Genomic DNA, 57671 nt, shown 5'->3' on the forward strand with positions numbered 1-57671 from the left:
CCAGCAACTGATTTCCAGAATGGGCGTCGATCCAGAAAATAATTGGAAAGCGCATTATGAAATTCTACCAGGCAAAGAAAAGGTCGTTGATGAGCTTAAACGCCTAGCTAAAAACGCCGACACCATTTACCTCGCAACGGATTTGGATAGAGAGGGTGAGGCCATTGCGTGGCACCTTCGCGAAGCCATTGGCGGTGATGATAGCCGCTACAAACGCGTCGTTTTTAACGAAATCACTAAAAAAGCCATTAAAGCGGCGTTCGAAACCCCGTCAGAACTGGATATGGATCGAGTTAATGCTCAGCAAGCGCGTCGTTTTTTAGATCGTATTGTTGGTTTTATGGTATCGCCTTTATTGTGGGCAAAAGTCGCTCGTGGTTTATCAGCGGGTCGCGTTCAATCTGTTGCGGTGCGCTTAATCGTAGAGCGTGAAAAAGAAATTCGTGCGTTTGTTCCCGACGAGTTCTGGGAATTAGATGCTCTTTTAGCAACGCCTTCAAAAGATGTTATTAAATTTGAAGTAGCCAAATATCAAGAAAAAGAGTATCGACCGGTCAATCAAGCACAGTCAGATAAGCATGTTGCTCGCTTGGAAAATGCCAGCTATTTGGTGAGCAGTCGTGAAGATAAGCCGACAAGCAGCAAGCCGTCGGCGCCCTTTATTACGTCCACATTGCAGCAGGCCGCTAGCACACGGCTGGGTTATGGCGTTAAGAAAACCATGATGCTGGCCCAGCGCTTGTACGAGGGTGGTTACATAACTTACATGCGTACGGATTCCACCAATCTAAGTGTGGATGCTGTGGAGGCATTAAGAAGCTACATCCTGTCTCAATTTGGTGATAAGTATCTGCCAGAAGAGCCTATTCGATACAGCAGCAAGGAAGGTGCCCAAGAAGCACATGAAGCGATTCGCCCTTCTGATGTAACCGTTCGAGTAGACGACTTATTAGGGATGGAAAAAGACGCTCATCGCTTATATGACCTCATTCGTAGCCAATTCATGGCATGTCAAATGACGCCTGCGCAATACACCTCAACAACCATCACTGTAACCAGTGGCGATTATGAGTGTAAGGCGAGAGGTCGCATTTTACGCTTTGATGGTTATACGCGTGCCATGCAGACGGTGGTAAAAAAAGGAGAAGATAATATTTTGCCTGATGTAGAAAAGGGCGAATATTTATCTCTTCAAGAGCTGCTACCTGAGCAGCATTTTACTAAGCCTATTGCGCGTTTTGGTGAAGCAAGCCTTGTGAAAGAACTGGAAAAAAGAGGCATAGGTCGTCCTTCTACTTACGCCTCTATTATTTCAACCATTCAAGATCGGGGTTACGTGCGTGTTGAAAATCGGCGTTTTTATGCTGAAAAGATGGGTGATATTGTCACCGAGCGCTTGGTTGATAGTTTTAATGCGCTGATGAATTTTAGTTTTACAGCACAGATGGAAGAGCAGCTAGATCATATTGCTGAAGGTGATAAGGACTGGATTAAAACCCTAAACGCTTTTTATAAAGATTTTAGTTCGGTTCTAGCCAAAGCAGAGTCCGTCGAGGACGGTATGATGCTTAATGAACCGACGCCAACGGACATAGAATGTCCAACCTGCTCGCGTCCTATGCAAATTCGCACCGCCAGTACCGGTGTGTTTATGTCTTGTTCTGGTTATGCGTTGCCACCAAAAGAACGTTGTAAGGCAACAATTAACTTAATTCGCGGAGACGAAGCAATAGCGGTTGACGATGAAGAGGGTGAGTCTAAAGCTCTGATCAATAAGCATCGCTGCAAAATCTGCGGCTCAGCGATGGACAGTTACTTGATGGATGAGCATCGCAAACTGCATGTCTGTGGTAACAATCCAGCTTGTTCTGGTTATGAAGTGGAAAATGGCGTCTTTAAAATCAAGGGCTACGACGGTCCTGTGCTTGAGTGTGACAAGTGTACTTCTGAGATGCAGCTTAAAACCGGGCGATTCGGTAAGTATTTTGGCTGCACCAATGAAGCGTGCAAAAACACGCGTAAACTGCTGAAAAGCGGTGAAGCTGCGCCACCAAAAATGGACCCTGTTCCAATGCCGGATCTTGCTTGTCAAAAAGTAGAAGACCATTATGTTCTCAGAGATGGTGCGACGGGCTTATTTTTAGCGGCCAGTCAGTTTCCACGTAAGCGTGAAACGCGCGCGCCTTTGGTTGAAGAGCTGCTGCCTTATATGGATCAAATCGATCCAAAGTACCATTTCTTTAAAAAAGCGCCAAAGAAAGACGCAGAAGGTCGCCCTGCTATTATTCGTTACAGCCGAAAAACCAAAGAGCAATATGTAATGAGTGAAGAAGAAGGCAAGCCAACGGGTTGGAAGGCTTTTTATGTTGGATCAAAGTGGGTGATTGAGGAAGGTAAGAAAAAATGAGCAGTGCGAGTTTGGCGAGTGTAACAAATCAAAAGCTCGATACCGCTAGGCGCTTAATCCAGCAAGGTAAAACAAGCGATGAAGCGTGGTTAAATGCGGGTTTAGAAAGCTCGGCGGTATTTCAATTAAGAAGTGCACTTAACGGCTTATTAAAAGAAGTGTCGTCGTCTTATTCCTTATCAAGCTCGTTGGATGTGAATACATTGCTTGCTGAGACCACCAATAAGCAGATTGTAGTGCCGGTTTTGGCTGAGCTAGCGGATTTGTTATTGCGTTCTGAATCATGGTTTTATCAGCTCAATCAAGCGTATCTGGTACAGTTTGAATGTCGTTCGGCGCCGTCTTCTGTAGTGCAGTCTGATGCTATCATTGGTCGTGGGAGTGACGCAGGGGCGTCGGTAAGTTTTTACTTGGCTAAATTGGTTGAGTTGGTTTTACGTTTTAGAGAAGAGTCATCAGAGTATTAAGTATGAAAGAGTCCTATCTGGAAATTGTTGAGTTGGATAATGGTGATATTGTGTTACGTCCAGCCAGTGAAGAGGGTCAAGAAACAGAGCCTTTGGCAACGTTAACCATTTCCGATGATACCCGTTCTTATTTGAAGGATCGTTATTTTGATCTGGCTAAACACATGTTTCATGCTGGTATTGACTTTGTGTATTCAGAAGATGGTGATTTTGATGAAGCATATGACGCGGTAGAAGAAGAGTTAAGGCCTAAAATTCTGCATTGATTGCAACGTTCTCAAGTCTCTGTGCACGAAACCGACATTAAAAAGCGAAGTTATTACTTCGCTTTTTAATGGGTAGGGTGTGTATAAATGACATTATGTTATGGATGTGTTGCGAAAGGTTAATGGCCTTGGCGAATAACTCCTACTGACAGCCCTTCAATGGCAAAGTCCTCGGTTTCAAGGTCAACAATAATATCATTAAACGCTTCGTTCTCTGGCATGAGTCTGACGATATGACCGTTCTGTTCGAATCGTTTCACCGTGACTTCGTCACCAATACGAGCCACAACAATTTGACCATTGCGCACGCTGGTGGTTTTATGGACTGCCAACAGGTCACCTTCCATGATGCCAATGTCTTTCATGCTGGTTCCTGAGACCGATAAAAAATAATCCGCCTGTGGGGAAAACATCGTAGCCGGTATATTAACGTGGGAAGCAATGTTTTCTTGAGCTAAAATAGGAAAACCCGCAGCGACCTTGCCGATAACAGGCAGACCGAGATCTTCTTTTGCTTCTTCATTAATGGCACGATCCACCAAGCGAATGCCACGGGATGCACCAGACAGCATTTCTATTGCGCCCTTTTTGCATAAGGCTTTCAAATGCTCTTCGGCCGCATTGGGAGATTTAAACCCAAGCCGACGTGCGATTTCAGCTCTTGTGGGAGGAAAACCTGTTTCACCAATAAATTCGCGAATGGTTTCTAATACGTCAGATTGTCTTTGCGTTAATTTAATCATAGGGCATCTGGTTGTTTATACAGTAACTGTTATTATATACAGCATTCTTAACGATACTCAATAATATAAATGCTTTCAGACGAACTAAAAAAACAAATTCAACTTGCATACCGAGCGTCATTGGATGCCAAGTCACACAAACCAAGGGCTGGGCAGCGCCAAATGATTGGTGCGATTGCGCGCACCTTGGGAAACATCAAACAAGGTTCGGAAGGTGAGCGACTGGATGAAAAGCACGTTGCTGTAATCGAAGCGGGGACAGGGACGGGGAAAACGTTGTCTTATTGTTTAGCCGCGATCCCTATCGCCAAAGCGCGTGGACTGACACTGATTATCTCGACCGCTACGGTCGCGTTGCAGGAGCAGATTTTACATAAGGAATTGCCTGATCTTCTTGAGCACACGGAGTTGACCTTTAAGTATACACTCGCTAAAGGGCGAGGACGGTATTTGTGTTTGAACAACCTAGAAGGTTTTTTAAACTCAGAAGAGCAAGCAATGGACGACATGTTTGCTGGGTTGTTTGAGCAGCATTTAAGTTCTGAGGATATAAACACTGTCTTGTATCAAGAAATGGACGCAGCCTTGTCAAAAGGGGAGTGGGATGGCGATAAAGACAATTGGGCGGGTGTTGTACGAGACCAAGACTGGCGACGCTTAACGACCGACCATCAGCAGTGTACTAATCGCAATTGTGCAAATTATTCCGCGTGCCCATTTTTTAAAGCACGAGCAGAAATTGAGGTAGCCGATGTCATTGTTGCCAACCATGACTTAGTATTGGCTGACTTATCTCTGGGGGGGGGTGCCATTCTTACGCCGCCTAAAGAAACCATTTATGTCTTTGATGAAGGTCATCACCTACCAGATAAAGCCATAGGTCATTTTCGACATGACGTCCGCTTGCAGCAAAGCATCACTTGGTTGCGTCAGTTAGAAAAAAACTTGGTTAATTTAAAACAAGAACTCACTGACGATGTCAGCTTGACAGGGCAGTTGTTACTTAAAATTCCTCAGCAAATCCAAAGTATTGTGAATTTTATTCAATACGCCCAACAAGGTCTCGCGCCTTACATTCAGGGTTTAGGTCTGGATAGGGAAAATAATCAACACCGATTTGAATTTGGTTTAATCCCAGACGAACTTCGTCAGCTGTCCTACAGCTTGCAGACTTCGTATCAAAAACTCTTCAACAATATCGAAAGCATTCAAGACGAATGTAAAAAAACCAAGCAAAACGAAGGAATGGGGGTAACGCCAGAAACGGCTGAAACTTGGCAGCCCATTTTAGGTGTGATTCTTGGTCGGCTTGAGCAATGCGTAGGTTTGTGGCAATTGTACTCTACTGTAGATGACCAAAACTATCCGCCTAATGCGCGCTGGCTTGTTTTGTCAGGGCAGGGCATGGAGCAAGATATTGAATTGGGCGGATCTCCGATCTTGGCGGCAAATACGCTTAGGCAGCAACTCTGGGATAAATGTTTTGGTGCGGTGGTCACTTCTGCAACTTTAACGGCATTAAATCAATTTCATCGCTTTAACATGCGTTCTGGTGTGCCGCGCGAAAGTGAATATTTACGAGTCATTAGTCCTTTTGATTTTAAAGCCAACGGCTTGCTGGTCGTCCCTAATATGGAGCACGAGCCCAATCGTGTTGAGCAACACACGGCTGAAATTATTGCCTACCTTGATAAAAATGTGAACGCTGAAAAAGGCAGTTTAGTATTGTTTTCATCTCGTCGACAGATGGAAGAAGTGGCGCAATCTTTGGCAGTCGGATTACAAGATATTTTATTAATGCAGGGGGAGCAGTCTAAGCGGGTTATTTTAGATTCCCACAAAGCGCGCATTGACGCTGGCAAAGGCAGTCTATTGCTTGGGTTGGCAAGCTTTGCTGAAGGGGTGGACTTGCCGGGCGAGTATTTAACATGCGTATTCATAGCTAAAATTCCGTTTGCTGTGCCTGATGACCCTGTAGAGGCCACGTTAGCGGAATGGATTCAAAAACGTGGTGGTAATCCTTTCATGGAAATTACCATTCCTGATGCGTCATTGAGGCTTATTCAAGCCACGGGAAGGCTCCTAAGAAGTGAAACGGACGAGGGTGAAATACACATACTAGACAAGCGTTTGCGTACCAAGCGGTATGGATCCCAGTTAATTAACAGTCTGCCGCCTTATCGTTTTCAATAGTGACGCCGAACAAACCACAAGCAAGGGGTGATAAAGCCTGATCAATTAGGTACACTCCGTGCAAAGATACTTACCCTTACAACATAATAGAAGCGTATAGATTCCAATATGGAAAACCAAAATCAACAGATACCTCAAGACACTACTGCAAAACCAAAACGTTCTCGCCGACCTAGCAAACGCACTAAAAGTAACGACGACGCGTCCAGCTCACCTCAAGAGCATCCTCAGATTAGTCACGAGACGCCTTTAAACGAGCGTGCTAAAAACAGCATTTGGTCTATTGACGATTTCCCTGTTGAAGAGGTGGAAGGCAAGTTACGCTTTCACGATCTAAACATTCCAGACAGGGTAATAAAGTCCATTGCCGAAATGGGGTTTGAATACTGTAGTGAGATTCAGGCTGAAACGTTACCGATGACTTTATTGGGCTATGACATCATTGGTCAAGCACAAACGGGAACGGGCAAAACCGCTGCGTTTTTAATCGCTATGATCAGTGACTTTTTAGACTATCCGTTGGAAGAAAAGCGCCCTAACAATTTTGCGCGCGGCTTGATTATTGCCCCAACTCGAGAGTTAGCGATTCAAATTGCTGACGAGGCCATTAAATTAACCACAAACTGCCATTTAAACGTGGTGACTCTGGTGGGCGGGTTAAGTTACGAAAAGCAAAAAATAGCCCTAGAAACTGAAAATGTTGACATCTTGGTCGCCACGCCTGGACGTTTGCTGGATTTTGCACGCAGCCGTAAAGTGCAATTGGGTAAGGTTGAGTGTTTGGTACTGGATGAAGCTGATCGTATGTTGTCTATGGGTTTTATCCCTGACGTGAAAAGTATTATTCGCATGACGCCGCACAAGGAAAGCCGTCAAACCATGTTATTCAGTGCAACTTTCCCAAAAGACATTCAGGCACTGGCTCAACAATGGACGTATTTTCCTAAAGAAGTTTCGGTTGTCCCGAAAGAGGCAACTAACCAGAATATTGAGCAAGTGATTTATACGGTTGAAGCAGATCAAAAGTGGCCGGTGCTTAAACAGTTAATCCAAGAAAATGGCGGTCAACGCACGATTATATTTGCCAATCGTCGAGACGAAACCCGTGATTTGTACGAGCGCTTACGTAAAGCCAATATTAATTGCGCTATTTTATCAGGCGAAGTCGCGCAAGATAAACGCGTGAAAACACTGAAAAACTTCAAAGAAGGCATTATTCAAGTGTTGGTTGCTACCGATGTGGCAGGTCGTGGTATCCATGTTGATAACGTTGAGCTAGTGGTTAATTACTCATTGCCAGAAGACCCAGAAGATTACGTACACCGTATTGGTCGAACCGGTCGAGGTGGTGAAACGGGTAAGTCAGTCAGTTTCGCCAGCGAAGACGATGCTTTTATGATTCCTGAAATTGAAAAAGTCGTCGGCGAAAGTATTCGCTGTGAATACATGGTTGATACGTCTCGATAAAAATCACTTACTTTATTAAGTGAGCTAAGATGAATTTAGAACATCACTTTGCACAGTTGGGTGAGGCGTTTTCTTCGAAAACCCTTATCCAACCTCTTTTGGAACAGCGTTTGGTTGAGTTCAATCAATCTCTCGCTGTTTTTCTGTCTATTGATATTAAGTCACCAAGTATTAAGCGAGTTCTAAGCGGACAAGATGTTGTCCCTCATAGTGTTAGCATGGTCTATGCTGGTCATCAGTTTGGTGGTTTTTCCCCTCAGCTCGGTGATGGACGCGGTGTGTTATTGGGCGAAATAAAAGGTCAAGACGGACTTTTATACGATTTACATATGAAGGGCGCAGGGCCAACGCCATATTCTCGTCGTGGCGATGGGCGCGCCGTGTTGCGGTCTTGCATCCGTGAATATCTTGCCAGTGAGGCCATGGCGGCGCTGTCAGTTCCTTCTTCCCGAGCTTTGGCGCTTTATGATAGCCGTGAAGCGGTTTACCGAGAAACGCCCGAAGCGGGCGCCATGTTGTTACGTACTGCCCATGGGCATATCCGCTTTGGTCATTTTGAGTACTTTTTTTATCAAGGTAAACAGGCTGAATTAGATCAGCTGATCGCTTACTGTCTACAGCATTACTACCCGGCCTGTTTGGCGAGTGACGCACCGTTGCAAAATATGCTGCTTGACGTGGTAAAGCGTACAGCGAGAATGATCGCAAAATGGCAGTCAATCGGGTTTCAGCACGGTGTAATGAATACCGATAACTTTTCTTTCACAGGCGAAACCATCGATTACGGCCCTTATGGTTTTATGGAAGATTATGCGCCAGATTGGGTGTGCAACCATTCTGACCATGAAGGGCGATATGCGTTTTCTCGTCAGCCTGGCGTTGGGCTTTGGAATCTTAATTGTCTAATGCGTTGCTTTTCAAAGCACTTAGATAGGGACATGTTGGTTTCCATTCTGCAAACTTATGAAGCCGAATTACAATCCCATTACGATGATTTAATGAGTCAAAAAATGGGATTGGATTCGCGTCATATCCTTCATGAACTTTTACCTTCTTTGTTTGTTGTTCTCGCGTCCGAAAAGATGGATTATACAGTATTTTTTCGATTACTAAGCCAGATGCAAGAAAGCCAATTTGCCTTGTTATTAGACGAGGTGATTGATCGAGAACGCATGTTAAATTGGTTGACACTTTATCAGTCCGCTCGCCTGGATGAGGGTAAAGATTGGTCTCTAGTCGGTTCGGACATGCTAAAGGTAAACCCAAAGTTCATTCTGAGAAACTACTTGGCTCACGACGCAATTCTGGCCGCAGAGGGCGGAGATTATTTGCCTTTTAGGCGATTACTTAACGTTCTCAGTCATCCATTTTCTGAGCACTCTGAGTCTGAAAAACTGGCTCAAAGAGCGCCTGAATGGGGTAAATCTTTAGAGGTTAGTTGCTCATCTTAGTGTCATTGACCTAAGCATTGTTGAACTTGGTGTTGTTCGTTTTTATACCGTTAGGCGATATTTTTAAAAAAGAGAAGACATGATGATGAAGCACTCAGTGTGTGTGTTAGGTGGTGGTAGTTTTGGCACAGCGTTAGCCAACATTATGGCCAAAAATGGCCATCAAGTTAGCCAGTGGATGCGCAACGAAGAGCAAGTCGAGGAAATTAACTTAACAGGCCTAAACAGCCGCTATCTACCCAATGCCCCCTTGCATCGTGAATTACTGGCAACCAGCAATTTAGAGCAAGCCATTCGTGACAGTGATACCGTTTTTGTGTCAATTCCGTCTAAGTCGTTTGAGCAAGTAGCAAAACGTATCGAGCCTTTACTGACCGCAGACAAAATATTAATTAGTACTACTAAAGGCTTTAATCCAAATCGTTTTGAACTTATGAGCGATGTTTTGCGTCGAAACCCCATTACGCAAAAAATTGGTGTGCTAAGCGGTCCTAATTTAGCGAAAGAGATCGCGGCGGGTCAAATGACAGGGTCAGTGATCGCCAGTGCAGACGAACATGTGAGGCAGCGCGTCATTGAGTTGCTCAAATCGTCCACTTTTCGTATTTATGAAAGTAAAGACAGCACTGGTGTGGAGCTCGCTGGAGCCCTAAAGAATATTTACGCCATAGTGTGTGGTTTGGCCAAGGCGCTCAATGTGGGTGAGAATACTATGTCGATGATTATGACACGCAGTTTGGCTGAAATGAGTCGATTTGCTGTGCATTTCGGCGCCAATCCGATGACATTTTTAGGGTTGGCAGGAATGGGGGATTTAATTGCCACCTGCACTTCGCCTTTGAGTCGTAATTATCGCGTGGGTTTTGCCATTGGCTCAGGTCAAAAATTAGAAGACGCTATTGGTGGTATTGGTGAAGTAGCCGAAGGTGTCAATACCTTAAAAATGGTGGTAGATGAAGCGCATCGGCATGGTTTGTATATGCCACTTGCTGACGGCTTATCTAAATTATTGTTTGAGAGTGCTGCGCTGGAATCGTTGATTGGTTCGATGATGACCGGCGAGCAAAAATGGGATGTCGAATTTGCGACAAATGAGGAGAGTGTCAATGTCTAAGCCAGGCTATGCCGATCAAGGGTTTTGGTTTCGTATGATTTTTATGTTGCTGTATTGGGTGATCCTAAATATCGCGGTGACGGTATTTGGCTTTCTATTGGTGTTGGTCAGTTTGATAAAATTGGGCTCAAAACATGAACCGCACACACTGTCCGTTTGGTTGAAAAAAATGTCAGGATTTATTAAGCAAATCTTCTCTTTTTTATCGTATGAAACACAGGAGAAGCCGTTTCCATTCCAGCCTTGGCCTCAGGTAGATGTGGATGAGCAAGCCTAAGCGTCTTTTTGTACTGCGCCATGGTCATGCGCAGCCGTTTGGCTATGAGTGTGATGAAAATCGAGCATTAACCGAGTTGGGCATCGCTGAGGTGAAAGCGGCCGCGAAAGCATTTATAGCTCAAGTGGAAACCTTTGACGCTATTATTGTGAGCCCTTATCTGAGGGCACAGCAAACAGCTAAAGTTTTTTTGGAGGAGCTTAACTCCTCCTTGAACATCATTGATTGTCCTTTAATTGTTCCAGAGGGCAGAAAAATTGAAGCTGCGATCTGGTTAGACAGTCAACGTTATCGATCTATCTTAGTGGTGACTCATCAGCCTTTTGCACATCAGTTTTTAGACTATTTGGTGGATGAGCCGTTGCCAGTCGGTTTTTCTATGACGACAGCCACCTTAGTGTCTGTGGAAGGGGTGTTTTTTGCGGGTGCATGTTGTCAGTTTAGATGGCGATTCTCGCCCTGAGTTATGCTTTCTATTGTACAATTAAATGAGTAAAAACAGTGCGTTATGGGTAATGATATTGTTTATAAATTGGCGTATACCGAATTGACTGGTATGCAGTGGTTGCCAAAAAAAATGTCTGACGTAAATGTGTTGTCTTTGCACGGTTGGTTAGATAATGCGGCCAGTTTTTCTAACCTATCACCTTACTTATCGGATTTTTCTCATATTGCCGTTGACTTAGCAGGTCACGGGAAGTCTTTGCATCGTCCAGAAGGTAATTTTTATCATTTATGGGACTATGTGCTAGATGTGGTGTCTATTTTAAATCAGTCCAAACAGAGTGTGTGGTTAATGGGTCACAGTATGGGGGGAGCGGTCGCTATACTGGTGGCGGCTGTTGCGCCCGATAAAGTACGCGGTCTAATTTTGTTAGATAATATGGGGCCTTTAACGGCGTGTCCGTCGGATAGGGTGACAACTTTGCAGCGTGCGGTGAATAAAATGGCCAAATATCGGCCTAATAGGGCAACAGCCTATGACACCAAAGGCGCTATGGTAACGGCACGAATGTCAGGTTTTACCTCGCTCTCTCATGAAGCATCCAAGCTCTTGGTTGAAAGGGGCGCTAAATGCAATGCCGATGGTGTGTGGTCGTGGCGTCATGATGGAAAATTAACGTTTCCTTCTCCGTTTCGAATGGACGAAGCGAGTGTTGAGGCGTTTATAAAAGAAATAAAATGCCCGACCTTGGCGCTGATAGCAAAAGAAGGAGTTTACGCGAATGACTCACAGTTTGTTGAAAAGCGGGCCGCTCAATTTCCATGGATAAAGCTAAAGTGGTTGGACGGAAATCATCACTTTCACCTTGAACCGGATACCTGTTTTTCTGTTGCAACAGAAGTGAAGCGTTTTATTGATCAAAACTAATTCATCAAATTTCTCAGTAAGTGGGTAAGATGACAGGTGGTTATATGTATAAATTTCGTAATATATTTTTTTTATTAGCATTTAGTAGTGGGATGACATCGGCAGGTGTATTGAGCGTTGAGCCGTATCGCGATGCGCAGTTGGTGAAGAGTTATTCGCAAGCGAATGAGTTTATCGAAGTGCCATTAAGCAAAATCCGTAGAGCAGGAAGTGGCTGGGAGCCGGAGTCAGTGATTCGATTGCAAGGCGATTACTTCTCCTCGCTGTATAAGGTAAATCGCAACGCTTTATTGACAGAGGTGTATGCGCATTATCGTTCGCAGATGTTGTTAGGTGGTCGCAGTATTGCGTTTGAATGCGAAAGTCGCAGCTGCGGAAGCAGCAATGCTTGGGCCAATGACTTTTTTGGTGATTATCTTTTATACGGTGCCGATCAGAGTCAGTACTTACTTGTGGTCAAAAGCCCACTTGGGGCATATCAAGTGCTGTATTTAAATCGCCGCGGCGCTGGTGATGTGATGGTGCGTTTAGATGAGGTGCTATCAACGGAGGCAAAAGACACTGAGTTTGATATTGTCGCGCAAATGAAAGCTTCCGACACACCAAGAATACGTCGATTTGTGAACGATTTGCCTGCTGGTCAAGGTGTGGTTGCTTTTGTGACGAGTGAAAAAACGGGGACATTTAGCGCTATTGAGTCCGGTGATATGCTTATTTCGACACTAATCGCTGGGTTGGGTGATCAATTAAAAGGCAGGGTACGCTTTATTAATTTGGCCAATCTTGGGCGTGAATCACTTGGTGTAAATCGTGTTTCATTTGTGTATGTTCGTGATTAGGTGATTAGGTGATTAGGTGATTAGGTGATTAGGTGATTAGGTGATTAGGTGATTAGCGTGGAAACTAAGAAAACAGTCGCCTTAGTGCTGGGTAGTGGCGCAGCTCGAGGTCATACTCATATTGGTGTTATACAGGCCCTTGAAGAGCGTGGTTATGACATTGTTAGTATTTCAGGGTGCTCTATTGGGGCAATTGTTGGTGGTGTTTACGCGGCGGGTAAGTTGCCTGAGTATCGCGAATGGGTTGAATCTTTAGACCGTATGAGTATGTTGCGATTGCTCGATATGTCCATTTTAAATGGGGTATACGTAAAAGGGGATCGTTTCTTTGAGAAAATACAAAGCCTTATAGGTACGCCAGAAATTGAGTCCTTGTCGGTAGCTTACACCTCTGTTGCGGTAGATTTATTAAAACAAAAGGAGTTTTGGTTTCAACGTGGTAGCTTGATTGATGCTATGCGCGCCTCTTCTGCAATCCCTTCACTTATTGCTCCAGTGTCAACCAATGGCCGTGTGTATGTGGACGGTGGCGTCTTAAATCCTTTGCCTATTATTCCTACTGTACCTGCCGACGCAGATTATATCGTTGCGGTTGATCTCAATGGCCCAGCTCACGCTTTTACGGAGCCTGTGGTGAATAAAGCGGACGATGGGCCTGATTGGTGGCAAAGTACAAAAGAGTTTTTTACTAAAGCAGAATCAGACGAGCTTGACTTAAAGTCTGACTATTCTCCAGAAAGCTGGGGGCGCTTACAAACCGTTAATATGATGTTTGAGACAATGCAAGCTTCTCTCACTCAGTACAAGTTAGCAGGCTATCCCCCCGATTTACTTATTTCGATTCCGAAAGATATTTGTGGTTTTTATGAGTTTTGGCGAGCCAAAGAGTTAATTGATTTTGGTTACCATAATACCCTGCAAGCGCTTAACAACTTAGAGTCTCCGACGCCTTCATAGGGTATTTACTCAAAAGACTATTAACTGTTAACGTCGTTTTGCAGAGGATTGATTCCAAAGTGTTTTAATAATTTGCACAGTGAAATAAGCGGTAAACCCATTAGACTATTCGGGTCATCGCCTTCCATTTTTTCAAATAAACACACACCTAAGCCTTCGCATTTAAAGCTTCCGGCGCAATCGAGTGGCTGCTCCATTGCAACATAATGTGTAATGTCAATGTTGGTGAGTGCTCTAAAATAGACGTGATATTCATTTAGGCTGTACTGAAATGACTCGGTTTGTTGCTCGAATACACATAAACCGGTTAAGAAACTTACCTTTCGACCGCTAAATTGAGTCAATTGTTTTATTGCATTGCTTTGTGTATGTGGTTTGCCAAGAATGTGCTGGTCGAGAACTGCGACCTGATCAGAGCTAATGATAAGGGCATCAGAAGGCAGGCCTAAGTCCTGTCGTTCGTGGTGAACTGCACGTGCTTTTGCAATCGTGAGGCGCTCTACTAAATCCATGGCAGATTCTTGCTCCAAAGGGCTTTCATCTAGGTTGGGAGAGTGGCATGTGAAGGCTAAGTTTAAACGTTTAAGCAACGCTTTTCGATAACTTGATGAAGAGCCGAGGATCAGCTGTTTGTGCATTTTTGTCTCTCGATAAGGAACTTAAAAGGTGATTTTACGGTTTTTTTAATAAAATACCCTAAAAGAGTGAAAAAAAGTGCTTTATCGTCACTTAAACTTTGACAAAAAGGGGCCTTGGCAATAGTATTCCCCGCCATGTTGAATGATACGTTACCTAAATATTTTGACCCTCGTAAATACGCTAGCCATGAGCAAGCGCTTGAAGGGTACGTGCCCCTTAATCAGTTTAAGGAGCTTTGTGCTATCTTAGCCTCTGATGAAGGTAATGCTTTCATTCATCTAGACTTTAGAGTTGATGAGGATAGGCGTTATATTGCTACCGGATCATTAACGGCTCAAGTGCAGGTTGTTTGTCAGCGCTGCATGGGAGCGGTTAATCACGATTTGGCGTTAGATTTGGCGTTGGGGTTCGTTTATGACGAAGATCACGCGAAAAATCTACCGGATGATTACGATCCTGTTGTCATGACCGATGGTGAAGTAATTTTAGCAGATATGGTCGAGCAAGAAATTATACTTGCTCTACCAATTGTCGCTTATCACGAAGAAAGTGGTTGCAACCCAACAGCTGTAAAGTATGCCTCGTCTACCGATGACGCACCGGATGACGAAAAACCGAATCCATTTAGTATATTGGCCCAATTAAAGGCCAAGTAAAGTTAGGAGCTCCAAAAAATGGCAGTACAAAAAAGTAAAGTTACTCGTTCACGTCGCGGCCAGCGTCGTTCACACGATGCTTTGACTGGTCCAACACTTTCTGTAGAAAAGACAACCGGTGAGCTTCACCGCCGTCATCACATTTCTGCAGACGGTTTTTACCGTGGTCGTCAAGTTATCACCCCTAAAGGTGAGTAACTAAGATACCCATGATCAGGGTAGCTTTAGATGCTATGGGCGGGGACTTAGGTCCCCGCATTGCATTTGACGGTGCAATAGAGATCCTATCTCGCCATCACGATGTCTTTATCACTGTTTATTTCTCTTCTTGCTCTGGTCTGGATCTTCCTGTACCCCATGAACGCCTATCTTTGATTGCTTGCTCCGATACGATTGAGCCTGATGAAGAGATTGTTTTGTCTTTGTTTCGTCGTTCTGACAGCACGCTTTATCAGTCTTTATACTCTTTATCCAAAAAAACGTCGGATGTGGTGGTAACACTAGGCAATACTGGCGCTATGGTGGCTTTGTCACGTCATTTATTGGGTGTTCTTAGGCCTAAGTTGTATCCAGCACTGATTAGAGAGTTGTACTCTAAGCCACTGCGTTGTTTGGTGGATTTAGGTGCAAACGTACATTGTCCTTCTTCGATGCTGGTGGGCTTTGCTGAATTGGGTGCTGCTTATATTGAAGCATTGAGTAACGAAGTGCCGCGAGTTGGATTGTTAAATGTGGGTGTCGAAAGCTCAAAAGGCAGTGCCGTTATTCGGGAGGCAGATCGGCTTTTAGCAGGAAAAAAGTGGCCAGCGTATTTTGGTTATGCTGAAGGAACTGAGTTATTTGATGGCGACAAAAATGTCATTGTTTGTGATGGGATGGTGGGAAATGCGGTATTGAAAGCATCAGAAGGCTTGTTGTCATTTATGATGAGTAAGTTTAAAGGGGTAGATGGGGTGTCATCTTTATTTGAGACTTTTTACCAAACTGAACGTCGGCATGGGGCTTGTTTAGTCGGCGTGCGTGGCAATTTGGTAAAAGGTCATGGTCGTTCCGATTTGCCTGCAATGGTAGGTGCGATTGAGTATGGAATTGATATTGCGCGTGCGGATTTGTATTCTGCGATAGAGGCGCGTCTTTGTAATGAGGCTGTATAGTCAGGAGATTAAATGAGCACTAAATTAGCTTTTGTTTTTCCAGGTCAGGGTTCTCAACAATTGGGAATGCTAGCAGATTTAGCAGAGAAGCATGAAATCATTGAGCAAACATTTTCAGAAGCATCCAGTGTGCTTGGTTATGATTTGTGGGATCTTGTGCAGAATGACGCCGAGAAACTGAGTCAAACTGATAAAACGCAACCCGCTTTATTGACTGCCAGTGTGGCTCTATGGCGTCTTTGGGGGCAGCAGGGTGGCGACATGCCTGCGTATGTTGCAGGTCACAGTTTGGGGGAGTATTCGGCTTTAGTTTGTGCTGGCGTTATGGCTTTTGCTGATGCGGTGGCGTTGGTCAAATTACGTGGTGAATACATGATTCAAGCTGTACCGCCTGGTGAAGGAGCTATGGCTGCTATTATTGGCCTTGATGACGATAAAGTGATTGAAGCCTGTTCAGCCGTTGCGGGCGTTGTCAGTGCGGTAAATTTTAACTCGCCAGGTCAAGTAGTCATTGCTGGGCACGTTGCTGCTGTTGAAGAGGCAATGGTAAGCGCCAAATCTGCTGGAGCAAAACGTGCCTTGCCGTTGCCTGTCAGCGTGCCTTCGCATTGTGAACTGATGATTCCAGCCGGTAAAAAATTAGCTGAAAAACTGGAGTCTATTGAGTTTAACGTACCAAGCTGTATTTTAGTGCAAAATGTCACGGCTCAAGCGGTGTCGGATCCCATGATTATCAAAGCGAATTTGGTTTCACAACTGAGTGAGCCGGTATTGTGGACCCAGACTGTTGAGTTACTATCAGAGCTTGGTGTGACGTCCACAATAGAGTGTGGTCCGGGTAAGGTCCTTAGTGGCTTGAATAAGCGCATTGTGAAAGGTTTAGGCGTTGCTGCTTTAGGTGATTTGTCTGGTTTTGATTCTGCCTTGACTGATTGGCATTAGTCTATTTGTTTAATTTGATTGTAGGAGGCTATCATGAGTCTTGAAGGAAAAATTGCATTAGTAACTGGGGCAACTCGGGGCATAGGTAAAGCGATTGCGACCGCATTAGTCGAGCAGGGAGCCACCGTAATTGGTACGGCAACCAGTGAATCTGGCGCTCAAAGTATCAGTGATTATCTTGGTGCGAATGGGAAAGGCTGGGTGCTTGATGTGTCATCAAGCGAGTCGGTTGATACAGTCATAAAAGAGATAACCGCAGAATATGGTGCTCCGACAATATTGATTAATAATGCGGGCATCACGCGTGATAATTTGATGATGCGCATGAAAGAAGACGAATGGGGCCAGGTGATCAACACCAACCTGACGTCGGTGTTTCGTGTGACGAAAGCGTGTTTACGCGGCATGACAAAAGCAAAATTTGGTCGTGTTATTAGTATCAGCTCTGTTGTCGGTTCTATGGGTAATGGTGGGCAAACAAATTACTCTGCTGCAAAAGCGGGCTTAGAAGGTTTTAGTCGTTCTTTGGCTGCAGAGATTGGATCTCGTGGTATCACGGTCAATTGTATTGCGCCTGGGTTCATTGAAACCGACATGACGAAAGTATTGCCTGAAGAGCACAAGGCCAAATTGGTATCGAAAGTACCTGCGGCACGCCTTGGTCAGCCCGAAGAAATTGCGGCCGCGGTCGCGTTTTTAGCGTCAAATGGGGCGGCATATATCACTGGAGAGACACTACATGTGAATGGCGGCATGTATATGTCGTAATTTGAGTTGAATTTTATCTTTAATTCAACGAAAATACGTCTCCGGTTCATGTTGAGAATCACACCTTTTAGGTGACCGAATTTTATAATATGCTCACACTGAGCTGTTAATAGTAGAGTAGGAACTTCTAATGAGTAGCATTGAAGAACGCGTTAAGAAAATCGTTTGTGAACAACTAGGTGTTAAAGAAGAAGATGTGGTTGCGTCTGCTTCTTTTGTTGATGATCTAGGTGCAGACTCCCTAGACACTGTTGAGCTAGTGATGGCTTTAGAAGAGGAATTTGATACTGAAATTCCTGATGAAGAAGCTGAAAAAATCACTACCGTACAAGCAGCGAACGACTATATCAACGCTAACTTGTAAGATATTGTTGAACTGAGTTTTCCGAAAAGCCGCTTGTATTTATTACAGCGGCTTTTCTTATTCATAGCGCTTCAAGAATTGAAGACGGATTGCTGGAGAAGCCTTATGTCTCGTCGTCGGGTTGTAGTCACAGGAATGGGTATGGTGACACCCCTTGGCAATAATGTGAAAGATACGTGGGATAATATATTGGAGGGCAAGAGCGGTGTTTCTGAAATTACCTCTTTTGATGCAGGCCAATTTTCTACTCGTTTTGCAGCGCAAGTGAATGGTTTTGATGCCACCCAATATATGAGTGTCAAAGAAGCGCGCAAAATGGATCTATTTATTCAGTATGGTATTGCCTCCGCTGTTCAAGCGTTGGAAGACGCTAACCTCAATGCAGACACCGCGAATTTACACCGCGTGGGGTGTGCTATCGGTTCAGGTATTGGTGGTTTACCAATGATTGAAAAGAATCTTGAGTTGCTGAATGAGTCGGGCCCTAAACGTATCTCTCCTTTTTTTGTGCCAGGCGCGATTATTAACATGATTTCTGGTCATGTTGCGATACGTTTTGGCTTTAAAGGGCCTAACATTTCTATTGTTACCGCTTGTACAACGGGAACTCACAATATCGGTATGGCGGGTCGTATGATTGCCTATGGTGACGCTGACGTGATGGTTGCTGGTGGTGCAGAAATGGCGATTACGCCTTTGGGAATTGGCGGTTTTGGTGCGGCCAGAGCCTTATCAACGCGTAACGATGATTATAGAACAGCCAGTCGTCCATTTGATAAAGACCGAGATGGTTTTGTGATGGGGGATGGCGCTGGTATTTTAGTGCTGGAAGAATATGAACATGCTGTGGCCCGTGGTGCGAAAATATACGCCGAATTAGCGGGCTTTGGGATGAGTGATGACGCTTATCATATGACAGCGCCGCCAGAGAATGGCGAAGGCGCGGCATCGTCGATGAGTGCGGCATTAAAGGATGCGAATCTTAGCCCTTTAGACGTGGACTACATTAATGCGCATGGGACTTCTACGCCAGCTGGTGATTTAGCTGAAACCAAAGCGGTGAAGGCCTTGATGGGAGAGGACGCGTCAGATGTGGCCATCAGTTCCACTAAGTCTATGATTGGTCACTTACTTGGGGCATCGGGGGCGGTGGAATCCATTTTTTCGATTCTTGCGATCCGTGATCAAGTGGCGCCACCGACGATTAATCTAGTCGAGCCGGGCGAAGGGTGCGATTTGAACTATGTGCCCATTACACCGCAAAAGCGAAAAATAGACGTTGTGCTGAATAATTCGTTTGGTTTTGGCGGCACAAATGGCACATTGGTGTTCAAAAAAGTCTCTTAGTGAGGTGAGGCGGAACGTGTCCGCCTTTTAATTTGTTAATGAATATGAAGTGGTGAAGCACGCAGCGCGTTAATTTGTTGTGAGATATCGTAGTCAACACCTTGGCTGTCTAGTTCGTAGAGTTGATCTTCCAGTTGCTGGTATAAAGCGATCTCTTCATCACCTAAAAAATGCAAACATTCGCCTCCAATAAACCACAATAGTTCACGTTTTATAAGAGGCACTAAGTTTGCGTAGCATCGTATGAAGCGCGATACGATTTCTTGTGCGTCAAACGTGTAGTCTTGGGCGCTGTCCTGAATGTGGTTCATCAGCTTGTCCCATTTCTTTAGGAAGTCAATTTCTTCCTCTGCTAAATTCGTTTGGTCAAAAGGAGTGTGCTCTGCGATTCGCTGACGCAAATCAGCAAAAGCGTCAAAGATATATTGTGTGCGTGATTCCACGTAAAACCCTATTCAAGTCAGTAACTATTTAGTCGGCTATGCCGTACGAGAGCTGTAATTATGACATATGCAATTGAAATTAGTGACCTTAAAAAACGCTATGAAGGCGGTTTTGAGGCACTCAAGGGGATCGATCTTAAGGTAGAAAAAGGCGATTTTTTTGCTTTGCTGGGTCCAAATGGTGCAGGTAAGTCCACCACGATCGGTATTCTTTGCTCGCTAGTCAATAAATCTTCTGGTCGCGTTTCTATCTTTGGAACCGATATAGACAAAGACTTTGCAAAAGCGAAAAAATATTTAGGGGTGGTGCCGCAAGAATTTAATTTTAATGTTTTTGAAACTGTGTTTAATGTCGTCGTGACGCAGGCAGGCTTTTACGGCATCAGTCGGTCTGTTGCCGAAGAGCGCGCAGAAAAATATTTAAAGCAATTGGACTTATGGGATAAAAGAAACGCGCAATCTCGTATGCTATCGGGTGGTATGAAGCGTCGTTTAATGATTGCGCGGGCTTTGATACATGAGCCTGAAGTGTTGATTTTAGACGAACCAACCGCCGGGGTAGACATTGAATTGCGTCGCTCTATGTGGGCGTTCATTAAACAACTCAACGAGCAAGGTACAACCATTATTTTAACGACGCATTATTTGGAAGAAGCAGAGCAGCTGTGTCGTAATATCGCCATTATCAGTGCAGGTGAAATTGTTGAAAACACCAGCGTGAAAGCCTTGTTGAAAACGTTAAATCAGGAAACTTTTATTCTTGATCTAGATAAAAGTGTGCCGGCAGATTGGACGCTGTCTGATTTTACTGTCTCAGTGAGCAAAGACGGTAGCACGATTGAAGTAGAGGTTGTAAAGGGGCAGTCTATGAATGCTATTTTCAAAGCGCTAGACGCTATCTCAGTCAATGTGGTCAGTATGCGTAATAAATCCAATCGACTCGAAGAGCTCTTCGTAAAATTAATCAAAGGCTAATGCAATGAAAAATTCGGAAATTTGGATCGCTTTTTATACCATTTTAGTCAGAGAAATTCGTCGTTTTACACGGATCTGGCCGCAAACATTATTGCCTCCTGCTATTACGATGTCTCTGTATTTTGCTATTTTCGGCAACCTAATTGGTGATCGAATCGGTGAGATGGGCGGTTTTAGTTACATGCAATATATAGTACCAGGGCTGATTATGATGTCGGTCATCACTAACTCTTATTCGAATGTTTCTTCGTCTTTCTTTTCGGCGAAATTTCAGCACAGCGTGCAAGAGTTGTTGGTATCGCCAACACCTAATTGGGTTATTTTGCTGGGTTATACTTTGGGTGGTGTGGCGCGTGGTTTGTGTGTCGGTTTGATCGTCACTTTGCTGTCGTTGTTTTTTACACATATGGCGTTAGAAAGCTTATTTTTGACGATTCTAGTCGTGTGTTTAACGGCGGTGATGTTTTCACTTGGTGGTTTTGTCAATGCCATTTACGCCAGAAGTTTTGATGATGTGTCGATTGTCCCCACCTTTATTCTTACTCCATTAACGTATCTGGGTGGCGTCTTCTATTCCATCGATTTACTGCCTGATTTTTGGCAGTCTGTGTCACTGTTAAACCCCGTGTTATATATGGTTAATGCGTTTCGATTTGGGATTTTAGGCGTATCTGATATCAATGTGTATTGGGCGCTGGTGATTGTATGTGTATTTATTGTGGCGTTGTTTGGTTTTGGTCTGCGTTTGCTAAATCAAGGCAAAGGCATTAGAAATTAAGGAAGTGTATATGGGCTTTTTACCCTTAGGTCAGCAAACAGAATATGTTTCTGAATACGATGCAGGGTTGCTTTACCCCATTGCAAGAGTGGATAAATGGAGTGAGATGGGCATAGCGACTGAACGTTTGCCATTTTACGGTGAAGACATTTGGAATGCGTACGAGTTGTCGTGGCTCAATCACAAAGGTAAGCCTATCGTGGCGATTGCTGAGTTTAGGTTCCCATGTGATTCCCCCAATATTATTGAATCTAAGTCTTTTAAGCTGTATTTAAATTCATTAAATCAAATGCGATATGTCAGCGTTGGAGAAGTGCACAGTCTTTTAGAAAAAGACCTTTCTAGTGCCGCTGGCGCCGATGTGACAGTGATTATTCGTGATGTCGAATCCATGGCGTCTTTGGTGGTATTGACGCCAGATTACTGCATCGACGAACTTGATGTAGATATTGAGCACTATCATCCTAACGCCAATCTACTAACTGTAGATCATTCAGCGGGGAAAGTTGAAGAGCGTTTGGTAAGTCATTTGTTGAAATCAAATTGCCCTGTGACCAGTCAGCCAGATTGGGGCTCAGTGTTCATTGAATACAAAGGCGCTAAGATCGATCACGAAAGCTTACTAAAATATGTGATTTCATTTCGAGAGCATACGGACTTTCATGAGCAGTGTGTCGAGCGTATTTTTATCGATATTATGCGTCAATGTCAGCCAGACAATTTGGTTGTGTACGCGCGATATGTAAGGCGAGGGGGATTGGATATTAACCCGTATCGTTCTTCTGAGTCGCTGGTGTTGAGCAATAATCGGTTAACACGTCAATAAATATCGTCATTAGAAACCGCTCACGGTGGTGAGGCGATCGCCTGCATCAGCGTGAACGGTTTTGATGCACAAAAGGGTTACAGGCCACTCAAGTGCTGTTTAACAACAGATAAGGCAGGTGTTCCATTAAAAGTAGTGACGCCTTGTAGCCACGTTTTTAGCACTTCAGGGTGTGCTTTTATCCAGCTCGCAGCGGCTTGCTCTGGCGTTTCGTTTGAGCCAATAATTTCATTTTCCATTGTTAAGCTGAACTCAAGATTCCCTAACAGCTTGCCGACGTTCGGGCATTCGCTTAAATAGCCCTTACGGGTCAGTGTTCTTATGGTTGCTCCGCCGTAATTGGGTCCAAAATAAGCATCGCCACCACTGAGGTATTTCATATCATAATTCACGTTCATTGGATGAGGCTCCCAGCCAAGGAACACAATAAAATTATCGCGTTTTATGGTTCTTGCCACCTGCGACAGCATGGCTTGTTCTCCAGATTCTACGACTTTCCAATCTTTCAGTCCAAAATCATTGCTGTCTATCATGTCTTGCAGCTTTTGATTGGCGGGTGCACCAGCGTCTATACCATAAATACGTTGACGAAATTCTTTACTGAATGCCGCAAGGTCAGCAAAATCTTTGACGCCAGCATCAAAAACATACTTGGGAACGGCAAGGGTAAACTTGACACCTTCTAAGTTAGTTCGCACGACGTCAATGTTGTCTTTGTATTTGTCGATAAATGCCGATTGGGCTGGCATCCAGTTACCCATAAAGGCATCAATTTCGCCGTTTTTAATGCCTTCAAAACCAACGGGAACGCTTAAAAGATAGACTTGAGTATCGTATCCCATGGCCTTGAGTAGCGTGGTTGCTATGCCATTGGTTGCGCCAATGTCCGTCCAACCTGGATCACTGAAGGTCACTTTTTGACATTGTTCCGGTTCGGCAGCCAGCGCAAAGCCGCAACCAACAACCAAACTTGCCATCCCAATTGTTTTAACGCTTACTAGACTAGAAGAGAGTACTTTCATTTTATAGCTCCTATTTTGAGGGTTCTCGCGTAGTGCATTTACTTTATCTTCGGGAAGCGTGATCGGCTCTCCAGATCATCCAGATCAATGTGGTTTCTCATGTACATTTCACTGCTGTCAAAAAGAGGTTGATGGTCCCATGCCAATTTTTTCCCATTGTTCATCGCTTTCACAATTAATCGACGACGGCGCTGACTGACGAGCACCTTTTGTGTCATGGCATCAGAATCCCATCGTTCAAGCGCTTCTTTATTGAAGGCGTTGAGCAATTCGGCATAATGTGGGTCAGTGGCTAGGTTGATGAGTTCATCAGGGTCGTTTTCTAGGTCGAACAATTGTTCTGGATCAAGGTGACAGTACAGGTATTTGTACTGCGCTCTTCGTATCATAAGCAGCGGTGCGATGGCGCCTTCACCAAAGTATTCTCCAATGACTTCATCATGCCCACCTTTACGACCTTGAATGTGTGGCATTAAGCTCCTTCCTTGAATGGGCATGGCGTAGTCGTGATCCGTTCGGTTGGTGACCATTTCAAGAAAAGTAGGCAGCAAGTCCATTGTGGAAACCGATTCTTTAATGCGTTTGGCTGTGAAGCGTTTTGGGGCATGCACTATCATGGGGACACGCGCTGAGCCTTCAAAAAAGGACATTTTATACCAGAGGTTTCTTTCGCCAAGCATGTCACCATGATCGCCAGAAAAGACAATAATGGTGTTATCGTCAAGGCCCGTTTCTTTCAGCGTTTTTAACAGCAAGCCAATTTTGTCATCAACATAGCTAATGGCGCCATAGTAAGCGCGTCGGGCGTTGCGAACCTGTTGATCGCTCAGTGTTTGATCGTGATATGCATAGACGTCTTGCAATCGAGCAGAGTGGGGATCTTGATCTTCTTTATTGATTGTGATTTTGGGTAAGTCTATGTCGTCATTGTTGTATCTGTCCCAATATTCTTGAGGAATCGCATACGGGTCATGAGGATGGGTCATCGAGACGGTTAAGCAAAATGGGCGATCTTGATCACGTCTTACGTAGTCGTACAAATAGCGCTGCGCATGAAAAACGACTTCATCGTCAAAGTCCAATTGATTGCTTCGAATGCAGGGGCCGGCTTGCGTGACGGAGGACATATTGTGATACCAAGTGGGGCGGGTTTTTGCATCGTCCCAATTAGGAAACCAACCGTAGTCGGCTGGATAGATGTCGGTTGTAAGCCTCTCTTCAAAGCCATGCAGTTGATCCGGGCCGCAGAAATGCATTTTACCTGACAGTGCTGTTTTATAATTCTGTGCTCGAAGGTAGTGAGCAAAAGTGGGTATATCCGCTGGGAAGTCGGCGGCATTATCGTACGCTCCAATGTGGCTGGGAAGCTGGCCTGTCATCAACACGTAACGTGACGGCGCGCACAGTGGGCTGTTGCAATACGCAGAATCGAAAACAACGCCTTGCGCGGCGAGTGAACTTAAATGAGGGGTTTTTACAACCGAGTGGCCGTAAAATGGAAGGGCGGATGCGGCGAGTTGGTCTGCCATGATGAATACAATATTGGGTTTTTTATCTGCCATGATGATCTCGTATGTTGAGGTGAAGCGTGCTGTGGGCGCGCTGTATTTCACTAGGTTGCGCCATCAAAGGAATGCTGTAAACTGACTAAAAAGTTATGTATGGGATAAGAAAAACTTATGCTGCCAAACTCTGAATTGCCCCCGTTGCAATCCCTTGTCGTTTTTGAGGCATGTGCAAGATTGTTGAGTTTCACCGCCGCCGCGCGGGAATTAGGTACGACTCAGCCCGCAGTAAGTCAGCAAATACGAAGCCTAGAAGCCTCTTTAGGGGTGCTTTTATTTGAGCGGATTTATCGAGGTGTCGTGCTCACCAACGCGGGATATGTGTTACTAAAAACGACACAAATCAGTTTGCGTGATTTGCGCGATGTGCTGCAGAAAATAAAACAAAAGCCCAAAACACAAAGAATTACTGTCGCAACGGATTTTGCTTTTGCCGCTTTTTGGCTAATGCCGCGCTTGCCAGAGTTTCGACGCCTACATAAAGACATCGATATTCGTATTCAAACATCGCAATCTGAAGTGGATTTGGCTTCGATTGAAACCGATGTGGCGATCTTGTTTGGAGAAGGTCACTATCAGGGGTATTTATCGCAAAAATTATTGCCAGAAGTGGTGTACCCGGTTTGCAGCCCCAAGCTTTTGGAGGAGTTTTCAGGTTTTGCTCTGTTGGCTGATCTGGTAACGGCGCCTTTGTTAAAGCTCAATGCAGATATGGGGCAGCAGTGGGTCGATTGGGAGCGGTTGTTTCAATTAAACAATGCGCTTTGGCAGCCTTCTGATTCGGTGATGGAGTTTGATAACTACACGTTATTGGTTCAAGCCGCCATTTCTGGTCAAGGTGTGGGGTTGGGGTGGTCGCCCTTGTTAGACGACTACATCGAAAGCGGTGTTTTGGTGTCCTTGCCGGCTTTCACCGTGCAGTCGGATAACGGCTATCATATTGTGTTGTCCAAGCAGCGCACCCCAACGGAGCCCGTGGTTGTGTTTCTTGATTGGTTAAACTCGCAATCTGGGCTGCCCTCCCAATCATCGCAACCATAACCACCAAAGAGAACCGACGATACAAAGAGACAGCGGCAATGAAAGTAAAATCATTAGAGCGATTTCATCCATGGGTCCTTTAAATTTCATTGCCAGCATATAGCTGATAACCGCAACTGGCATAGCGCTTAAGACAATTAGGACGGCGCCTTCCAACGTGCTTAATGGAAAAAAGTACACCACGATGCTTGCGCAAGTTGCGCCTACCAGTGGGCGAAATAAAGACAACATTGCAGCGCGTGAGACGCTATGGCGTGTATTAATGGTTAGGCCGCTGATCGAGTTCCCCAGCAGCATCAGCATAATGGGCAAGGTAATGTGGCTCAACATGTCGAGAGTTTTCATGATGGGGGCCGGTAAATGGATCTCGAATCCTAAGCACAAAGCACCGACTAATAGGGCAATAACGGGTCCGTTGCTCAGCAGCTGCATAGGGCGATAGGTTCCTGACATGAAACCTACCCCTAAAGTGAAGTGGCTAATCTGCACCACGGACGAAATCACCACAGCGATGGCCATACCTTCGTTTCCAAATAACGCATAGGCAATCGGAATGCCAAGGTTACCAGTGTTTGGGTTTACTAAAGGGGGGAGGTAAAAGCGTGTGGATAAGGTTAGGGACGTAAGAAAAACATAGGACATAATGGCCACCATGACCAGAACAATGAGGGTCGCCACGATGATTTTCAGCATGCTAAACACTTGCATCTGCATAGATAACACCGAATAGAGTAGTAAAGCGGGCAATCCCACGCTGGAAACGAGTGCACCTAAAGAGGGGCTGCTGAGATAATCGGTCTTTTTTCCAAGTAAGAAGCCTAAGCAAATAATAAGCAAGATTGGCGTCAAAGCGCCTGCTAGTACCGTTAGCATAAATAGCCTTAAAAAGAGGGTTGATCAAACTTGGTTGATCTTTATAGTAAAACACGAAGTGGCGACAGTGCATTTTTTATTGTGTTTTATTTGGTGTATTTGTAAAAAAGTAGGACCTGGCGTTTGTGTCATATGTTTCTAAAAGAAGATTGAGGACAAAATGAAAATAAGAAAATTAGGAAAGACCGGATTTGATGTGTCAGAAATAGGCTTGGGGTGTTGGCAACTGGGTAATGACTTTGGACCAATAGAAGACAAAGACGCCGATTCAATACTGCAAACAGCGGTTGATAATGGGATCACCTTTTTCGATACGGCGGATGTGTATGGGGGTGGATTGAGTGAGCAGCGAATAGGGCAATGGCGAAAAGCGACTAATAAAAGCGCCATTATTGCGACCAAAGTAGGCAGAGGCTCAGAGCTTTACCCTAATGGTTACAGCAAGGCGTCGGTAAAAAAGAGTTTGCAGGCTTCGGCTAAACGCTTAGGGGTTGAATGCATCGATTTAGCGCAATTGCATTGTGTGCCGCGAGATGTTTTGTTCTCAGGTGATCTATTGGGCTGGATGGAGGACCTTAAAAAAGAAGGTATTATTCAGCACTTTGGCGCCAGTGTGGAAATGCTCGACGAAGCGCTATTTTGCTGTGAACATACCGCATTAGGAAGCTTACAGATTTTATTTAATGTCTTTCGACAAGATGCGATCGAGTCGCTTTTTCCACTCGCCGAAAAAAATGACGTGGGCATTATTGTACGCTTACCCTTAGCAAGTGGTTTGTTGTCGGGTAAAATGACAGTGAATCATAAATTTGATGAGCATGATCATCGTTCTTACAATAAAGACGGTGCGGCGTTTCATGTCGGTGAAACTTTTAATGGCATTCCCTTTGAAAAAGGAGTGGCGCTGGTCAATGCACTGCAAGCGACATTGCCGGAGGGGGAGACAATTCTTGATGTTTCACTTCGGTGGATTCTGGATCAACCTCAGGTGTCTAGTGTTATTGCTGGAGCCAGTCGACCCTCACAAGTCGTGCGAAACGCTGCGGCCACAAATTTACCGCCATTAAGCGAGGCATTGCATGCGTTACTGGCTGAATATTACCAGAACAAAGTGAGAGCTGAAATTCGCGGTGGAATTTAGGTTATTAACATGGCGTGATCACAGTCACGCCATGTTAATAATGCGGTATATTGTCAGGACAACAAGCGGCTTAGCGCAAAATTTGGGCGGAGTGTTCTTTGGTTTTTACTTTGCTGATGATGTCAGAGATAACGCCCTTTTCGTCAATAATAAACGTGGTTCTCACTGTGCCCATGGATTCTCTCCCCATGAATTTCTTTAGTTGCCAAGTGCCATATAATTCATGCACTTCTTTTTCTGTGTCGGCGATCAGTGGGAAGGGCAGCTCATATTTGGCAATAAAGTTTTGGTGTTTCTTCTGTGTGTCTGTACTGATGCCAAGAACAGCAAAGCCTTGCTCAAGCAAGGTGCCATAATGATCACGTAAATCGCACGCTTGCGCCGTGCAGCCCGGTGTGGCGTCTCTTGGATAAAAATACAACACCACTTTTTTGCCTTTAAATTGCCCTAATGTAATGAGGTCACCGTTTTGATCTCTGGCACTGAAGTCTGGTGCCATTTGTCCTATTTCAATGGTCATACAATACGTCTCTTTTAGTTAAATAATTGATAATTATCAATACCGTCCTAGCTTACCAAGTGCCGTGTGAAAAATCCTCCTACATTAAATACAGTGACGAATTTACTGCAGCTTTACACCCCATGATTATTGTTAATCCAGAGTCTGGACGTTACTATAGGCGCGCTTATCATTTTATCGGAGACTCGACATGATCACAGGTAGTTTAGTTGCGCTCATCACGCCGATGACAGCAGAGGGCGCAGTAGATACTAATAAGTTAGATGATCTAATAGAGTTTCATATTAAAGAAGGGACTCACGGGATTGTTGCGGTAGGCACAACGGGTGAATCGTCTACGCTGACGCCAGAAGAACACGCCAATGTGATTCGACAAGTGGTGACAAGAGTGGATGGTCGAGTACCTGTTATTGCAGGCACAGGAGCAAACGCGACTCACGAAGCAATCGATTTAACCCGCCGTGCGAAAGACGCTGGGGCCGATGCGTGTTTGTTAGTAACTCCGTATTACAACAAACCAACGCAAGAAGGGTTGTATCAACATTTTAAGGCCATTGCTGAAGCGGTTGAGATACCTCAAATTTTATATAACGTACCCGGTAGAACCGCGTGCGATATGCAAAACGACACGGTGCTGCGACTCTCTGGTGTAAAAAACATTGTGGGCATTAAAGATGCTACGGGGGATTTAGAGCGCGGCGAAGCATTGATTAAAGCTTTACCAGAAAATTTTGCGGTGTATTCCGGTGACGATCCAACGGCGATTTCGCTTATTTTGCTCGGGGGGAAAGGCAATATTTCAGTGACGGCAAATGTGGCACCTAACGCCGTCGCTAATGCGGCTGAGGCGGCGTTGGCGGGCAATTCAGATCACGCCCATTCGATCGATGCCACGATTGCCTCTTTGCACAGTACTCTTTTTCTGGAATCCAATCCTATCCCTGTCAAGTGGGCGTGTAGCCAATTGGGGCTTTGCGCCGAGGGGATTCGTTTACCGCTAACGCCTCTTTCTGAACCGCATCATTCGGCTGTTCGTCAGGCCATGATAGAAGCTGGAGTGCTATCCCTATGAAACTTTTTACATTACCGCTCTTGAGCGTCGGTTCGATGCTGTTGTTTTTATCGGGTTGTAGCACGTTCGTTACGGATCACAGTGACGATTACCAAAAAGAAAACCCCCTTACTGCTTCGTTGGTCGTGCCAGCGGGCTCGTTAGAGTCGAAAGACATGTTGGTTATTCCTAACGAAAGGGAAATAGACAGTTTAAGTGAAACAAAAAAATTCGTAACACCCAGAGCTCCGTTTGTTTTTTACCCAATGGTGTCTGTCGGGATAGCAGAGCGTGATGATGCTATTGAGTTGGTTGTCCCTGCTAATAGGGTACAGTCTCAGCGAATTGTGTCTGATTTTTTAACCGCTTTATACGGTGCGGGTATGGCTATTTCAGAAAAGTCAACGGACACAATTACATCAGTACCTTTTGATTTTCATCCACAAGGCTGGTGGGCGTCATTATGGAGTGGTATTACCCGCATACCGCCTGTTCAAACCGCATTTTCATTTCATTTCAGTGAATTGGATAATAAAACCTTACTGTCTGTTCAGTTTCGTGATGAGCAAGAGGGGGGGGAAGCGAGCAACTGGATGAGCCCAACGCAGAACGACGATGCGTATGCGGTTACTGTTCGTCTGTGGGGCGCTATTGGTCGACAGTTGAAGCAAACATCAGCCTATCTTTCGAGCCAAGGTGATCAATCGTCTTTTCCTATTTGGATTGACCATAGAGGGAGGTTTGCAATACACCTGGGGGACACCATTTCGTCTGCTGATGTTGATGCTAAATTGAGTGACGCCGGTCTGTATATTATTCCAGGTGACGAGCCTTTACTCTCACCCGTTCCGCCTGAAGATATTGCTCGTATTGGTGACGTTGTCGATTTTAATCTCCCAGTAGGGAATGGCGAATCACTAAAGTTGTTTAGTGTTTATCGTAAAAATTTGGATGACGCTGAATGGGATGAACGTTCATATCCTTATAAGATTTATCATCAAAAGGCGGGTGATTTTCTCGTTATCGATGTTTCAGCGGTAGAATTTCCAGAATTAATATCGTTTCGTTTAGCGCAACGGTTTGTAAATTAAGTAAGACTAACCCCTCAAAAAGTAAACCGGAGACCCTCCAATGGAAAAACGACAAGAGCTGTATGCAGGTAAGGCAAAATCTGTATTCCGTACAGATGATCCTGACAAGATGATTCTTGTGTTTCGTGATGACACTTCCGCTTTCGATGGCAAACGAATCGAGCAGCTCGATCGTAAAGGCATGGTAAACAATAAATTCAACGCATTTATTATGACCAAACTTCAGGAAGCGGGTATTCCAACGCATTTTGAAAAGCTGCTGGGTGAAAACGAAGCCTTGGTTAAAAATTTGAATATGATGCCTGTTGAGTGTGTCGTACGTAACGTGGCAGCGGGTAGCTTGTGTCGCCGATTAGGTGTTGAAGAAGGTGTTACATTAACACCTCCCACGTTTGAATTGTTCTTAAAAAATGATGCGTTGGGTGACCCAATGATCAACGAATCTCACGTGGAATCATTTGGTTGGGCCAAAGTAGAAGACCTTGCTAAAGCTAAAGAATTAACCTACAAAGTGAACGATGTGCTAAAAGCTCTGTTTGCTGAGGGCGGGATGATCCTAGTAGATTACAAGCTAGAATTTGGTTTGTATAAAGGAGAAGTGTTGTTGGGTGATGAGTTCTCACCAGACGGCTGCCGCTTGTGGGATGCGCAAACCAAAGAAAAATTAGACAAAGACCGTTTTCGTCAAGGCTTGGGTGGTGTCATCGAAGCGTACGAAGATGTGGGTCGTCGCATAGGAATTGACTTCGGCGCATAAGCGGTTTAGTGCTACGTCTACAATGGAAGGGTATGGCCCCTTCCATTTTTATCGCACTTTTTTTACCGCACAAGGACACACATTGATTAACTTCCTTCCCCTTGCTATTGGGCTAAGATACGCCCGAGCTAAGCGATCCAACCATTTTATTTCCTTCATAAGTTTTTCATCTATTGCTGGGCTTGCGCTGGGGGTGATGGTGCTGATTACCGTGTTGTCGGTAATGAATGGCTTCGATCGTGAATTACGTCAACGCATTTTAGGTATGGTTCCCCATGCTACGTTATGGGGCGATCCGGTATTGAACGACTGGCGAAACACCGCTGAACTGGTCGAAAAAATGCCAAATGTAATCGGTGTGGCACCCCACATTCAAGCTCAAGTGATGTTTCAGTCTGGCGCAAGTGTGCATGGCGCGCTTCTAAATGGTATCAACCCAGACATGGAAAAGCGGGTGTCTATCATTGGTAACAACATGGCTTCAGGTTCATTGGAAGCCCTTAATGAAACCCGCTTCGGCATCGTCTTAGGCGCACAGTTAGCTAAGATGCTTAGGGTAAATATCGGCGATAAAGTAACCGCTATATTGCCAAAAGCCAACGTGTCTATCGCTGGAGTAGCGCCCGTATTGAAACGCTTTACGTTAGTGGGTACCTTTGAAGTTGGCGCCGAACTGGACAGCAGTTTGGCGTATATTAATATTGAAGATGCGGCAAAGCTTAAGCGTTATAACCCAGATAACATCGAAGCGTTGCGTATATCATTTGATGATTTGTTCCTAGCGCCAACGCGTATTTGGGATATCGCCAGAGCAGTACCAGGGCAAAATAGAGTCAGTGATTGGACTCGAACGCATGGTAGCTTGTTTCAGGCCATCAAGATGGAAAAAACCATGATAGGTTTGCTGCTGCTGCTGATTGTTGCTGTGGCGGCGTTTAATATTGTGTCTACCCTTGTGATGGTGGTGACCGACAAACGCAATGACATTGCTATTTTGCGAACGATGGGGCTTACCTCGGCTCAGGTGATGTGGGTGTTTATAGTGCAAGGTGTGTTCATAGGCATGCTTGGAACCTTAATTGGCGTTGCCACTGGCGTCGCTCTGGCGCTCAATGTCAGTGATATTATTGCGGGGCTGCAAGGCTTACTTAATGTCGAATTTTTAAGCGCTGATGTGTATTTTATTAATTATTTGCCCTCTGAATTGCTGTGGTCGGATGTGAAAATCATTGTTATTTCTGCATTTATCATGACAGTGGCAGCGACCCTTTACCCAGCGTGGCGCGCTTCTAAAGTTGAACCCGCGGAGGCATTACGATATGAGTAATACCGTACTTGAATGCAAAGCCTTGTCAAAACAATATCAAGATGGAAAACAAATCATTGAGGTGTTTAAATCGATAGATCTGACGCTGCAACGAGGCGAGGCCTGTGCGATTGTCGGCGCCTCTGGCTCTGGTAAGACCACATTACTGAATTTGCTAGCAGGGTTGGATTTGGCCACAAGCGGTGATGTGACCTTAGCGAATGTGTCTTGGTCGAGCCTTAAAGACGCCAAGCGTGCCAAAATGCGCAATAAAGAAATGGGCTTTGTGTATCAGTTTCATCATTTATTGCCCGAGTTTACGGCGTTAGAGAATGTATTGATGCCCATGTGGATTGCCGGCACCGACAAAAAGCAAGCAAAGTACCAAGGTGAAACGTTACTGAAGCAAGTTGGGTTACAAGATCGGCTGCAGCACAAACCCTCACAGCTTTCCGGTGGTGAAAGGCAGCGCGTCGCCATTGCCCGCGCGCTCGCGAATCATCCTGCCTGTGTGTTAATGGATGAACCAACAGGGAACTTAGATGAAAAGACCTCTATAGACATACAAAATTTAATTAACGAACTCAAAGTAACACACAGTATGGCGTTTCTTGTGGTTACGCACGATGAGAAAATGCTGAACTGGATGGATTCGGCTTATCGCTTGTCGCAAGGAATCTTGCAGTCAATCAAATAGTGAATTGAGTCCAATTATGAGCATCACATAGAATAGATTCATAATTGGGTTGTTTAAAAAAGAGGGTTGTTTAAGAAGGCTTTACACTGCGCTGTTTGCGTTCTTTCCAGCGCCTGACGACGTGCAAACGCCATAACACGCTGATGGTGGCATAACTCAGGGCGCCAACCACTAAACCGGATACGACCGACCCTACATAAAGTGGTAGCCATATGTGTTCCATTTTGTCCCAAATCCAATGAACCGACAATTGAAAATCTTTTTCTCCTTTATAGCCAATGAGCAAAGAGCCCACTTTGTAATTAAAGTAAAAGACAAAGGGCATGGTAAAGGGATTAGTGATCCAGACAAGCGCAATAGATAAGGGGATATTTGCTCGTAATGGAATGGCCAATAAAGCAGAGGCTACCATTTGAAATGGCATGGGGATAAAGGCCCAAAACAAGCCGTTGAAAAACGCTCTGGCAACAGATTTTCGATTAAGATGCCAAAGATTCGCCTGATAAATTTGCGAACCTAAGAGCCTTAGAGCTTTACTCTGTTTAAGCTTTTCTGGGTTAGGTATAAATTTTTTAAGATAATTCTTCGGCATAATCAGGTATAAAATCATGTAGCAATTTAAGACAAGGAGGTCTTATGTTACTAAGTAGTTTGTCCATATTGATGGGCGCCATACTGGTGCCGAGTGATTATTTTTGGGTGTATTCTACTCATATCATAATCACGTGTCTCTACTTAATACGGACGAAGCGCTTTATTGTCTGCTTTTTAACGGTTATTACCTTAATCGTTGTTTGTCTGCATGAATACCGTACTGATAAAGTCATTTTGTTGTCATCAGGTCAGGAAGTATGGGTTGATTTCGAACAGAAACGGCTTATCTACACGGCTTCAACAGAGTCTGATTTAAAAGAAGCAGCAACAAAGACCTCTGTTACGCTGACGTTTTTCTTGGCAGACGGTCTTCGTTATACACTTGAAAATTTCAGCTTGTCACCTATCAACAGCAGCCTTTCCCCAACACTCATCTCGTTTGCGTCACCTGACGTTACTCCTCGCGTACCGCCTCATTATAAAGCGACGATAAAAGGTATTTTGCTGCCTGACAAGAATGGCCCCTGGTGGCAACGTTATTTGTATGTCAAAAGACAGTCTGCACAACTGAGCATTGAATTTTACGAACAGCAAATCACTGAAAATACACTACAAGATCGTAATATAAGAAGAAAGCTTTTGATCTCATTAGATCAAGCATTCAATTCTTTTTCTTCGTGGCGATTTTCCAAAGCGCTGATATTGGGCAATAACGATCTTTGGAGCGAACGAGATACTTGGATTGTTCGCACGTTAGGCTTAGCGCATTTGTTTGTTGTTTCAGGTTTACATACAGGCTTTATGTTTGTTATTGGTCGTTTTATCAGCCGAATGGTATGGCAGTGGTTACCTAATAAGTTGATATTGTCTGGTCTGACTCGTTGGCACTGTGATGCGGTGATTGTGATTCCGCTGTTATTTTTGTATGCCTATTTTACGGCGTGGGGAGAGCCCGTTGTTAGGGCATCCATTATGCTGAGTGTTTACTTATGCGCTCGCATGCTCGCTCTTAAAATGTCACCTTGGGGTATCATCAGTTTTGCATTGTGGGTGGTGTTACTCTATGAGCCTAGGTCTGTGATGAGTCCAGGTCTGTGGTTGTCATTTAGTATGGTGTATCTATTGATTGGTTATTGCCAAACGTCCACGTCTGTCTTTCGATTGATCTTGTTACAAGTCATGCTGAGTACGGCCTCCATGGTGCTCATTTTAGGCTGGCAAGAGGCGGTTTCCAGTGCGTCTATTCTAATGAATGTACTGCTGATTCCTTTTGCGGCTTTTGTTTGGTTTCCTTGGGGCGTGATTGCTTGTGTGGAAGGGGGAGTGTTTGCGTCGCATTTGGCCTATGAAGGGCTGGACTGGGTGCTGTACTATGTCGTTCGTTTGATAGAATGGGTCGCATTTCAATGGCCTTTACTGCATTTTGAGTCGTTTCATTCAACATCGTCAAGATGGTTAATGCTCGTATTAATGGTATTTTGGGTGTATCAGAGTCCATTAAAGCGCGGGCTTGTGTGTGCCATGTTGATCTGGTGGTTGATCTTTTCCTCTACGTTCTTAATGCTCTTAGAGCCTGTATTATCCGCGGTATGGCTTGGCACTGAAACAAGACATTTCACCGTGGCAAACAACCAGAACACCCTCAGTCTCAATGACGAGGTTGGTGTATTATTGAGCAATCAGTGGGTCGACAGCGATCTTACTCAGCTGACACTAAACTCTCAGCTCGGTCTCCATCTGCCAACACACTATTTGATGGCGCCGAGGCGTATATCGGAACTGACAGCACAGGACCTTATTGTTCTTAATGCCTCGTGGGTCATAATGGCGCGCGATGAATCGACTAAAACCCTGGCCATGTTGGAGGCATTAAAGGTGAATTGGCTGATTATTCCCGAGGGGCAGACGCTGGACTTTTTTGTTTATAATCGCAATGTCTCGCTTCGCCATTCGTCTTGTCTTTATTCATTTTTTCTCTTTAAATCGGACACTTGCAAACGTGTAGAAAAGTTAGAGAGTATGTTAAATTAGCATCAAATCTAAATTGGAGCGTGCGGTGTTAGCTTTTATTCAAACAGGTGGTTTTTTCATGTGGCCATTACTGGCCTGTTCTATTTTGACATTAGCGATTATTTTGGAACGTTTTTGGACGTTACGTAAGGCCGGTGTTGCTCCGAAGGATCTTCTATCAGATGTGTTGACCCGCTTACGCGACGACAGAATGACGCTGGATTATATTCGCTCAATGCAGTCCAAAAACGGTTTGGCGTCTATTTTTGCCGCGGGTTTGTTGAATTCAAAGCATGGTCGCCACACCATGAAAGAAAGCGTTCAAGAAGCCGCAAGTCATGTGATTCATGAACTTGAACGCTTTATGAATACGCTTGGTACAATCGCAGCTATCTCACCTTTGTTAGGGTTGTTGGGCACGGTTGTCGGTATGATTAAGGTATTTGCGGTGTTAATGGAAAGCGGTGCGGGCAATACGGCCTTATTGGCGGGTGGAATATCGGAAGCCTTATTAACCACCGCGGCTGGCTTGGGCGTGGCCATTCCTGCACTGGTTTTTCATCGTTTTTTTAGCCGTAGAATTGATGAACTGGTGGTCACCATGGAGCAGCAGTCAACAAAGTTAGTCGATGCGTTGCACAGTGATCGCGACAAATCTGGAGCGACAAAGTGAAGTTTCGTCGTCAAAAAATCGATGATGTGCACATCAATCTTACCCCACTAATCGATGTGGTTTTTCTATTACTGATTTTTTTTATGGTCAGTACCACATTTAATCAAAGCACCGAATTGACGATCGATTTACCCACCGCAAGCTCCATCGCACCGAGTACAGATCGTGCTAACAATGTCGAGCTGGTGATTACGGCGGATGGTCAATATGTTATCAATGGCCAAACACTGATTAACGAAAAAGTCAGCACGTTAATACAAGGTTTGCAAGAAATCACCGAAGGGGACATTTCTCGTCCGTTAATCATTACTGCAGATGCAAAATCTTCTTATGATATGGTGTTGCGCGTTTACGATGCTGCGGCGTCGTTAGGCATCACGAAGTTGGCGCATACAGCACAAAGAGAACCCGCAGAGTGAGTCTTGAGTCTATTTTTACTCACTCATGGTATAAAGTAGGAGGGTGGACAAATCTTTTTCGCCCTTTACAGCCCTTGATACGAAATGCTGTTCAAAAAAAACGCAGACACTTTTTAACGCATCCTGATAGCGCTTACAAAGCACCGGTTCCTGTTGTGGTGGTGGGCAATATTACGGTTGGTGGCACAGGTAAATCACCTATGGTAGCGGCTTTGTGTGCGTTGCTGAAAGAGCATGGTTATCGACCTGGCATTGTGTCCCGTGGTCACGGTGCTTCTATTTTAGTACCCACACACGTTTATCCAGACAGCTCGCCACGTGAAGTAGGCGATGAACCTGTCATGTTGGCGCGCCTTACGGCGTGCCCCATGGTGGTGTTCAAAAAAAGGGATGAAGCGGTTAAACAACTATTGGCAACCAGCGATGTAAACATTGTTATCAGCGACGATGGTATGCAGCACTATCGACTTAATCGTGATGTTGAAATCGCGATGCTGGATGCAAAGCGGGGCGTTGGCAACGGCCATTTACTGCCAGTTGGCCCCCTACGTGAACCAGTTGAACGATTAGAAACTGTGGATTTTGTGGTCAGTATTGGACAGTGTAGGACGGCAGCCCTTGACGCACTACCGCTACCCATTGTGCTCGCTCCTTTACACTCTTCTTCGCTGATATCCCTGGATGGTCACCGACAACTTGATTTTGATACGGCGTTTGCCAGCGATGTTGCTTGGCATGTTATGGCTGGCATTGGCCACCCTGAGCGCTTTTTAAATACATTAATCGCGCTGGGTTTAAAAACACAACAGACCAGTAAGCGATGGTTTATTGATCACCATGCTTATATTGCTTCGGATATTCCCGCCGAAGGTGCGGTGATCATGACCGAAAAAGACGCGGTTAAATGTCAGGCGCTTGGCCTTACAAATCCCAATGTGTGGTACTTGCCAGTATTTTTGGCACTGCCGGACTCATTCAAACAGGCTTTTATTAAAAAATTAACGCTTATTAATATGGACCATTCCCATGAATAAAAATTTATTAGACATCCTTGTGTGCCCTGTAACCAAAGCGGCGCTCACTCTCAGTAAAGACGGCACAGAGTTGATCAGTAAAATAGGGGGCATGGCGTACCCTGTTCGCGATGGTATTCCAGTATTGTTAGAAACGGAAGCTCGAACCTTAACGGCGGATGAACGCTTAGAGTCTGGTTCATCAAAGTGAATGAAAACGCTCTAAACAACAGGCAGCTTGGTATTGAGCAAGACGCGTCTCTGCTTGAATTTAATACCCTTCGGTTCGATTATAAGGCTGAGTATTTGGCCGTCGTGTCGTCTTTAGCGCATCTAAAAGCCTTGTTGCAGTGGGCGAACGACGCTAATCAAACTGTGACCATGATTGGCGGTGGCAGTAATTTATTGATCTGTGCTGACGTGTCCGGATTGGTTATTATTAACCGTTTATCTGGCATTCAAGTTGATGTGCAAGACGAGGCTAACGTAATGATGACCGTGGCGGCTGGTGAAAACTGGCATCACGTGGTCGAATACGCGGTAAGTCATCATTGGTACGGCATTGAAAACTTAGCGTTAATTCCGGGCACCATGGGAGCTGCACCCGTGCAAAATATTGGCGCTTATGGCGTCGAAATAAAAGATGTGCTCCGTCGTGTGCAAGTGATTCATAAACACACGGGAGAGCAATCTTGGATCGATGGGAAAGACTGCGGGTTTGCTTACCGAGACAGTCATTTTAAAGGGAAATGGAAAGACACCTTATTCATAACGGCCGTCGAATTATCATTAAAAATCAATGCTGAACTTTTACTGAGTTATGGCGGCCTAGTGGCCCCGCTAGATGATCAGTCCACACTTCTGTCTGTTTTTGAGCGAGTTTGTGAAGTCAGGCGCCAGAAATTACCGGATCCCAGTTTCTTGGCGAATGCGGGCAGTTTTTTTAAAAATCCACTTATTAGCAAAGCTCATTCTCAGACATTGAAAGCTCGCTTTCCAGAACTTGTTTCTTTTGCATTGGAGGAAAATGTCAAGCTCGCTGCTGGTTGGTTAATTGACCAAGCAGGTTGGAAAGGTAAGCGGCATTTAGGTGTTGGCGTATATGACAAGCAGGCCTTGGTGTTGGTCAATTATTCTGAACACAAGGCTGATGCGTTGTTGGCACTCGAAGCGTTGATCAAGCAATCAGTGTATGAGCGTTATGGAGTGTTATTGGAGCGTGAACCGGTGCAATTACCTCTATCTTCACACTCGGAGTCACTGAGTTGAAAGTGGGCATTATTGACTCAGGCGCGGGCGGTCTTACCATACTGAATGCCATTCGCAAGAAAATGCCTTATTTGGATTTGCTGTATTTAGCCGACGAGGCGTTTGCACCTTATGGCAATAAAAGTGTGGCGCAACTGCAGGAAAGATTGGTTTCAGTAGGGCGTTTTTTTGAATCGGAGCAAGTAAGTGCACTGGTGGTGGCTTGTAATACCGCCACTGTTGCAGCCATTGATGCATTACGCGCTTCGACAACATTGCCCATTGTGGGTGTCGAACCAGCCGTTAAACCGGCTTTTCGACTCAGTAAAAAACGTAAAGTCGCCGTGTTAGCTACGCCAGTAACGGCGAAAAGTACACGTTTGAATCAGCTTATCGAACGCTGGAAAGAAGACAGCGATGTGGTAATTTTGTCCAGCGACACTTTAGCGTTTGATATCGATTCATGGCCAGAGTCATTAAGCCGCGTTGAACAGTCGATAGACCAACTGGCTGACACCATGCTGGCTCAAAATGTGGATACCTTAGTGCTGGCTTGCACTCATTACCCTCTAGTAAAATCACTTTTTGAACAAGCATTAGGGCGTGACTGCGATATTATAGAACCCAGTGAAGGGGTTGCCGCGCAACTGACACGACGCTTAACACAAGCCTACCCAATGGAAATGCAAGCCTGGTTAAGTTCGGAAGCGTTACATTTGAACGAAGGCACGATTGAGGTTTGCAGTTCAAAAGACTTACAAAATATGCCACGACTTAGGGCTTGGATTGAATCTGATAGCGCCATTATCGCCCAGCGCTGGGCCGCTATTTAGGTGTGTTGTCTAAAAACATCAATCTTCTAAAAAAGCCAATATACGATCTTTTTCCCACATAGCATCGTGATAACCCAAATTCATCAGCGCCTTACAATACGGTGGTGTAAAAAGAAGGTAGCTTGCAGCCGAACTTATTTTGTCTGACGCTGAGCCGCCCGCCGCTTTTAACAAGACTCGAACGTTTTTAGGCAAAGTATGAAGATACTGATGCGCTATTGTGTTGAGCTCTTCTGAGGGTGAAATGATCAAGGTTTCCGTCGGTAAATTGTCATGATTGGCTTTTTTGTTTTTTGGGAGGTCATGAATAAGTTGATTCATGATTTCCAATTGATGAATATCATCTTCCAAATTATCGATAAAAGCGCTGTTTAATAATTGCCCCAGTATTTGGGCCATACTTGGTGCCCTTAATGCTGCTCCAGAATCAACGACAGGTAACGCTTTTGGGTGACGGTTGCCACTCACCCCGATAATAAATAGCTTGTTCGCGCCCAGTTGTAATGCGGGGTAAATAGCCGATTTTTGCCTAATAGCACCATCCCCGTAGAACTGTTGGTCGATTTTATGGGCAGGGAAAATGATGGGAATCGCGCTAGAAGCCAATAAATGGTCTACCCCTAACTCAGTCGGCGTGCCTTTTTGTCTGTTACCTTGCCAACCTTGAAGATGGTGGGCACCTTGGAAAAACGTCGTTGATTCCCCTGTAGCATAACTCATCGCGGTAATGGCCAAAGCCGTGAGTTGCTGTTTTTCAATTGCGTCGTTTATTTTAGAAAAGTCTAAACGATTTCTGAGCAATGCTTGCAAAGGGGCATTGTCCATCAGTGCTATTGATGTATTTTGGTTATGAAGATGAAACAAGGACATGATGGTTTTGGTCACTGAACTTGCCATAGGCCAACGGCCAACAGAATAAATCTGATCTGGTGTTAAGTGACGCCAAACAAACGCCAGCGTCGCAACTGCTTTTGAAAAATTTCCAGCATAGGAGGCCAGCATGGTGGCGTTTAACGCACCTGCAGACGTACCGCATAAAATAGAAAAAGGAAGGGGTTGGCCTTTTGGAACTATTTTCCCGATAGCGGATAAAACACCGACTTGATAAGCGGCGCGAGCCCCACCACCTGAAAGAATCAACGCATTATTATGTCTCATAAAACCTCGCTCTTTGGATTACAGAAACAGGTTAAGTAATTCACTTATCTCATAATTACCGTGCCTTGTCATAGGAATTCATGAGTCAGTTGATGAAGTTCAAGGCAAATAGTGTATTAGGTGATATATGGATTTTGAATAATACAGAGTTTTCGTTATTACATTTGTAGACTGGAAAACCGATGTGGTTCACAATTCCTTATGATTTAAACAGGTTTTTACTGAAAATAATAAAAAGGAAGAAGCCAATGAATACGTCTGCCGTGATTAGTGGAGTCGGTTTATGGACTCCAGAACACCGTATTAGCAATGAAGAGCTGGTTCATAGTTACAACGCTTGGGCTGAAAAATTTAATCATGAAAACAGGGTTGCCATAAAGGGTGGCGAAATAGAAGCGAAGCCACTTTCCAGTGCGGCATTTATTGAAAAAGCTTCTGGTATTAAAAGCCGCTATATTTATTCGAAAGAAGGGGCATTAGACATTCATCGCATGCGTCCTGTTTTGCCTATTCGTCATGATGATCAAGTGTCACATCAGGCTGAAATGGCCATTGCCGCGGCTAAAAAAGCCTTACAAGCGGCCAATAAAACCGCTCAAGATATTGATATGGTCATTGTGTCATGTGCGTACACTCAGCGTTCTTACCCGGCCATTGCCATTGAAGTTCAAGCGGCATTGGGCATAGAAGGGTTTGGTTTTGATATGCTGGTTGCCTGTTCAGCAGCGACCTTTGGATTGCAGCGTGCAGTCGATGCCATAAAAGCGGGTAGTGCAAAAGGCGTATTGGTCATCAACCCAGAGCTGACCTCACCGCAGGTGAATTACATGGACCGCGATTCACATTTTATCTTTGGCGATGTAGCAACCGCTGTGGTAGTTGAAAGCAGTGAGACGTGCCAATCGAAACACGCGTTTGATGTGTTAAGTACGCAATGTGTCACGGTGTTTTCGAATAACATTCGCTCTAATTTTGGCTACACGACACGCACCACTGATGAAGATCCTTATTCGGCTGATAAGTTGTTCCATCAAAATGGTCGTAAAGTTTTTAAAGAAGTCTGCCCAATGGCGGCTGAACATATTGAAAACCACTTAGGTCGCGAGGGCATTCAGGTTAACCAATTAAAACGTTGGTGGCTGCATCAGGCGAACATTAATATGAATGTATTAATCAGTCGGCGTTTGTTAGGCCGCGATGCCACGCTTGATGAAGCGCCTGTAGTGCTGGACGAATACGCCAATACGGCGTCTGCTGGGTCGATTATTGCGTTTGCCAAGTACCATGAAGATCTGATGACGGGTGATATAGGCGTGATTTGCTCGTTTGGCGCGGGCTATTCGATTGGTAGCTTAATCGTTCGTAAGCGATAAGCCGACCTGCATTATATTGAAAATGGTTGTGAGTGGCAGATAAGTCATTAGGTTAAGCCATTGAAACGGATGCTAATTTAAGCGAGACTGGTAGCATCTATTTCAGGGCTTAACAGGAATTAATATTATGGCAATTCACCCTAAAGCAGGACAGCTTGCGTCTCACGATTTACTGGTTAATCTTCCCGAACTTATGACGGCGTATTATTTAAAAAGGCCGAGAGTGCAAACACACCCCGATGAGCGCGTCAGTTTTGGCACATCAGGGCACCGTGGGAGCGCCCAGTTAGCCAGCTTTAATGAAAACCACATTCTTGCTATTGCCCAAGCGATTGCAGAATATCGTCTTGCTCAGAATATTTCAGGCCCTTTGTATCTAGGTAAAGACACCCATGCGTTGTCTGAGGCCGCATTTCAGACCGCGTTGAGTGTGTTAACCGCCAATGGCGTGAGGGTACGTACTCAGTTAAACGGAGGGTTTACACCTACTCCAGTTATTTCTCATGCCATATTAACTCACAACCAGAAAAATACCGATTTGAGCGACGGTATTGTGATCACGCCATCGCATAATCCGCCTGAAGATGGCGGGATTAAATACAATTCTGTAAAAGGTGGCCCAGCGGATAAAGACATTACCGATTGGGTGGCCAAGCGAGCAAATACTCTACTTGAAAACCATCTGATCGATGTCAAACAGTGGTCACTTGAGGAAGTCGCCAGCAGTGGATTAGTCGAACCCTTCGATTACGTGAATCATTATGTCGATGATCTGGAAAATGTCATCGACATGGCAGCGATTAGAGACGCCAAAATCCGTATTGGCGTTGATCCGATGGGAGGCTCTGGCATTCATTACTGGGAACCTATTGCAAAAAAATATGGCCTAAACATCACGGTAGTGAACAAAGAAGTGGATGCGACTTTCCGATTTGTTCCACGTGATAAAGATGGTCGGATCAGAATGGACTGTTCATCGCCTTATTCTATGCAAGGCTTGCTTGCGTTGAAAGACGATTTTGATATCGCGGTAGGGAATGACCCAGACTATGATCGTCATGGTATTGTGTGTGCGGGTTCGGGCTTAATGAACCCTAATGCTTATTTGGCTGTGGCCATTGAATACTTGGCACAACACCGCCCCCATTGGCCGCAACATGTGCAATTTGGTAAAACCTTAGTGTCTAGCGGCATGATAGATCGTGTCGTTTACGGCCTTAATCGTACCTTATGTGAAGTGCCTGTAGGATTCAAATGGTATGTAGAAGGCATGTTTAATGGGACTATGGCCTTTGGAGGGGAAGAAAGCGCCGGGGCATCATTTTTACGCAAAGACGCGAGCGTTTGGACAACCGACAAAGACGGCTTCATTATGGCACTGTTGGCAGCAGAGATATTGGCGGTAACAGGCAAAGACCCGCAGACATTGTATGATGCTCAAGTCGCCAAATACGGCAAACCGTTTTACAAGCGCATCGACGTTGCGGCCAACAGTGCGCAAAAAGCGCTTTTGGGCGCGCTTGATACGAAAAATGTCACACAAACAGAGTTAGCAGGCGAGGCGATTACGTCTGTTTTGACTCATGCGCCTGGTAACAGCGCGGCGATTGGGGGGTTAAAAATATCCACTCAAAATGGTTGGTTTGCTGCCAGACCTTCTGGCACGGAAAATGTCTACAAGATTTATTTAGAAAGTTTCATTTCCGAAGAGCATCTTGCCAAATTGGAAGTAGAGGCAAAAGTCTTAGTCGACAGTGTGTTGGCTAATTAACGAGTGAAAAGTCAATCGATAACATGCTAACAGGCGTTATAAACCTATAAACATGGAAAATATCAAGCCGCTTACTGTTTACGTCAGTTAAGCGGTTTTTTTTGCGCGGCGTTTTCACAAGATTATTTCAAGAAAGTGTAAATGAGGGTTGACTACAATTCTCATATGTTAATAATAACCAATATCATTTGCATCTAGATTATTAATTATATATGAGAGGGTCAATAACGTGAAATTATATACTTCTACCCAATTGGAAGTGCGCCCCATGCGCCATCATCCCATGATGCTAACAGCGATTGCTATTGCTGTTTCGACGTCCTTGTCGAGCCAGGTTTTGGCGGAAACGGTTGGCTTAAGTACGTTAGTCATCGAGGAAACGCAGTTAGCGAGTGATGCAAACCCTTACAGCGAACAGGGAGCCCCTTATAAAGCGAAAAAAATGTCCGATTCTAAATACACTCGCGATATTGCAGAAACCCCTAAAACCATCACTGTGCTGACGAAAGAGACCCTTGAAGAATCGGGTAAAACTGACTTGGAAAGTATTCTAAGTGCTCAACCTGGTATCACCTTGGGAACCGGCGAAGGCGGTAACTCATTTGGTGATCGTTATATTATTCGTGGCTATGAGGCTCGTAGTGATGTTTACACCGATGGTTTGCGCGAACCGGGCTTGATTTCCCGTGAAACCTTTGCTCTTGAGCAAGTGGAAATTTCAAAAGGCCCAAGTTCAACGTTTGGCGGTCGTGGCACAACTGGGGGAGCGGTAAACTCGGTGACGAAAAAAGCGTCCTACAACGATGATTTCACCACGCTTGGTGGTACAGTGGGTACGGACAATAAGCAACGTATTACGGTAGATACGAACAAAGTGATCAACGATAGCTTGGCGTTCCGTCTGAATGCCTTGAGCTCCACCTCGGACACAGATAGGGTGAATAACGCCCTCGATCAAGAAGGTTTTTTGATTTCTGGTGTGTATGAGCCCAATGCCGATATCACCTTCAGCGCCGATTATTATTACTTTAGAGCCAGCGATAAAGAAGATGTTGGTCATGTGTTAGACCGAACTACGCAAGCGTTCAAAGCATACGAGTATGTTGGTCAAGAGGGTCTTGATTTTAAAAACAGTGAAGCGGATATTGCGACGATCAAGGTGGATGCGTATTTAAGTGAAGATCTGCGCATCGAAAATAAAACACGTTTTGGTGACGTTGTGAATGAATACATAGTGTCAGCCTATGATTCACGCTTTACAAATGGGTTGAGAAGTTTCACTGGGTGGCAAGAGAGCCGTTATGTTGGAAACCAAACCAATGTTATTTTCGATACGCAGCTTTTTGGAAAGTCGCATTCTATCGTGTCAGGGGTTGAATACGCCAATGAGGAGACCCGTCTTGGAAGCTACACGGTAGCATCAACCAACACGTTCACACTAGACCCCTATCATGCAGAGAACAATTTGTGGGAAGGGACGATTGATCGGAAAAGTACCAGTGGTGCGACAGTTAAAACCCTGTCTTTGTATTTGATGGACACCGTGACGGTATCAGACAGCCTAGAATTGCATGGCGGTATTCGTTATGACCATTTTGATTATGAAGCCTCCATAGCGCCTACAACAAGCCGGCGCGAGCCCGTTGCGGCCAAGCAATACGATTTTTCGGATGGCTTTTTCAATGGGCATTTCGGGGCCGTCTTTTCACCGTGGGAACACGGTAACCTCTACGCGACATGGTCAACATCATCTAATATTAATGGCGGTGAAGTCGATTCGTTATCCAATTGTGGCTATGGTGGTGTTTGTGTTGACTCAAATGGGAACTACACCAACGCAGAACCGGAACAGTCGACTAATTTAGAATTAGGGACAAAATGGAACCTTTTGAATCACAAATTATTGCTCACCGCTGCGCTCTTCCAAGTCACAAAAGATAAAGTAATTGAAGGTGGAAATGACTCCTACACATCCGGTGGTTCTTTGAATACGGGTAAAAACCGCGTGGAAGGTGTGGAGTTTGGATTATCTGGTAACCTGACCGATAAACTAAGCGCTCAAGCGGGCCTAGCGTTGATGAAGTCCAACACTCTTGCGTCTTATGACCAAGACAACGTGGGTCAGCCTAAGGCTAACTTCGCCGATCAAAGTGTCAATGTTCAAGTCAAATATCAGTTAACACCTCGATTTGCTATGGGGGCAATCGCCACGTACTCTGGTGAGATGTTAGGAGGCCAACCTGATGAAGCGGCTGATTCAGATACGAAGATAAGAACACCTTCTTATTCTGTCTACGATGTGTTTGCAACCTATCAAGTGAGCGATCACTTTGATTTGCAGGCTAATGTTCAAAATATTGCCGACAAAGACTATTACACCGCCATATACCGAGGTGGCAGTATTGCTTACTTAGGGGCGGGTCGCTCTGCCAGTGTGACGGCGAAATATAAGTTCTAATAGCGTTAAATCAATTAGTACTTGTATCAAACGCAATCAGATCCCCTTCTGGTTGCGTTTGTTTTTGTTGGTTAAAGAATGAATTAAAGAATTAAGGAACGTCATGTTGATTACGCTTCGCAATGTATTGTCTGGCCATGAGATTAAGCAATATAGACAATATTTTGCCAATTTAAACTGGCTTGATGGCGCACAAAGTGCAGGGCAGCAAGCTCTATCTGTAAAGCAGAATGAACAACTGGACCCTAAGGATAAAATCACCCAACAGTTGGGTGACCACATACTCCAAGCTTTGGCTAACTCTCCCCAATTCGTTTCAGCGGCGTTACCGCTAAAAATTTTCCCTCCTATGTTTAATCGCTATCAAAATGGCGGCTATTACGGTTGGCATGTGGATAATGCCATTAGAATCATCCCCGACACGCCGGTTAGACTAAGAACGGATTTATCGGCAACCTTGTTCCTCAATGATCCTGAAGAATACGAAGGGGGGGAGCTCTGTGTGAAAGACCATTATGGGGAGCATCGCGTTAAGTTGTCAGCAGGGGACCTTGTGCTTTACTCTTCGACAAGTTTGCATCAAGTCACACCCGTAACAAAAGGTCAGCGCGTTGCCAGTTTTTTTTGGGTTGAAAGTATGATTCGTGACCATGAGTTGCGTGACATTCTTTACGACCTTGATCAGAGCATTCAATCATTAGGGACGGGTTCTGGCATTGAGAACCCTGATGTGGTGAATTTGAGTGCTTTGTATCACCGTTTAATACGCTTGAATGTGGATACCTAAATGACAAAATTAACCATTCCAAACGATGCCCTGTGTGTGGCGGATTATCAGCGTTTAGCTAAAAAATGCTTACCCCATCCTATTTTTGAGTATGTGTATGGCGGTGGTGGCGACGAATTTACGATGCAGCGCAACCGTGACGCCTTCGATAAGTTGGCTATTTGGCCGCGAGTGCTAAATGATGTTACGCATGGAACCACATCAACCACTGTGTTGGGGGCGACTTGGCGAACCCCAATGATGTTGGCCCCCGTTGCCTTTCAAACAATGGCCCACGAACAAGGTGAATGGGCGACGGCAGAAGCGGCAAGTGCGTTGGAAGTAGGCATGATGACCAGTACGCTATCGAGCCGTTCGCTTGAATCCATCAGCAAAAAAATAACGAGCCCAAAATGGTTTCAGTTATATTGGCAGATAGACCGTACGTTTAATATAGCGCTGGTTCGTCGCGCAGAGAAAGCGGGGTATTCAGCGCTTGTGGTAACGGTTGACTCAGCCATTCATGGTATTCGAAATCGTGCGCAACGGGCAGGATTTGTTCTTCCAGAGGGTGTAGAAGCGGTCAACCTGACTGATCGCCCTCCGCTGCCTTCCAAGGCCTTTACGCCAGATCAAAGCATTGTCTTTCAAGGTATGATGAGTGAAGCTCCCACCTGGGAAGACATTACTTGGCTGATTCAACAGACGTCATTGCCCGTTATTATAAAGGGTATTTTGCACCCCAGTGATGCATTAAAAGCAAAAGCCATTGGCGCAAAAGGGGTGGTTATTTCTAATCACGGTGGGCGAACCTTGGATTGTGTACCAAGTGCGATTGATGTATTGCCAGCCATTCGTGAACAAGTAGGAAACGATTTTGTTGTCTTAATGGATGGTGGCATCCAGCGTGGCACCGATGTGTTTAAAGCCCTTGCATTGGGTGCAAATGCGGTTTTAATTGGTCGGCCCCAGCTCTATGCGTTAGCGGTAGCCGGCGCGGTTGGGGTTGCGCATATGTTGCGCATTCTCCGAGAAGAGCTGGAAGTCACCATGGCGCTTGCAGGGACGGCCAGAGTTCAAGATATTACAACCGCTTCACTATATTACCCACACTGAGGCATTAGCAAAGCCTGGGCAAACGGTTGAATGAATTGACATCAGCATGTTTGCCCTAGGTAAAAGGGAAAAGGGTTATTTCCAGCCGCCTTTGTTCATTAATTCGACGGCTAGTCGGTTATTTTCTCCAAGTGACTTCAAAGGTAAGGTGTCGGCTTTAAACGCACCAAAAGGCGCCAAACTGTTGGGGAAAGCCACACTCTCAAGAACTGGGTATTCGGTGTTAGCTTGCGCATACCAAGTTTGGCTTTGTTCACTTGTGAGAAACTCTATTAGGCGCCTAGCGTTACGGGTATTCGACGCGGAGGCCGTCATGGCAATGCCGCTGACATTAACGTGGGCGCCACGTTCACCGATCGATTGGTTGGGCCAAAAGAGAGCCACCTGATCGTAGATCGCCCGCTCATCGGCTAAGTCACTCTGGCCCAAGCGCCCATAGTAATAGGAGTTGGCAAGAGTGACATCGCACACCCCCACGGACACGGCCTTTAACAAATCAGTATCCCCACCAAATGGTGGGCGGGATAAGTTGCTGACAAACCCTTGTATCCACGCCAGAGTGTTTGCTTCTCCTTTTGCAGCGATCATGGACGCTACGAGCGACTGATTATAAATATTAGAAGAAGAGCGTGTGCATAATCTGCCTTTCCATTTGGCGGCGGATAAGTCCTCATACGTGGACAGTTCCGAGGCGTCCACTTTAACACGGTTATAAAAAATGATTCTTGCCCTTTGAGATAATCCATACCAGTAGCCATCAGGGTCACGAAGGTGCGAAGGTACGGCTTTGTCTAGCTCATCGGTTTGAACGGTGCGCAATACGCCGGCTTCTTTTGCTCTGAAAAGCCGACCTGCATCAACGGTAATGAAAATATCCGCAGGGCTGGCATCCCCTTCGGCTTTTAGGCGGTTGAGTAGCTGGTCAGCGTCACCGGTAACTAGGTTGACATTCACTCGATATTGTCTTGCGAATGCATCCAATGCCGGTGCAATAAGGGCTTCCTTTCGTGCTGAGTAGACATTAACCTCACCGCTAGCACTGGAAGTCGCGGGGGTTAAAGCGAGTAACGTGGTGCTTAAAACGGGGATAATCAAGCGTGTGGTTTGAGTGTATGATGGCATGTGAAAAGTCACTATAGGGTCTCTTTATGATAATAATAATGAATACTATATAGTTTTATTCTAAATGAAAATCATTTTCTTTAACGCAGAGCATTTTGTGTTTTCATGGATGAAAAAGCCTAAAGGCTGCGTTCAATGTCAAACAAAGCACACACAGTCACGGTTAAATCATAGACAATCGTGACAGCCATTTAGTCAGTTGAAAGCCTAAAATGTCATTCAGTTTTTGGGCGCTGGCTTTGAGTGCTTTGGCTGTATCATGGTTCATGCGTTTACCGGCGATAATGACCCAATTACCACTGCCGGTATCGAGTGCTCTGACGTCATTAAAGTAAATTTTAATAATATTCGTAAGTTCTTGATTGTATTTATCATCGACCCAGCAATTTAAAGCCAGCCACCCATCTTCTTTAATATTGTCAGCGCAATTTTTTATAAAGCTCGCTTGCAAGACCGATCTATCCATTCCGTTGGTGTTATAAAGATCCGTCATCAGTAAATCGACTTTTTTGGGTAACCCCTCAGCCACATAATCAATGGCATTGGCGACTTCTAAGGTAATCCGCTTTCCTCTAGGCAGTTTAAAATGCATGTCCGCGGCGTCCATAACGTCTTGGCGCAGTTCGACGGCGGTCAAATGAATGGCCGGCACACTATGATGTAACGCATGAAGGAGGGCGCCACCACCAAGGCCTAAGATGCAGACGCGTTTTGGTTCACAAAATAAGAGGGGTAGCATCATGGCCTGGGTGTATTCATGCTGTAATACATGAGGTGTTGACAGTCGAATACGGCTTTGCTCATCCCCTTCTGCAAAGGATAATATACGGTATTGGCCGTCATCGAAGACCCGAATGGGGCCAAGATCATCGGCGCTGTCGTGCAATAAATTTTGGTGGTTCATGGGAGTCCTATTGTGTGATCAAGCTAACAAAACAGTGATGTTTATGGCGTGTTTGCGTCTCTCAAGTGTTTCAGTAGCGTTTGTATCGGGTGAGGGAGGTTGGCATCGTCGAAACGTTTAGCCTGACTGCGACACGAATACCCTGTTGCTACCAACTTACCCAGCAATGCGGGTGCTGTCACTTTGTCTTTCCAAGATGCATCGTAGACAGTTTTAGAGGTCTCTTGATTAGCGGTTTCATGCCCATAGGTCCCCGCCATGCCGCAGCAACCCACAGTTTCAACCATTAGCGTCAACCCTAATATACCATATACTTTTTGCCAGTCTTGAATGGACGCGGCGGCATTGGTTTTTTCAGTGCAGTGAGTCATCAGATGATAGGTACTGTTTTCGCACATTAATGGCTGTTTGATAAGGTGGTCTGATTTTTTAATCAGCCATTCTTGCATAAGCAGGATCTCTGGCACTTGTCGGCTGTCGCCAAAGGTTTTAGCGTATTCAGAACGATAGGTTAGCGTCATGGAAGGCTCGATACCAATAAAAGGTAAACCATAAAACGACAGGCTTTGCAGCATGTCTAAATTTTTACGGGCAGTCCTATGAAAGGCTTTCATGAAACCATGCACATGCAAAGGTTTGCCATTTGGCAGGTAGGGGGCTAGATACGCTTGAAAGCCCAGCCGGCTGAGGGTTTCCATAGTATCGAGCACTAATTCAGTGTCAAAGTAACTGGTAAACGCATCTTGCACGACAATAACCGCGCGCGATCTGTCTTTTGGGCTGAGTGACTCGATAGCGAGCGGGGTCGCTAAACGAATACCACGGCGCGACATTTCTTTTTTCAAATTGAGTGCGCTCAGTGATGGGTTGTCAGTCAAGCCGACATAGTTACGACTAAAGTGATTGACCCAGCGACGGCTGACGAGCCAATTATAAGGCGTCGGAAACCGTGCCATCATAGGCATCAAGAATTCGAGTGAGCCGATCAGGTAGTCTTTTGCGGGTCTTAAGTAGCGACTGTAATAAAGCTCTAAAAATTTCGCCCTAAACTCAGGCACATCTACTTTAATAGGGCATTGGCCCACACAGGACTTGCACGCCAAACACCCCATCATGGACTCGTGAACTTCATTGGAGAAGTCGTATACGCCCCGACGTTTGGCAAGTGTATTTTTAAGCCTTGGAATGAAGCTCATGACAAACCCCGTGTCTTTTGCTTCTTGGCTTGCCTTTACCGTATCCACCCCTTTTTCACTCATACCACGCAGCCACTCCCGCATTAAAGATGCTCGGCCCTTTGGAGTATGGCGCCGATCCCGGGTGCCTTTCCAAGAAGGGCACATGGCATCGTTTGGATCAAAATTATGACATGCACCATTGCCGTTGCAGTACATCCCCTCTTTAAAATGCTCTCGATTCTGGATGGGAATTTGTCGATCAAATTGGCCTCGAAAGGGCACTGCATCAATTTTGAGCAAATTCACCCCTAATTCAAACGGCGTAGCGATTTTACCAGGGTTTAGCTGGTTACGCGGATCAAATGCGCTCTTTACTTGCTGAACGCTAGGATAAAGCGCACCAAAAAACGCAGGGGCGTATTCAGATCGAACGCCTTTGCCGTGTTCACCCCAGAGCAATCCATTGTATTTTTGTGTGAGAGCAACGACTTTGTCGGTGATCGCTCGGATCATGGGCTCTTGAGTTTCGTCTTTTAAATCCAATGCGGGGCGAACGTGCAAGACCCCTGCGTCCACATGACCAAACATGCCGTATTGCACGTTATAACTGTCTAAAACCGCACGAAATTCCATAATGAAATCGGCTAGGTTTTCAGGTGGTACGGCCGTGTCTTCAACAAAGGGAATTGGGCGTTTGTCACCTTTTGCATTGCCGAGCAAGCCTACGGATTTTTTACGCATCCCCCAAATTTTCTCGACCCTTTCATGGCCCATGGCCAGGGTATATCCCAGCATGCTGCTGCCTTTTTGATGAGCAAGCTCATCAAGGTGTTTTGTCAGCTGTTTGATTTTATGGGTAACCATTTGCTCGTTATCGCCGGTGTATTCGACTAAATTAATGCCTTGAATATCTTCGCCTGCTGTTTCAGGGAAAAACTCAGCAACAGAATCCCAAATAATGTCGCCTTTTGCGAGCCCAAGTACTGTTGAGTCGACTGTTTCAATCGATGTCGGTTTTGCCGCCAACAACTCGCGTGCGTGACGAAGTGAGCCTTCAAAGCTGTCGTAACGGATATTCACCAAAGCGGCATAGGTTGGTATGGGCAATAAGTTGACTTTGGCCTCCACGATAAAGCCCAGCGTGCCTTCTGAACCACACAACACGGAGTTCATGTTGAACTGACCTTCTTCGGTACGAATGTGCGCCAAATCGTAACCGGTTAAGCAGCGGTTTAAGGCTGGAAAGGTATCTTTAATTTCTTGTGCTTTATTTTTTTGAATACCGTCAACGACGCGATGAGCGAAAGCGGAATAATCACTGCCGCTTTGAATGTCTCTGAGGGTTTCATCGTCGATAGGCGCAGAATGGAGAATTTCTCCGTCCAATAAAACCGTTTTGAGAGACAACACATGGTCACGGGTTTTGCCGTACATAACAGAGCCTTGACCACTGGCGTCTGTGTTGATCATGCCGCCAATGGTGGCCCGATTGCTGGTCGATAATTCAGGGGCGAAAAACAGCCCATGTGGCTTGATGGCTGCGTTGAGTTGGTCCTTGACAACACCCGCTTCTACTCGAGCCCACCCTTCTTTGACATTGATTTCAAGAATTCGATTCATGTGTTTGGATAGATCGACTACCAAACCATCGGTTAAAGACTGGCCATTAGTACCAGTACCACCGCCTCTGGGGCTAAAAACGATATCGTTAAAATCGTCGGTGTTAGACAGTGTCACAAGGCACTGTATATCAGCTACGGTTTTAGGATAAATAACACCTTGAGGCAAAACCTGATAGATAGAGTTGTCAGTGGATGAAACCACACGGTTCGCATAGTCGGGGTTGGTTTCCCCAGAAAAACCAGAGGCTCTCAATCGCTCGATGAAAGAGAGGTATTTTGCCTGAACAGGCGAGACTTCAGAAAGTATTGGAATCATATTCCATCTCCACATAGGATGAATGCACCGACTTTAACAAAAAACCGCCATGGCGGCATGGTTAAAAATCGAATAATTCAGCCGATTTAAATGCGTGCCGTGTTTAAAGGGTAGAGCGCGCCGATACAGCTTCTTCGCTGTGTTATTGTAGTGATTTAAATACTGTTTTTTGGGAGGGGCTTTGTGTCTCTGTTTCAATCTCTTGTGCTACCAGCACCTTGCCAGTCTCGTGATCGCCCCTATGAATTAACCTTGTATCGCGGCGATCTTGAGCACCCACGTGCGCCAGGCAATAAATGGCATAAGCTCCAATATCATTTACAAGCGGCTTCGCAGCAAGAGGCAAGGGTTATTGCGACTTGGGGTGGCCCGTTTTCCAATCATTTGCACGCTTTTGCCGCCACGCTCTGTACACAGCCATTCAGTGCTGTGGCCGTGGTGCGTGGTGAATTACAGCCTAAATTGACCCCAACTTTACATGATTTGGTCGATCAGAATGTAGAGCTTTGGCCATCGTCAAGGGCCGATTATCGCTTAGGTGAGGAAGCCGAAGTGGTTCAAAAAATCAACGCGATGTATCGGTCAGTGTATTGGATTCCAGAAGGGGGAGGCGGGCGGCTGGGGGCTCAAGGATGCCAAGACTGGGCGCAACAGATTCACCAACAAAACCCTCACTTCGATGCGTGGGTGGTGTCATCGGGCACGGGTACAACCGCCGCCGGTTTGCTTGCCTACGAGCAGGCTCCTGACCTTCAAGTGTTCAGCGCGCTAAAAGGTGAGCCGAGCCAACGAAATGCCATTTTGACGGTAGCGCAGTTGTTAACGCCATCCCCTCTCAAAACGTTATCGGATAAGTTGTTTTTTCACCATACAGCGCACCAGGGAGGCTACGCCAAACACAGTGAAGCATTGAGACATTTTATGATCGATTTCGCTAAAATCAACCCAAATGCCACACTTGACCCCGTGTATACCTGCAAAAGTATGTTTGCGGTAATGTCTGCTATGAGAGCAGGCACATGGCCGTATCGGCGAACCTTATTTATTCATACCGGCGGTTTACAGGGATGGCGGGGGTTTTCAAAAAGTGACAATCCCTTTGAGGGTTCAACGTGATAGCGAAAATGCGCACCTTCATGTTAAAGTGGCGCAACTCAGGCAAACCCCCACTGTTTTAATGATGACTGTTTTGTATACTTTCGTGGGGTGGTTTGTTGGCATCGATAAACGAAAAGAGAGTGACACATGAGTCTTTTTAGACGTGTTGGTATTATTGCTCGGTTAGATAAGCCTCAAATTCTTGATACGGTTAAGAAATTGATGGAGTATCTCCAAGATGAAAACGTAGCGCCGGTGTTGGAAGGTGAACTTGCGGCGATGATGCCGGGTATAAAAGTCGCATCTGCGCCGCTCAAAGCGCTTGGCGATCACTGTGATATGGTCATGGTAGTGGGTGGGGATGGCAGTTTTTTAGGCGCTGCTAGGGCCATTTGTCATTATGATATTCCTGTTCTTGGCATTAACCGAGGCACGCTTGGTTTTTTGACCGACGTATCGCCTCATAACCTTAAAGAAGAGTTAGACCCTATTCTTCGTGGCGAATATCACGAAGAAAAGCGCTTTATGATCGAAGCAAAAATCAAGCGTCAAAATCGACCAAGTGGAGAAGGTATTGCTTTGAATGATCTGGTGCTTCACCCGGGGAAGTCGGCCAGAATGATTCGCTTTGATTTGTTCATCGACGATCAATTTGTGATGAACCAAAAATCCGATGGTTTGATCGTTGCAACACCAACCGGTTCAACCGCCTATGCTTTGTCGGCTGGTGGTCCTATCATGTTGCCTAAACTTGACGCCTTGGTTTTGGTTCCGATGCACCCTCATACCCTAAGTAATCGCCCCATCGTGATTGATGCGAATGCGCGCATACGAATCGTCGTCAGTGAGTCAAACTTGACGTATCCGAGCGTCAGCTGTGATGGCCAGCTTAATATTACCGCGGCGCCAGGCGATGAAATCCACATCACCAAAAAAGCCGGTAACATTCGCCTTATCCATCCCAAAAACCATGATTTTTATAATGTCTGTCGTGATAAATTAGGCTGGCAATCCAGTTATCGACCTTAATCTTTTAAAAAAGGGTACTTTCAGGGCTCTATGTATTTTGTTTATCAGTTTCAACAAGCAGAAGACCCAAAAGGGTTAACCGAGGCTTTGTGGCGCCACAAAATTGCACACCAAATTGTGTTAAATAAGGCTCATAACGAACTTTGGATAATGGATCCTCAGCAACTTCCCACCGTTAAATCTTTGTTTGAGTTATGGCAGCAAGACCCGATTTTAGTACAAAAAGCCCATTTTGAGCCTGTGGCTACCTCGCTTCATTCTGGTGAGCGAGGTTTGCTCTCTCAAGTAAGATCGGCCCCTGTCACCTCTATCGTTTTGGTGTTAACCGTCTTGGTGGCGCTATTGACGCAACTAGGCGGTGATTTGAACTCCGTTGGGTATTTCTCAATAAGTCCGCTCGAAATTAGAAATGGGCAAATTTACTTTTTCACCTTGTCACAAGTCGTTGATAAACACGAATACTGGCGTTTTTTTTCGCCGGCTTTGTTGCACTTTAGTGTGCTTCATATTGTGTTTAATACCTTGTGGATATGGGATATTGGCGGCAAATTAGAGCGCATATTAGGCTCATTTGTCTGGAGCCTAGGTGTCGTTATTATTGCCGTGCTCAGTAACGTTTTACAGTACTACATTAGCGGCTATCCATTGTTTGGAGGCTTGTCGGGCGTCGTGTATGGGTTAATCGGCTTTGCTTGGTTACTTCCTTTATTAGATAAACATTGGCCAACCTTGATCAGCCAACAATTGATGGCGTTTTTTATGGTCTGGCTGGCTGTTGGATATACGCCTTTGCCTGAGATGCTGGGGTTAGGGGGGATCGCCAACACGGCGCATACTATTGGCTTGTTATCCGGCATCACTCTTGCGGTGGTGTATGGGTTACTAACGAGGTTGATTGCAAGAAATACGCATCCGCAGTGAATCAACAGATCTATTGAAGAGAGAAACAGTAATGAACTTTAAAGAAATGATCGACAACATGTCACCGGAAGTTTATGTCAAATTAAAACAAGCGGTAGAGCTGGGTAAATGGCCAAATGGCGTACGTTTAACCCCTGATCAAACTGAATTGTGCTTACAGGCCATTATTACGTACGATTACGCCAACAAAGACGAAAAAGACCGTGTCGGCTACATTGACACAACGGGGCATAAAAACATCGGCGGTAAAGAAGCCAAAAAAGAAGAAGAAACGATTAAATGGGTAGGCGACAGTTCTGAGGGACAGTCTTAATGTTACATGGTAACTTAAAAAAAATGTCCACCGAAGTGATGGATAAGCAGGTTTCTTATTATCTTGACTTAGGTGGCCAGCGAGTTGCGGTAAATGATCTTTTGTCAAAAAAAATTGCTTTAAACATTGATGGCACCATCCACTGCACGCATTGTAAAAAAGTCACTAAAAAATCGTTTAGCCAAGGCTTCTGTTACAACTGTTTCCGTAAGTTAGCTGCATGTGAC

At 45.2% G+C, this 57671-nt stretch carries 58 protein-coding genes (2 of these 58 cut by a window edge); 46 read left to right on the forward strand and 12 right to left on the reverse strand.

Annotated elements, in window-relative coordinates; genetic code table 11:
• The 3 genes in view from topA to FXV75_RS07125 are tightly spaced (at most 2 nt apart) and all read left to right on the forward strand, a layout consistent with a single transcriptional unit that may run on beyond the window.
• A protein-coding gene (gene topA / locus FXV75_RS07115; RefSeq protein WP_148835280.1) for a type I DNA topoisomerase crosses the window boundary here: on the forward strand, nt 1-2407 show its 3' portion. The gene continues 221 nt to the left of window position 1, outside the view; the window shows 2407 of its 2628 coding nt (coding positions 222-2628); the start codon falls outside the window, past its left edge; the stop codon is at nt 2405-2407.
• Nucleotides 2404-2874: a DUF6586 family protein gene (locus tag FXV75_RS07120; protein WP_148831928.1), complete on the forward strand. Its 471-nt coding sequence runs from the start codon at nt 2404-2406 to the stop codon at nt 2872-2874. The genes topA and FXV75_RS07120 overlap by 4 nt, the downstream gene beginning before the upstream one ends.
• 2 nt (nt 2875-2876) lie before the next feature.
• A complete protein-coding gene (locus FXV75_RS07125) occupies nt 2877-3140 on the forward strand; it encodes a hypothetical protein (RefSeq protein WP_148831930.1) in 264 nt (87 codons plus the stop codon).
• 119 nt (nt 3141-3259) lie between these two features.
• Here FXV75_RS07125 and lexA read toward each other — a convergent pair whose 3' ends face one another.
• Complete coding sequence (gene lexA / locus FXV75_RS07130; protein WP_148831933.1) at nt 3260-3883, reverse strand: transcriptional repressor LexA; 624 nt, start codon at nt 3881-3883, stop codon at nt 3260-3262.
• Nucleotides 3884-3952: 69 nt separating this feature from the next.
• Between lexA and dinG the strand changes: the two genes are divergently transcribed.
• From dinG to FXV75_RS07175, 9 genes are all read left to right on the forward strand, one after another.
• A complete protein-coding gene (dinG, locus tag FXV75_RS07135; protein WP_148831936.1) occupies nt 3953-6076 on the forward strand; it encodes an ATP-dependent DNA helicase DinG in 2124 nt (707 codons plus the stop codon).
• Nucleotides 6077-6184: 108 nt separating this feature from the next.
• Nucleotides 6185-7543 carry a DEAD/DEAH box helicase gene (locus tag FXV75_RS07140; protein ID WP_148831939.1) on the forward strand — a complete coding sequence of 453 codons (1359 nt, stop codon included), beginning with the start codon at nt 6185-6187 and terminating at the stop codon, nt 7541-7543.
• 29 nt (nt 7544-7572) lie between these two features.
• Complete coding sequence (locus tag FXV75_RS07145) at nt 7573-8994, forward strand: protein adenylyltransferase SelO (protein WP_148831942.1); 1422 nt, start codon at nt 7573-7575, stop codon at nt 8992-8994.
• 82 nt (nt 8995-9076) lie between these two features.
• A complete protein-coding gene (locus FXV75_RS07150; protein WP_148835282.1) occupies nt 9077-10108 on the forward strand; it encodes an NAD(P)H-dependent glycerol-3-phosphate dehydrogenase in 1032 nt (343 codons plus the stop codon).
• Entirely contained in the window at nt 10101-10385 is a 285-nt protein-coding gene (locus FXV75_RS07155; RefSeq protein ID WP_148831944.1) for a DUF4389 domain-containing protein, read from the forward strand. The genes FXV75_RS07150 and FXV75_RS07155 overlap by 8 nt, the downstream gene beginning before the upstream one ends.
• A complete protein-coding gene (locus tag FXV75_RS07160; protein ID WP_148831947.1) occupies nt 10372-10848 on the forward strand; it encodes a SixA phosphatase family protein in 477 nt (158 codons plus the stop codon). The genes FXV75_RS07155 and FXV75_RS07160 overlap by 14 nt, the downstream gene beginning before the upstream one ends.
• A 45-nt stretch (nt 10849-10893) precedes the next feature.
• The gene (locus FXV75_RS07165) at nt 10894-11757 is read left to right on the forward strand and encodes an alpha/beta fold hydrolase (protein ID WP_148831952.1); all 864 of its coding nucleotides are present in this window, start codon (nt 10894-10896) and stop codon (nt 11755-11757) included.
• Nucleotides 11758-11801: 44 nt separating this feature from the next.
• Nucleotides 11802-12596, forward strand: coding sequence for a DUF4892 domain-containing protein (locus FXV75_RS07170; protein ID WP_148831955.1), 795 nt, complete (start codon nt 11802-11804; stop codon nt 12594-12596).
• A 57-nt stretch (nt 12597-12653) separates the two neighbouring features.
• Nucleotides 12654-13553, forward strand: a complete 900-nt coding sequence (locus FXV75_RS07175) for a patatin-like phospholipase family protein (RefSeq protein WP_222863100.1) — start codon at nt 12654-12656, stop codon at nt 13551-13553.
• 20 nt (nt 13554-13573) lie between these two features.
• Here the strand turns inward: FXV75_RS07175 and FXV75_RS07180 are convergent, their stop codons facing one another.
• On the reverse strand, nt 13574-14191 hold the full coding sequence (locus FXV75_RS07180; RefSeq protein ID WP_148831960.1) for a Maf family protein: 618 nt from the start codon (nt 14189-14191) through the stop codon (nt 13574-13576).
• Between the two features lie 114 nt (nt 14192-14305).
• Between FXV75_RS07180 and FXV75_RS07185 the strand changes: the two genes are divergently transcribed.
• The 7 genes from FXV75_RS07185 (at nt 14306) to fabF (ending at nt 19423) form a co-directional block, all read left to right on the forward strand.
• Entirely contained in the window at nt 14306-14848 is a 543-nt protein-coding gene (locus FXV75_RS07185; protein ID WP_262368482.1) for a YceD family protein, read from the forward strand.
• Nucleotides 14849-14866: 18 nt separating this feature from the next.
• Nucleotides 14867-15046 (forward strand): 50S ribosomal protein L32, encoded by a 180-nt coding sequence (gene rpmF, locus FXV75_RS07190; protein WP_072839128.1) that lies wholly within the window; start codon nt 14867-14869, stop codon nt 15044-15046.
• Nucleotides 15047-15057: 11 nt separating this feature from the next.
• Entirely contained in the window at nt 15058-16002 is a 945-nt protein-coding gene (locus FXV75_RS07195) for a fatty acid synthesis protein (protein ID WP_148831966.1), read from the forward strand.
• A 12-nt stretch (nt 16003-16014) separates the two neighbouring features.
• Entirely contained in the window at nt 16015-16944 is a 930-nt protein-coding gene (gene fabD / locus FXV75_RS07200) for an ACP S-malonyltransferase (RefSeq protein WP_148831970.1), read from the forward strand.
• Between the two features lie 33 nt (nt 16945-16977).
• Nucleotides 16978-17712, forward strand: a complete 735-nt coding sequence (gene fabG / locus FXV75_RS07205; protein WP_148831973.1) for a 3-oxoacyl-ACP reductase FabG — start codon at nt 16978-16980, stop codon at nt 17710-17712.
• 130 nt (nt 17713-17842) lie between these two features.
• Nucleotides 17843-18076: an acyl carrier protein gene (gene acpP / locus FXV75_RS07210; RefSeq protein WP_012069834.1), complete on the forward strand. Its 234-nt coding sequence runs from the start codon at nt 17843-17845 to the stop codon at nt 18074-18076.
• A gap of 105 nt (nt 18077-18181) precedes the next feature.
• Complete coding sequence (gene fabF / locus FXV75_RS07215) at nt 18182-19423, forward strand: beta-ketoacyl-ACP synthase II (RefSeq protein WP_148831976.1); 1242 nt, start codon at nt 18182-18184, stop codon at nt 19421-19423.
• Between the two features lie 35 nt (nt 19424-19458).
• Here the strand turns inward: fabF and FXV75_RS07220 are convergent, their stop codons facing one another.
• On the reverse strand, nt 19459-19866 hold the full coding sequence (locus tag FXV75_RS07220) for a PA2817 family protein (RefSeq protein ID WP_148831979.1): 408 nt from the start codon (nt 19864-19866) through the stop codon (nt 19459-19461).
• A gap of 60 nt (nt 19867-19926) precedes the next feature.
• Here FXV75_RS07220 and FXV75_RS07225 point away from each other — a divergent pair, with 60 nt between their 5' ends.
• From FXV75_RS07225 to queF, 3 genes are read left to right on the forward strand one after another with little or no spacing between them, the layout of a single operon-like run.
• Nucleotides 19927-20841 carry an ABC transporter ATP-binding protein gene (locus FXV75_RS07225; protein ID WP_148831982.1) on the forward strand — a complete coding sequence of 305 codons (915 nt, stop codon included), beginning with the start codon at nt 19927-19929 and terminating at the stop codon, nt 20839-20841.
• A 4-nt stretch (nt 20842-20845) separates the two neighbouring features.
• Nucleotides 20846-21619, forward strand: a complete 774-nt coding sequence (locus tag FXV75_RS07230) for an ABC transporter permease (protein WP_148831985.1) — start codon at nt 20846-20848, stop codon at nt 21617-21619.
• A 10-nt stretch (nt 21620-21629) separates the two neighbouring features.
• Nucleotides 21630-22445: an NADPH-dependent 7-cyano-7-deazaguanine reductase QueF gene (gene queF, locus FXV75_RS07235; RefSeq protein WP_148831988.1), complete on the forward strand. Its 816-nt coding sequence runs from the start codon at nt 21630-21632 to the stop codon at nt 22443-22445.
• Between the two features lie 77 nt (nt 22446-22522).
• On the opposite strand, the gene choX is transcribed toward queF, so the two are convergent.
• Together choX and betC are read right to left on the reverse strand one after the other, a co-directional pair.
• A complete protein-coding gene (gene choX / locus FXV75_RS07240) occupies nt 22523-23467 on the reverse strand; it encodes a choline ABC transporter substrate-binding protein (protein ID WP_148831991.1) in 945 nt (314 codons plus the stop codon).
• Between the two features lie 38 nt (nt 23468-23505).
• Entirely contained in the window at nt 23506-25029 is a 1524-nt protein-coding gene (gene betC / locus FXV75_RS07245; protein WP_148831994.1) for a choline-sulfatase, read from the reverse strand.
• 117 nt (nt 25030-25146) lie between these two features.
• Between betC and FXV75_RS07250 the strand changes: the two genes are divergently transcribed.
• The gene (locus FXV75_RS07250; RefSeq protein ID WP_148831997.1) at nt 25147-26073 is read left to right on the forward strand and encodes a choline sulfate utilization transcriptional regulator; all 927 of its coding nucleotides are present in this window, start codon (nt 25147-25149) and stop codon (nt 26071-26073) included.
• Here the strand turns inward: FXV75_RS07250 and FXV75_RS07255 are convergent.
• Nucleotides 26059-26946, reverse strand: a complete 888-nt coding sequence (locus FXV75_RS07255) for an AEC family transporter (protein WP_148832000.1) — start codon at nt 26944-26946, stop codon at nt 26059-26061. The two genes, FXV75_RS07250 and FXV75_RS07255, sit on opposite strands and share 15 nt — an antisense overlap.
• 160 nt (nt 26947-27106) lie before the next feature.
• Between FXV75_RS07255 and FXV75_RS07260 the strand changes: the two genes are divergently transcribed.
• On the forward strand, nt 27107-28087 hold the full coding sequence (locus FXV75_RS07260; RefSeq protein WP_148832003.1) for an aldo/keto reductase: 981 nt from the start codon (nt 27107-27109) through the stop codon (nt 28085-28087).
• A 70-nt stretch (nt 28088-28157) separates the two neighbouring features.
• Here the strand turns inward: FXV75_RS07260 and bcp are convergent, their stop codons facing one another.
• Complete coding sequence (bcp, locus tag FXV75_RS07265) at nt 28158-28607, reverse strand: thioredoxin-dependent thiol peroxidase (protein WP_148832005.1); 450 nt, start codon at nt 28605-28607, stop codon at nt 28158-28160.
• A gap of 190 nt (nt 28608-28797) precedes the next feature.
• Between bcp and dapA the strand changes: the two genes are divergently transcribed.
• The 5 genes from dapA (at nt 28798) to FXV75_RS07290 (ending at nt 33509) form a co-directional block, all read left to right on the forward strand.
• Complete coding sequence (gene dapA / locus FXV75_RS07270; protein WP_148832007.1) at nt 28798-29679, forward strand: 4-hydroxy-tetrahydrodipicolinate synthase; 882 nt, start codon at nt 28798-28800, stop codon at nt 29677-29679.
• Nucleotides 29676-30749 (forward strand): hypothetical protein, encoded by a 1074-nt coding sequence (locus FXV75_RS07275; protein ID WP_148832009.1) that lies wholly within the window; start codon nt 29676-29678, stop codon nt 30747-30749. Before dapA ends, FXV75_RS07275 begins: the two co-directional genes overlap by 4 nt.
• A gap of 40 nt (nt 30750-30789) precedes the next feature.
• Entirely contained in the window at nt 30790-31506 is a 717-nt protein-coding gene (purC, locus tag FXV75_RS07280) for a phosphoribosylaminoimidazolesuccinocarboxamide synthase (RefSeq protein ID WP_148832012.1), read from the forward strand.
• A gap of 82 nt (nt 31507-31588) precedes the next feature.
• The gene (locus FXV75_RS07285; protein WP_148832016.1) at nt 31589-32833 is read left to right on the forward strand and encodes a lipoprotein-releasing ABC transporter permease subunit; all 1245 of its coding nucleotides are present in this window, start codon (nt 31589-31591) and stop codon (nt 32831-32833) included.
• The gene (locus FXV75_RS07290; RefSeq protein WP_148832019.1) at nt 32826-33509 is read left to right on the forward strand and encodes an ABC transporter ATP-binding protein; all 684 of its coding nucleotides are present in this window, start codon (nt 32826-32828) and stop codon (nt 33507-33509) included. The genes FXV75_RS07285 and FXV75_RS07290 overlap by 8 nt, the downstream gene beginning before the upstream one ends.
• Before the next feature lie 70 nt (nt 33510-33579).
• Here FXV75_RS07290 and FXV75_RS07295 read toward each other — a convergent pair whose 3' ends face one another.
• Nucleotides 33580-34119: a DUF2062 domain-containing protein gene (locus tag FXV75_RS07295; protein WP_316247098.1), complete on the reverse strand. Its 540-nt coding sequence runs from the start codon at nt 34117-34119 to the stop codon at nt 33580-33582.
• A 26-nt stretch (nt 34120-34145) separates the two neighbouring features.
• Between FXV75_RS07295 and FXV75_RS07300 the strand changes: the two genes are divergently transcribed.
• The 7 genes from FXV75_RS07300 to murI are packed head-to-tail and all read left to right on the forward strand — an operon-like array spanning nt 34146 to nt 40299.
• On the forward strand, nt 34146-36134 hold the full coding sequence (locus tag FXV75_RS07300) for a ComEC/Rec2 family competence protein (protein WP_148832025.1): 1989 nt from the start codon (nt 34146-34148) through the stop codon (nt 36132-36134).
• Nucleotides 36135-36159: 25 nt separating this feature from the next.
• On the forward strand, nt 36160-36786 hold the full coding sequence (locus FXV75_RS07305; RefSeq protein WP_148832028.1) for a MotA/TolQ/ExbB proton channel family protein: 627 nt from the start codon (nt 36160-36162) through the stop codon (nt 36784-36786).
• Entirely contained in the window at nt 36783-37205 is a 423-nt protein-coding gene (locus FXV75_RS07310; RefSeq protein WP_148832029.1) for an ExbD/TolR family protein, read from the forward strand. The genes FXV75_RS07305 and FXV75_RS07310 overlap by 4 nt, the downstream gene beginning before the upstream one ends.
• Nucleotides 37202-38239, forward strand: coding sequence for a tetraacyldisaccharide 4'-kinase (gene lpxK, locus FXV75_RS07315; protein WP_148832032.1), 1038 nt, complete (start codon nt 37202-37204; stop codon nt 38237-38239). The genes FXV75_RS07310 and lpxK overlap by 4 nt, the downstream gene beginning before the upstream one ends.
• Nucleotides 38232-38429, forward strand: a complete 198-nt coding sequence (locus FXV75_RS07320) for a Trm112 family protein (RefSeq protein ID WP_148832034.1) — start codon at nt 38232-38234, stop codon at nt 38427-38429. The genes lpxK and FXV75_RS07320 overlap by 8 nt, the downstream gene beginning before the upstream one ends.
• Nucleotides 38426-39487, forward strand: a complete 1062-nt coding sequence (gene murB / locus FXV75_RS07325) for a UDP-N-acetylmuramate dehydrogenase (RefSeq protein ID WP_262368484.1) — start codon at nt 38426-38428, stop codon at nt 39485-39487. The genes FXV75_RS07320 and murB overlap by 4 nt, the downstream gene beginning before the upstream one ends.
• A gap of 2 nt (nt 39488-39489) precedes the next feature.
• Nucleotides 39490-40299, forward strand: a complete 810-nt coding sequence (murI, locus tag FXV75_RS07330) for a glutamate racemase (RefSeq protein ID WP_262368600.1) — start codon at nt 39490-39492, stop codon at nt 40297-40299.
• An 18-nt stretch (nt 40300-40317) separates the two neighbouring features.
• Here the strand turns inward: murI and FXV75_RS07335 are convergent, their stop codons facing one another.
• Nucleotides 40318-41457, reverse strand: coding sequence for a patatin-like phospholipase family protein (locus tag FXV75_RS07335; RefSeq protein ID WP_148832045.1), 1140 nt, complete (start codon nt 41455-41457; stop codon nt 40318-40320).
• Nucleotides 41458-41705: 248 nt separating this feature from the next.
• Between FXV75_RS07335 and FXV75_RS07340 the strand changes: the two genes are divergently transcribed.
• The 5 genes from FXV75_RS07340 to FXV75_RS07360 all read left to right on the forward strand — a co-directional run bounded on the left by FXV75_RS07340 (nt 41706) and on the right by FXV75_RS07360 (nt 48941).
• Entirely contained in the window at nt 41706-42830 is a 1125-nt protein-coding gene (locus tag FXV75_RS07340) for a beta-ketoacyl-ACP synthase III (protein WP_148832048.1), read from the forward strand.
• Between the two features lie 127 nt (nt 42831-42957).
• On the forward strand, nt 42958-44601 hold the full coding sequence (gene pgm / locus FXV75_RS07345) for a phosphoglucomutase (alpha-D-glucose-1,6-bisphosphate-dependent) (protein ID WP_148832051.1): 1644 nt from the start codon (nt 42958-42960) through the stop codon (nt 44599-44601).
• 229 nt (nt 44602-44830) lie between these two features.
• Nucleotides 44831-47059: a TonB-dependent receptor gene (locus FXV75_RS07350; RefSeq protein ID WP_148832053.1), complete on the forward strand. Its 2229-nt coding sequence runs from the start codon at nt 44831-44833 to the stop codon at nt 47057-47059.
• Nucleotides 47060-47162: 103 nt separating this feature from the next.
• The gene (locus tag FXV75_RS07355) at nt 47163-47846 is read left to right on the forward strand and encodes a Fe2+-dependent dioxygenase (RefSeq protein ID WP_148832056.1); all 684 of its coding nucleotides are present in this window, start codon (nt 47163-47165) and stop codon (nt 47844-47846) included.
• A complete protein-coding gene (locus FXV75_RS07360; RefSeq protein ID WP_148832059.1) occupies nt 47847-48941 on the forward strand; it encodes an alpha-hydroxy acid oxidase in 1095 nt (364 codons plus the stop codon).
• A 75-nt stretch (nt 48942-49016) separates the two neighbouring features.
• Here FXV75_RS07360 and FXV75_RS07365 read toward each other — a convergent pair whose 3' ends face one another.
• The 3 genes from FXV75_RS07365 to FXV75_RS07375 form a co-directional block, all read right to left on the reverse strand.
• Nucleotides 49017-50063 carry an extracellular solute-binding protein gene (locus FXV75_RS07365; protein ID WP_148832061.1) on the reverse strand — a complete coding sequence of 349 codons (1047 nt, stop codon included), beginning with the start codon at nt 50061-50063 and terminating at the stop codon, nt 49017-49019.
• 163 nt (nt 50064-50226) lie between these two features.
• A complete protein-coding gene (locus FXV75_RS07370) occupies nt 50227-50967 on the reverse strand; it encodes a spermidine synthase (protein WP_148832064.1) in 741 nt (246 codons plus the stop codon).
• A 41-nt stretch (nt 50968-51008) separates the two neighbouring features.
• Nucleotides 51009-54083, reverse strand: coding sequence for an FAD-binding and (Fe-S)-binding domain-containing protein (locus FXV75_RS07375; RefSeq protein WP_148832067.1), 3075 nt, complete (start codon nt 54081-54083; stop codon nt 51009-51011).
• A gap of 183 nt (nt 54084-54266) precedes the next feature.
• Here FXV75_RS07375 and FXV75_RS07380 point away from each other — a divergent pair, with 183 nt between their 5' ends.
• The 5 genes from FXV75_RS07380 to FXV75_RS07400 all read left to right on the forward strand — a co-directional run.
• A complete protein-coding gene (locus FXV75_RS07380) occupies nt 54267-55199 on the forward strand; it encodes a 1-aminocyclopropane-1-carboxylate deaminase/D-cysteine desulfhydrase (protein WP_148832069.1) in 933 nt (310 codons plus the stop codon).
• A 129-nt stretch (nt 55200-55328) separates the two neighbouring features.
• Nucleotides 55329-56210, forward strand: a complete 882-nt coding sequence (locus tag FXV75_RS07385; protein WP_148832071.1) for an NAD(+) kinase — start codon at nt 55329-55331, stop codon at nt 56208-56210.
• Between the two features lie 30 nt (nt 56211-56240).
• A complete protein-coding gene (locus FXV75_RS07390; protein ID WP_148832074.1) occupies nt 56241-57131 on the forward strand; it encodes a rhomboid family intramembrane serine protease in 891 nt (296 codons plus the stop codon).
• A gap of 31 nt (nt 57132-57162) precedes the next feature.
• Complete coding sequence (locus tag FXV75_RS07395; protein WP_148832077.1) at nt 57163-57444, forward strand: YeaC family protein; 282 nt, start codon at nt 57163-57165, stop codon at nt 57442-57444.
• Nucleotides 57444-57671 carry the 5' portion of a DUF2797 domain-containing protein gene (locus FXV75_RS07400; protein WP_148832079.1) on the forward strand. It continues 597 nt past the right edge of the window, so 228 of the gene's 825 nt are visible here — the first part of the coding sequence; the start codon lies at nt 57444-57446; its stop codon lies off the right edge, out of view. The genes FXV75_RS07395 and FXV75_RS07400 overlap by 1 nt, the downstream gene beginning before the upstream one ends.

It is taken from the genome of Marinomonas sp. IMCC 4694, from assembly GCF_008122525.1.
In the GTDB taxonomy this organism is placed as follows: Bacteria; Pseudomonadota; Gammaproteobacteria; order Pseudomonadales; family Marinomonadaceae; genus Marinomonas.

What these genes read in the sequence shown, in the direction of transcription:
- FXV75_RS07385 (WP_148832071.1), top strand. Translation starts at nt 55,329, where the DNA reads ATGAGTCTTTTTAGACGTGTTGGTATTATTGCTCGGTTAGATAAGCCT.
- FXV75_RS07390 (WP_148832074.1), top strand. Translation starts at nt 56,241, where the DNA reads ATGTATTTTGTTTATCAGTTTCAACAAGCAGAAGACCCAAAAGGGTTA.
- FXV75_RS07275 (WP_148832009.1), top strand. Translation starts at nt 29,676, where the DNA reads ATGAAACTTTTTACATTACCGCTCTTGAGCGTCGGTTCGATGCTGTTG.
- FXV75_RS07150 (WP_148835282.1), top strand. Translation starts at nt 9,077, where the DNA reads ATGATGAAGCACTCAGTGTGTGTGTTAGGTGGTGGTAGTTTTGGCACA.
- FXV75_RS07395 (WP_148832077.1), top strand. Translation starts at nt 57,163, where the DNA reads ATGAACTTTAAAGAAATGATCGACAACATGTCACCGGAAGTTTATGTC.
- FXV75_RS07195 (WP_148831966.1), top strand. Translation starts at nt 15,058, where the DNA reads ATGATCAGGGTAGCTTTAGATGCTATGGGCGGGGACTTAGGTCCCCGC.
- FXV75_RS07160 (WP_148831947.1), top strand. Translation starts at nt 10,372, where the DNA reads ATGAGCAAGCCTAAGCGTCTTTTTGTACTGCGCCATGGTCATGCGCAG.
- FXV75_RS07120 (WP_148831928.1), top strand. Translation starts at nt 2,404, where the DNA reads ATGAGCAGTGCGAGTTTGGCGAGTGTAACAAATCAAAAGCTCGATACC.
- fabF (WP_148831976.1), top strand. Translation starts at nt 18,182, where the DNA reads ATGTCTCGTCGTCGGGTTGTAGTCACAGGAATGGGTATGGTGACACCC.
- FXV75_RS07365 (WP_148832061.1), bottom strand. Translation starts at nt 50,063, where the DNA reads ATGCCATCATACACTCAAACCACACGCTTGATTATCCCCGTTTTAAGC.
- FXV75_RS07255 (WP_148832000.1), bottom strand. Translation starts at nt 26,946, where the DNA reads ATGCTAACGGTACTAGCAGGCGCTTTGACGCCAATCTTGCTTATTATT.
- FXV75_RS07355 (WP_148832056.1), top strand. Translation starts at nt 47,163, where the DNA reads ATGTTGATTACGCTTCGCAATGTATTGTCTGGCCATGAGATTAAGCAA.
- FXV75_RS07140 (WP_148831939.1), top strand. Translation starts at nt 6,185, where the DNA reads ATGGAAAACCAAAATCAACAGATACCTCAAGACACTACTGCAAAACCA.
- queF (WP_148831988.1), top strand. Translation starts at nt 21,630, where the DNA reads ATGGGCTTTTTACCCTTAGGTCAGCAAACAGAATATGTTTCTGAATAC.
- pgm (WP_148832051.1), top strand. Translation starts at nt 42,958, where the DNA reads ATGGCAATTCACCCTAAAGCAGGACAGCTTGCGTCTCACGATTTACTG.
- FXV75_RS07225 (WP_148831982.1), top strand. Translation starts at nt 19,927, where the DNA reads ATGACATATGCAATTGAAATTAGTGACCTTAAAAAACGCTATGAAGGC.
- FXV75_RS07230 (WP_148831985.1), top strand. Translation starts at nt 20,846, where the DNA reads ATGAAAAATTCGGAAATTTGGATCGCTTTTTATACCATTTTAGTCAGA.
- FXV75_RS07165 (WP_148831952.1), top strand. Translation starts at nt 10,894, where the DNA reads ATGGGTAATGATATTGTTTATAAATTGGCGTATACCGAATTGACTGGT.
- FXV75_RS07375 (WP_148832067.1), bottom strand. Translation starts at nt 54,083, where the DNA reads ATGATTCCAATACTTTCTGAAGTCTCGCCTGTTCAGGCAAAATACCTC.
- FXV75_RS07370 (WP_148832064.1), bottom strand. Translation starts at nt 50,967, where the DNA reads ATGAACCACCAAAATTTATTGCACGACAGCGCCGATGATCTTGGCCCC.
- FXV75_RS07250 (WP_148831997.1), top strand. Translation starts at nt 25,147, where the DNA reads ATGCTGCCAAACTCTGAATTGCCCCCGTTGCAATCCCTTGTCGTTTTT.
- FXV75_RS07300 (WP_148832025.1), top strand. Translation starts at nt 34,146, where the DNA reads ATGTTACTAAGTAGTTTGTCCATATTGATGGGCGCCATACTGGTGCCG.
- FXV75_RS07295 (WP_316247098.1), bottom strand. Translation starts at nt 34,119, where the DNA reads ATGATTTTATACCTGATTATGCCGAAGAATTATCTTAAAAAATTTATA.
- fabG (WP_148831973.1), top strand. Translation starts at nt 16,978, where the DNA reads ATGAGTCTTGAAGGAAAAATTGCATTAGTAACTGGGGCAACTCGGGGC.
- FXV75_RS07335 (WP_148832045.1), bottom strand. Translation starts at nt 41,457, where the DNA reads ATGAGACATAATAATGCGTTGATTCTTTCAGGTGGTGGGGCTCGCGCC.
- FXV75_RS07290 (WP_148832019.1), top strand. Translation starts at nt 32,826, where the DNA reads ATGAGTAATACCGTACTTGAATGCAAAGCCTTGTCAAAACAATATCAA.
- lexA (WP_148831933.1), bottom strand. Translation starts at nt 3,883, where the DNA reads ATGATTAAATTAACGCAAAGACAATCTGACGTATTAGAAACCATTCGC.
- dinG (WP_148831936.1), top strand. Translation starts at nt 3,953, where the DNA reads ATGCTTTCAGACGAACTAAAAAAACAAATTCAACTTGCATACCGAGCG.
- FXV75_RS07320 (WP_148832034.1), top strand. Translation starts at nt 38,232, where the DNA reads ATGAATAAAAATTTATTAGACATCCTTGTGTGCCCTGTAACCAAAGCG.
- FXV75_RS07360 (WP_148832059.1), top strand. Translation starts at nt 47,847, where the DNA reads ATGACAAAATTAACCATTCCAAACGATGCCCTGTGTGTGGCGGATTAT.
- FXV75_RS07180 (WP_148831960.1), bottom strand. Translation starts at nt 14,191, where the DNA reads ATGCACAAACAGCTGATCCTCGGCTCTTCATCAAGTTATCGAAAAGCG.
- FXV75_RS07340 (WP_148832048.1), top strand. Translation starts at nt 41,706, where the DNA reads ATGAATACGTCTGCCGTGATTAGTGGAGTCGGTTTATGGACTCCAGAA.
- bcp (WP_148832005.1), bottom strand. Translation starts at nt 28,607, where the DNA reads ATGACCATTGAAATAGGACAAATGGCACCAGACTTCAGTGCCAGAGAT.
- rpmF (WP_072839128.1), top strand. Translation starts at nt 14,867, where the DNA reads ATGGCAGTACAAAAAAGTAAAGTTACTCGTTCACGTCGCGGCCAGCGT.
- FXV75_RS07145 (WP_148831942.1), top strand. Translation starts at nt 7,573, where the DNA reads ATGAATTTAGAACATCACTTTGCACAGTTGGGTGAGGCGTTTTCTTCG.
- dapA (WP_148832007.1), top strand. Translation starts at nt 28,798, where the DNA reads ATGATCACAGGTAGTTTAGTTGCGCTCATCACGCCGATGACAGCAGAG.
- choX (WP_148831991.1), bottom strand. Translation starts at nt 23,467, where the DNA reads ATGAAAGTACTCTCTTCTAGTCTAGTAAGCGTTAAAACAATTGGGATG.
- FXV75_RS07170 (WP_148831955.1), top strand. Translation starts at nt 11,802, where the DNA reads ATGTATAAATTTCGTAATATATTTTTTTTATTAGCATTTAGTAGTGGG.
- acpP (WP_012069834.1), top strand. Translation starts at nt 17,843, where the DNA reads ATGAGTAGCATTGAAGAACGCGTTAAGAAAATCGTTTGTGAACAACTA.
- FXV75_RS07260 (WP_148832003.1), top strand. Translation starts at nt 27,107, where the DNA reads ATGAAAATAAGAAAATTAGGAAAGACCGGATTTGATGTGTCAGAAATA.
- betC (WP_148831994.1), bottom strand. Translation starts at nt 25,029, where the DNA reads ATGGCAGATAAAAAACCCAATATTGTATTCATCATGGCAGACCAACTC.
- purC (WP_148832012.1), top strand. Translation starts at nt 30,790, where the DNA reads ATGGAAAAACGACAAGAGCTGTATGCAGGTAAGGCAAAATCTGTATTC.
- fabD (WP_148831970.1), top strand. Translation starts at nt 16,015, where the DNA reads ATGAGCACTAAATTAGCTTTTGTTTTTCCAGGTCAGGGTTCTCAACAA.
- FXV75_RS07125 (WP_148831930.1), top strand. Translation starts at nt 2,877, where the DNA reads ATGAAAGAGTCCTATCTGGAAATTGTTGAGTTGGATAATGGTGATATT.
- FXV75_RS07155 (WP_148831944.1), top strand. Translation starts at nt 10,101, where the DNA reads ATGTCTAAGCCAGGCTATGCCGATCAAGGGTTTTGGTTTCGTATGATT.